This window comes from Micromonospora marincola (assembly GCF_056150385.1).
The window spans coordinates 843917-901415 of record NZ_JAXCFT010000001.1 but is presented as its reverse complement, the minus strand read 5'-3'; the positions used below and the strand labels follow the sequence as shown (position 1 = coordinate 901415).

The following is a 57499-nucleotide window of genomic DNA, read 5'->3' as shown; positions in this document are numbered from 1 at the left end:
GTCGGCGATGGTGACCTCGATGTCGATGGCCGGATCGACCGGGTCGACCGGATGCTCGATCGCGTTCGCCGCGGCCTCCGAGACCGCCACCGTGAGGTCGAACAGGTCGGTCTCGCCGACCTGGTGGGCGACGAGGAAGTCCTCCAGCCGCTTGCGCAGCACGCTGAGCCGGGTCGGGTCGGCCGGCAGCCGCAACGCGAAGCGATTCAGCTCGGCCGCCTCAAGCGCGAGCACCGCCACGTCGTCGTGCCGGGGCCGCCCGGCGACCCGTTCCACCACCGCGTCCACCAGGTCGGCGACGTGCTCGCCGCGAGCGGTCGCGTCGGCCCGCAACTGGTCGAGCCCGGCGTCGATGCCCGCCTCCCGGTCCTCGATCAGGCCGTCGGTGTAGAGCAGCAGCCGGCCGCCGGGGGCGAGTTCGCCGTCGACGGTCGGGTAGGTGACGCCGGGGATCGCCCCGATCGGCGGCCCGAGGGCCCGATCGTGCAGGAAAGCCACGTCGTCTCCTCGGATCAGCAGGGGCGAGGGATGACCCGCGCTGGCGTACCGGAGATCGCCGGTGCGTGGGCAGAAACGGAGGCACACCACGGTGGCGAAGGAACCGCCGCCGGTGGAGTGGACCAACCCGTTGAGCCGGGTCAGCGCCTCGCCCGGGTCGTAGCCCTCCAGGACGTACGCCTGCAGCGCGTTGCGGAGCTGGCCCATCGCGGCGGCGGCCCGCACGCCCTTGCCGACCACGTCGCCGATGACGAGCACCAGCTCGTCCCCGGGGGCGCCCATCACGTCGTACCAGTCGCCGCCGACCTCGACCTCGGCGCTGCCCGGCAGGTAGCGGCCGGCCACCACCGCGCCGGGCAACTGCGGCAGGGTACGCGGAAGCAGGCTGTGCTGGAGCGTGGTGGCGATCCGGTGTTCGGCCTCGTAGAGCTGGGCGTTCTCCAGGCGTACCCCGACCAGCCGGGCCAGTTCGGTGAGCGCCGCCTCCTCGGCGCCGCCGCCCTCGCGACGCCACACCCGCAACTCGCCGAGCTGCTCGCCCGTGGTGCCGGTGAGCGGCAGCACCGCTGACGGCTCGGCGGGCAGGTCCCCGCCGGTGTCCTCCTCGTGCCGGGCGCCGGCGGCGACGACGAGCACCCGGCCCGCCTCGGTCAGGCTGAGCGCGTGCTGCGCGGCCACGCGCACCACCTCGGCGGTGGACCGGGCGGTGTTGACCGCCACCGCGGCGTCGGCGAGCGCCCGCAGCCGGCGGACTATCTGCCCGCGGAGCTGGCCCAGCTCCACGTTGGCCCGGACCCGGGCGATCAGCTCCTGGCTGGAGAACGGCTTGGTGAGGTAGTCGTCCGCGCCGGCCGAGAGACCGGCGACCTCCTCCGCGGCACCGGCCCGGGCGGAGAGCAGCACGATCGGCACGCCCCGGGTGAGCGGGTTGGCGCGCAGCGCGGCGACCAGCCCGAAGCCGTCCATCCGGGGCATCATCACGTCGGTGAGCACCAGGTCGAACGGGGTGTCCACGGCCAGCCGCAGCGCCTCCACGCCGTCCGGCACGGCCACCACCTCGTACGCCGGGGAGAGCAGCCGGCTGACGTGCTCGCGCAGGTCGGGGTTGTCGTCGGCGACCAGGATGCGGCCGGCGCCACCGGACGCGCCGGACGGCGCGGGCAACCCGGTGGGCCGGGCCACCTCGTCGGTCCAGAGCGCCGTCTCGGCGACGTGGAGCCGGGCCTGCTCCGGCTCGCCGAGAGGCGCCGTGGAGAGCACGGACACCCGGTCGGCGGGCAGGTGCGCGTAGCCGAACGGGACCGTCACGGTGAACATGGCGCCGCGTTCGACGACGCTGCGCACGGTCACCGTGCCGCCGTGCATCTCGACCAGCTCCCGCACCAGCGCGAGCCCGATCCCGGTGCCCTCGTGGGTGCGGGAGCGGGCGCCTGCGACCCGGTGGAACCGTTCGAATACCTGCGGCAGTTCCTCCGGCGCGATGCCGACCCCGGTGTCGGCCACCTCAAGCACGGCGGCCCCGTCGCCGGCGCGTACCCGGACCCGGATCTCGCCGTCGAAGGTGAACTTCACCGCGTTCGACACCAGGTTGAGGACGATCTTCTCCCACATGTCCCGGTCGACGTAGGCCGGCGCGGGCAGCGGCGGGCAGTCGACCACCAGGCGCAGCCCGGCCCGTTCGGTGGCCGAGCGGAACGTGCTGGCCAGCCGCGCGGTGTAGTCGGACAGGTCGGTGGGCTGGAAGCGGGCGGCCAGCCGGCCGGACTCCAGCCGGGAGAAGTCGAGCACGGTGTTGACCAGCTTGAGCAGGCGCAGCCCGTTGCGGTGCATCACGGTCAGCCGCTCGGTGTAGCGGTCGGGCAGTTCCCGGTCGGCGAGCATGTCCTCGAGCGGCCCGAGGACAAGCGTCAGCGGGGTGCGGAACTCGTGGCTGACGTTGGCGAAGAAGTTGGTCTTGGCGCGGTCCAGCGCGGCCAGCTCGGCGGCGCGGGCGCGTTCCTGGTCGTACGCCCGCTGCTTGCCCACGGCGCGGGAGACCTGCGCGGCGACCAGGTCGACGAAGTCCCGGTAGTCGTCACCGAACGGCAGCCGGCGGGACACGCCGAGCAGGAGCACGCCGGCCGGCTCGTTGGTGGCGGTCAGCGGCAGCAGCAGCGCCTGGTCGGCGGCGTCCGGTGGCACCGCGCCGGGCAGGTCGGCGGTGGCGATCCAGCGCGGCGCGGTCAGCGGCTCACCGTCGGGCGGCCCGGCCCAGCCGGCGACCACGGCCGGGTCGACGCCGGCGCAGCCGGCCAACGCCGGGGTGCCGTCGGAGTCGTCAAGCCACATCGCGCCGAACGGCACGTCGGCGCGGTGCGCGTCGAGCACCCGGGCCACGGCCCGGCCCAGTTCGCGCGTGCTCGGCACGTCACCCAGCTCGTTGCCCAGCTCGGCCAGGGTGCGCAGCCGACGCTCACCGAGCACCCGGCCGGTGGTCTCGTTGACGACGCAGAAGATCCCGCCGACGGTACCGTCGGCGTCGCGGATCGGGTCGTACGAGACGTCGAAGTAGACGTCCTCCAGGAAGCCGTGGCGGTTGAGCACGAAGGGGTGGTTCTCGCCGCGGTAGGGCACGCCGCTGCCGCGCACGCCGTCCAGCAGCGGGCCGAGAACGTCCCAGGTCTCCGCCCAGTGCAGCCGGGCGGACCGCCCGATGACGGCCGGGTGCTTGTCGCCAATGGTGGGCCGGTAGGCGTCGTTGTAGAAGGCCAGGTGCTCCTCGCCCCAGAACACCACCATCTGGGCGCGGGACGCCAGCATGGCGCTCACCGCGTGGCAGAGCGCGGCGGGCCAGTTGTCGGGGGTGCCGAGGCGGGTGGCGGACCAGTCGAAACCGCGCAGCCGCTCACCCATCTCGCCGCCGGCGGCGAACGCGGCGGTCAGCAACGGTGGGAATGACGCCTCGCCGGCCGCCGGGGATGAACCGACATCCCCGCCCCCCTGGGCCGAGCCCATGCAGCCTCCCGCTCCGGCCAAGTTCACGACGGCCGGCGCGTCCACGCCGACCGTCCCCGCCTACTACCCCGGTGGAGGAGCAACGTAACGCACACGAGCCGACAGGCGCTGATTACCTCCGGCTCATCCTGTCGTAACCGGCGGGCGGGGGCGAACCGGGCCGGTCCGCGGGTCGGTCGACTGTGACATGGCCGACATCGCGGCCCGGACCAGCGCGGTGACCGGGCGCGGATCGGCCTCGTTCTCCGGGTGCCACTGCACGCCGAGCACGAAGCGCCGCGCCGGATCCTCCACCGCCTCCACCACCTGGTCGTCGGCCACGCCGGTGACGGCCAGGCCGCCGGGGTCGGCCACCGCCTGATGGTGGTACGAGTTGACCCGGTCCACCCCGGCCATCACCGCCCCGGCCAGGCTGCCGGCGGTGAAGCGCACCGGGTGCGACCCGTACACGCCCGGCGCCGGGCGGTGCGCGTCGTGCCCGACGACGTCCGGCAGGTGCTGGTGCAGGGCGCCGCCGTACGCCACCGCGAGCAGTTGCATGCCCCGGCACACGCCGAGCACCGGCAGGTCGGCAGCGAGAGCGGCGGTCAGCAGCGCCAGCTCCCCGGCGTCCCGGTCCGGCCGCGCCTCGGTGCGCGGGTCGGGCGGCCGGCCGTACCGCTCCGGACCGACGTCCGCGCCGCCGGCCAGCAGCAGCCCGTCCAGCAGCTCCAGCACGTCGGCGTCGGTGTCGTCCGGGGGCAGCACCACGGCCCGGCCGCCGGCCGCGGTGACGGCCCGCACGTACGCGTGCGGCACCAGCGTCGCCGGCACGTCCCGCCACACCGCCCAGCCGGCCGGCTCGACGTACGCGGTGATCCCGATCACCGGCCGCCGGCTCACAGCGGGGTCACGTACGCGCCGGTGATGCCGCCGTCGACGACGAACTGCGCGGCGGTCATGAACGAGGCGTCGTCGCTTGCCAGGAACGCCACCGCGGCGGCGATCTCGGTCGGGTCGCCGAACCGGCCCATCGGCACGTGCACCAGCCGGCGGGCGGCCCGCTCCGGGTCCTTGGCGAACAGCTCCAGCAGCAGCGGGGTGGCGACCGGGCCGGGGCAGAGCGCGTTGACCCGGATGCCCTCGCGGGCGAACTGCACGCCAAGCTCCCTGGTCATCGCCAGCACCCCGCCCTTGCTCGCCGTGTAGGCGATCTGCGACGTGGCCGCGCCCATCAGCGCCACGAACGACGCGGTGTTGATGATCGAGCCCTTGCCCTGCCGCCGCATGTGCGGGATGACGTGCTTGCAGCACAGGTAGACGCTCGTGGTGTTGACCCGCAGCACCCGCTCCCAGGCGTCCAGCCCGGTCTCCAGGATCGAGTCGTCGTCCGGCGGGGAGATGCCGGCGTTGTGGAACGACACGTCCACCCGGCCGTGGCGGTCCACCACGCCGTCGAAGAGGTCGCGGACCGCCGTCTCGTCTGCCACGTCGGCGGCGACGAACTCCCCGCCCACCTCCTGCGCCGCCCGGGTGCCGGCGTCGGCGTCGATGTCCACGCAGACCACCCGCGCCCCCTCGGCGGCGAAGCGCCGCACGGTGGCCAGCCCGATGCCGCTGCCCGCGCCGGTCACCACGGCCACGCGGTCCTGAAGCCGTCCCTGCACTGTGATCACTCCTCGGTGCCGATGAACACGTTCTTGACGTCGGTGAAGGCGTGCAGCGCGTCCGGACCCAGCTCCCGGCCGAGGCCGGAGCGTTTCATCCCGCCGAACGGGGTCCAGTAGCGCACCGAGGAGTGCGAGTTGACGCTGAGGTTGCCCGCCTCGACCGCGCGGGCCACCCGGATCGCCCGGCCCACGTCCCGGGTCCAGATCGAGCCGGAGAGCCCGTACTCGGTGTCGTTCGCGAGCCGGATCGCGTCCGCCTCGTCGTCGAACGGCAGCACCGAGACGACCGGGCCGAAGATCTCCTCCCGCCAGTGCCGGTCCGCGGGTGATTCGGCGAGCAGCACCGTCGGTGCGTACCAGAAGCCGGGGCCGTCGGGCCGGGAGCCGGTGTACGCCACGGACGCGCCGTCGACGTACCCGGCGACCCGGTCCCGGTGCGCGGCGGAGATCAGCGGGCCCATCTCGGCGGCCTCCCGGGCCGGGTCCTCCACCCGGAACGCCCGCACCGCCGGTTCGAGCAGTTCCAGGAAGCGGTCGTACACCTGGCGCTGGACCAGGATCCGGGAGCGGGCGCAGCAGTCCTGGCCGGCGTTGTCGAAGACCGCGGACGGCGCGGTGGCCGCCGCCTTCTCCAGGTCGGCGTCGGCGAACACGACGTTCGCCGACTTGCCGCCCAGCTCCAGCGTCACCCGTTTCACCTGCCCGGCGGCGCCGGCCATGATCCGGGTGCCGACCTCGGTGGAGCCGGTGAAGCAGATCTTGCGGACGGCCGGGTGGGTGACGAACCGTTCGCCCACCACGCTGCCCCGCCCGGGCAGCACGGTGAACACGCCCTCCGGCAGCCCGGCGTCCCGGGCCAGCTCGGCCAGGCGCAGCGCGGTGAGCGGGGTCAGCTCGGCCGGTTTGAGCACCACCGTGTTGCCGGCGGCGAGCGCCGGGGCGAGACCCCAGCCGGCGATCGGCATCGGGAAGTTCCACGGCACGATCACGCCGACCACGCCCAGCGGCTCGTGGAACGTGACGTCGAGCCCGCCGGGCACCGGGATCTGGTGCCCGGTCAGCCGCTCCGGCGCGCCCGCGTAGTAGTCGAGCACGTCCCGGACGTTGCCTGCCTCCCAGCGCGCGTTGCCGATGGTGTGGCCGGCGTTGCGCACCTCAAGCAGCGCCAGCTCCTCCCGGTGCGCGTCCACCTCGGCCGCGAACCGCCGCAGCAGGCGGGCCCGGTCGCCCGGCGCCACCGCCCGCCACCGCTCGAACGCGGCTGCGGCCCGCCCGATCGCCGCGTCCACGTCCGCCACGGACGCGGACGCCACCTCCCCCAGCGACTCCCCGCTGACCGGCGAGATCACCTCACCCATGCGCTCCCCCCTCCCACCGCCTGTCGGGCAGGTCAGAGCCGCTCGAAGCCCCGGACCAACTCCCAGTCCGTCACCGCGGCGTCGAAGGCGGAAAGCTCGACCTTCGCGTTGTTGGCGTAGTGCGCCACCACCTCGTCCCCGAACGCCTCGGGGGCGACCGCCGAGCCCTGCCACAGGTCGAGCGCGTCGCGCAGGGTCGCCGGGACGCGCTCGGCGGCCGGGTCGTCGTACGCGTTGCCGGCGCACTCCGCCGGCAGCTCCAACTCGTGCTCGATGCCGTGCACCGCGCCGGCCACCAGGGCGGCGATCGCCAGGTACGGGTTGACGTCCGCGCCGGGCACCCGGTTCTCCACCCGCATCCCCTGCCCGTGCCCGACCAGCCGCAGCGCGCAGGTGCGGTTGTCGGTGCCCCAGCGCAACGCGGTCGGCGCGAACGAGCCGGGCTGGTAGCGCTTGTAGGAGTTGATGTTCGGCGCGAACAGCAGGCTGAACTCGCGCATCGTGGCGAGCAGCCCGGCCAGCACCCGCTGCCCGGTCACGCTCAGGTGCGCCGGCCCGTCGCCGAGCATCGCCGACGAGCCGGCGGCGTCGCGCAGCGAGAAGTGGATGTGGCAGGAGTTGCCCTCCCGCGCGTTCGGCTTCGCCATGAAGGTGATCGCCATGCCCTCCTGGGCGGCGATCTCCTTCGCCCCGTTCTTGTAGATCACGTGGTGGTCGGCGCAGGCCACCGCCTCGTCGTAGCGGAAGGCGATCTCGTGCTGGCCGAGGTTGCACTCGCCCTTCGCGCTCTCCGGGGTCAGCCCGGCGCCGGCCATCTCGGTGCGGATGCGGCGCAGCAGCGGCTCCACCCGGGCGGTGCCGAGCAGCGAGTAGTCGACGTTGTACTGGTTGGCCGGCGTCAGGTCGCGGTAGCCGCGCCGCCACGCCTCCTCGTACGAGTCGCGGTAGAGCACGAACTCCAGCTCGGTGCCGGCGTACGCGGTCAGCCCGTGCGTGGCCAGCCGGTCGAGCTGCCGGCGCAGGATCTGCCGGGGCGAGGCGACCACCGGACCGGAGCCGTCCAACCACTCCAGGTCGGCCAGCACCAGCGCGGAGCCGGGCTGCCACGGCGTCCGGCGCAGCGTGTCCAGGTCGGGGCGCATGGCGAAGTCGCCGTAGCCGCGTTCCCAGCTCGACATCGCGTACCCGTCGACGGTGTTCATGTCCACGTCCACGGCGAGCAGGTAGTTGCAGCCCTCGCTGCCGTTCTCCACCACCTGGTCGAGGAAGAACGGCGCGTGGATCCGCTTGCCCTGGAGGCGGCCCTGCATGTCGGTGAGGGCGAGCACCACCGTGTCGATCTCGCCATCACCGACGGCGACCCGCAACTGCTCCAGCGAGAACGGCGTTCTACTCATCAGGGGCCTCCATGACCAAGGTCTACTGGCAAACCGGATCACCGTCAATGCCCCGGTGGGACCGGGGGTGAAACTCCAGGAGCGCACATGCGTGGTCGGATCGTCGCGGCCGTCGCCGCCGTCCTCGCGCTCGGGCTGGGCGCCACCGACGCCCGCGCCGACCGCCAGCCCACCGCCGTCCCGGATCACCTGGCCGCCGCGCCGCAACCGCAGCCGGACCTGGTCGACCTGCGCCCGGCCGGCTTCGAGCGGCACACCGCCCGACCGCCGACGTTCGGCTACGACCTGACGGACCCGGAGGTGGTCGCCACCGGGCTGGAGGTGCCGTGGGGGCTGGACTTCCTGCCCGACGGCAGCGCCCTGGTCGCCCAGCGGGACCAGGGCACCATCCTCCGCGTACGTCCCGGCCGGCCGGCCCGACAGGTGGCCCGCCTCGCCGACGTGGTGGCCGGAGGTGAGGCGGGCCTGCTCGGGCTCGCGGTCTCCCCCACCTACCGCCGCGACGGGCTGGTGTACGCCGCCTACACGACCGCCACCGACCTCCGCGTCGTCCGGTTCCGGCTGGCCGCGACGCCAGTCCCGCAGGTGCTGGTGAGCGGCATCCCCCGCGCCACCTTCCACGACGGCGGGCGGATCGCGTTCGGCCCCGACGGGCTGCTCTACGTCGGCGTCGGCGACGCCGGGGTGAGCGCCCGCGCCCAGGACCTGACCAGCCGCAACGGCAAGATCCTGCGGATCCGGCCGGATGGCGGGACGCCCGCGGACAACCCGTTCCCCGGCTCCCCGGTCTACAGCTACGGCCACCGCAACGTGCAGGGCCTCGCCTGGGACCGGCACGGCCGGCTGTTCGCCACCGAGTTCGGGCAGAACACCTGGGACGAGGTGAACCGGATCGTGCCCGGCGGCAACTACGGCTGGCCGATCGTCGAGGGCGTCGCCGGCGACAGCCGCTTCCGCGACCCGGTCGTCGTCTGGACGCCCGCGCAGGCGTCACCGAGCGGCGCGGCGTTCGCCCGGGGCACGCTCTACGTGGCCGCGCTGCGCGGCACCCGGCTCTGGACGGTGTCTGTCGACGCCGCCGGCGAGGTGGGCGTACCGGTGGCGGAGCTGGTCGGGACGTACGGCCGCCTGCGTACCGTCGAGGTCGCCCCGGACGGCGCGCTCTGGGTGACCACGAGCAACCGCGAGCCGCGCGGCGTCCCGCCGGCGGCCGACGACGACCGCATCCTCCGCTTCCCGCCCACCCACCGCCAGTCCCCACCCTGACCCCTGGGGTACGCGGAACGCCGCCGGCCGGCGTCAGCCACGCGCCCGCGCCCAGGCCAGGAAGCGGTGGTGCAGATCCGGCACATGGTCCGGATTCAGCCGGGCGAGGTGTTCCCCCGCCTCGGCCATCAGCGCGCCCAGGTGGAGCAGCAGCGCCGTGCGGTCGTCCCGGTACTCGACGAGCAGCGCCAGCCGCGCCGGCTGGCAGGGCCACTCGGCGGCGCAGTTGCGGCACCGCCACAGCGGGCGCATGGCGACGTGTGGCACCGTGCGGCGACCCGTCACCCGCGCCTCGTCGTCCCTCTTCGGCAACGTCGGCCCCCTCGTCGTCGTCTCGTTGGAGGGGGCCGCCCGGTGAAGATCGGGACCGGGCGGCCCCGGCGGGAACCCGCCCGCGCTCGACTGCGACGAGCGAATCCGCATGCGTGACAGTCTGTTGTGCACGCCACTACGGTCGGAAGGCATCGAGCCTGGTCACGAAGCACCCGTGAAGCGGCGACGCCACAGGTGGATGCCGAGGAAGAATCACTCACGAGTTGTGGAGGAACTGTGGAGGAGCCGACCGCGACCCTCATTCGAACCCAGCTCAGACGGATGCGCGCTGCCTCCGGCCTCACCCAAGAGGACTTCGGCAGGCAGGTGCACTACTCCGGCCTGCTCCAGACCGCGAACTATGCCCGCGCGGTGCTGCGTTTCGACACGACCAGGCCGCACGACGAGGTGGAGAGCAAGGTGGCGGCGCGCATGGCGCGGCAGGAGATCCTCACCCGCGAGCGTCCGCCGCTCGTCATCGCCGTCACCGACGAGTCCACGCTCCGCCGCCGGGACGCCGTCATGGCCGAGCAACTCGCGCACCTGGTGCAGATGGCGGAGCTACCCCACGTGCAACTGCACATCATTCCGGCCGACGCCGGCCTGCACGTCGGCCTGTCCGGGCCGCTGGCCCTGGCGCATCTGGCGGAGGGCGGCTGGGCGGGACACATGGAGAACCAGCTCGCCGGCTCGGCCGTCGACGGCGAGGAGGCGACAGCGACGCTCCTGGCACGGTGGGAAGGGGTGCGCAGCGTAGCATTGCCGCACGCCCTGTCGGTCGCTCTGATCAAGGAAGTCGAGAGTCAGCATGGACCTCAGTAACGCGATCTGGAAGAAGTCCACCCGCAGCGGAACGAGCGGCGGCGACTGCGTGGAGGTCGCCGACAATCTGCCAGGCGTGGTGCTGGTGCGTGACTCCAAGGATCACGAGGCCGGCACCCTCCGCGTCTCCCCAGCCTCGTGGCGCGCGTTCGTCGACGTGGCCGATCACCTAGGCCCCGCCACCTGATCCACCGATCCCCTGTTCCCCTGTTCCCCTGGTCCGCGCCATGTCGCCGAGGTGGCGTCCGCCGCCGCACGGGTGGAACACCACGGGTGTCTCAGGCCCGTTTTCACACCCATAACGTTCCATCCACCGCCGTACAGCACGTCGACTGGAACACCACGGGTGCCTCAACCCCGCTCCGGCGAATCGGCGCCCCTGCACCCGGGAGGGCACCCCTGCACCCGCCTGAGGGCCGAGATGGGGCGTGATCATGAAGTTGGCGTCCATTTGGAGATCCACAACCGCCGTCAACTTCATGATCGACGCGGAGGACCGAGGGCGGAGGGCCGAACGCGGAGGGCCGGTCAGGAGGGTGGGGTGGGGGTCTGGTCCTCTACGGTGCGGCGGGGGCCGGTGAACCACTTGCGGGCCGAGGCGTACCACCAGATGGCGACGCCGAGCAGCACGCCGCCGATCGCCAGCGGCGCGTAGTTGACAGCCGTCCAACTGAAGTCGGCGTTGCCGGGCACGCCGGCCGGGACGATCGGCAGCACGAAGTAGACCGCGATGACCGCGATCTCCACCACCGCGATCCAGCCGAGCAGCCGGTAGCGGCGGCCGAGCGTCCATGGGCCCGGGACGAACCGGTCGCCCATCCGCAGCCGCAGGAAGATCGGGATGATGAAGGAGAGGTAGAGCCCGATCACCGCCACCGACACCACCGCGTAGAACGCGACCGGGATGCCGCCGCGTTGGTAGAGCGCGGGCAGCGTGAGCACCAGCCCGGCCAGGGTGGCGCCGATGATGGCGTTGACGGGCGTGCCGTTGCGGTTGACCGTGGACCAGAGCCGCCAGCCGGGCACCGCCCGGTCGCGGCTGAACGCGTACGCCATCCGCGACATCGAGGTCACGCAGCTCATCCCGCAGAAGAACTGCCCGATGGTGGAGATGATGATGACCGTCTTGAAGAAGAACGGGGTCAGCGCCGTCTCGAAGATCGCCCCGGAGAAGCCTCCGGCATCGTTGATCGCGTCCACGTCGGTGGCGGCGAACAGGAACGCGAGCAGCAGGATCCAGCCGCCGACGGCGGAGTAGAAGATCGACCGCCACAGCCCCTGCGCGGCGGCCTTGGACGCGCCCCGGGTCTCCTCGGAGACGTGCGCGCAGGCGTCGAAGCCGGTGATCGTGTACTGCGTCAGCAGGAACCCGAGCGGCAGCACGTAGAACCAGAACGTCAGCCCGCCGGTGTCACCGTCGCCGAAGCCGGAGTTGTTGAACCGCTCGGTGAACACGAAGCGGAAGCTCTGGTGGTCGTCCGGAACCAGGACCAGGATCAGCACCACCACGGCCGCGCCTGCCACGTGCCACCAGACCGAGACGTTCTGGAGTACGTCGATGACGTGGTGCCCGTAGATGTTGATCAGGCCGTGCAGGGCGAGGATCACCACGAACAGCCCGAACGTCTGGTGCCCGGTGCCGGCCCAGCCGTCGAAGAGCGCCGACAGCGTCAGGTTGAGGAACGTGGCGCAGCCGTAGTCGACGGACGCGGTCACCGCGACCAACCCGATCAGGTTGAGCCACCCGGTGAACCAGCCGTGCACCGGCCGGCCCATGGTCGCCGCCCACCAGTAGATCCCGCCGGCGGTCGGGTAGGCGGACACCAGCTCGGCCAGGCAGAACCCGATGATCAGGATGAACATCGAGATCAGCGGCCAGCCCCAGGACACGGCGACCGGGCCGCCGTTGTTCCACGCCTGGCCGAACGTGGTGAAGCAGCCGGCCAGGATCGAGATGATGGAGAAGGAGATGGCGAAGTTGGAGAAGCCGCTCCACTTGCGGCGCAGCTCCTGCTTGTAGCCGAGTTCGGCGAGTCGTCGGGCGTCGTCGTCCATCGGCTGCTCGGCGGTCGGCGCGGGCGTCGTGGCCACTGCACACCTCCTCGAGGCGAGTCCCCGTACGAGTGCTCGCAGTTTGCTCCCAGCCGATCAAGGCGGTCAATACCGCACGGGTTAAATGCGTTGTCGGGCCGGACAGGCCGGGGCATCCTTGGAGGCGTGACCAGGCCCGACCCGACGGGCCGGAGCCGGGCGCTCGGCAACGCCCGGTCCGCGGCGACGCGCGGCGTCCACCTCTCTCTCACTGATGTACGGCGTTCCGCCGTACCCCCGGACGCCCGCGTCGCCGCACTCTCACGCCGGTCCGGCGGCGATCCAGGCGGTCAGGAAGTCGACCGCCGGCACCGCGAAGAGCAGGCAGACCACGGCCAGCCGGGCGATGGACGGCCGGCGGACGGCGACGGCGTACCCGGCGACAAGCACCGGCGCCCAGAGATCCTGCACGGCCCACGACTCCCGCCGGACCAGCACGTCCAGGTGACAGCAGACCAGCCACACCCCGGTCGCCGCCGCCCAGAGCGCCAGGCCGGCCCGCCGGCACCCGCGCGTCCCCCAGCGCACCGCCGCCGTGGTGTCCCCGGCCGCGGTGTCCGCGTCCACGTCAAGCACTGTCGTCGGCAGGTAGAGCGCGGCCACCAGGAGCAGGCCCAGCAGCGCCACCAGGACCGGGTACCCGGTGACGGGCCGGTGCAGGGACCAGCCGGCCAGCGGCGCGAGCACGCCGACGGCGAGCGCGTTGGCGGCGACGTCCAGACCGGGCCGGGTCTTGAGGCGTACCGGTGGGGCGCTGTAGGCCCACCCGAGCGCCAGCACCGCGGCCGTGCCGAGCGCGAACGCCGGCCCGATCGCGGCCAGCGCCAGCGCGAGCGCCGCGACGCCTGTCCCGACGTGCAGGCGGACCAGGTCGGTTGCGGTGAGCAGGCCGGTGACGAGCGGCGCGCCGGCCTTGCGCGGGTTACGCCTGTCGCTCGGCAGGTCGTGCAGGTCGTTGACGGCGAGCACGGCGGCCCACGTCAGCGGACCGAGCACGACAAGCGCGGCGAGCGACCGCGGCAGCGCCGCGGCCGGCGGCAGCCAGGTGTGCGTCGCGAGCACCGACCCGGCGTACGCGGCGGCCCAGCCCAGCGGCCAGAACCACGGTCGGGTCAGGCGCAGTGACGCCCACGCCCGGGCCGCCCCCCGACGGGCGACGGCGGGTGGCAGCGTGGTCGGGTGCGGGAGGAGGACCATGGGACCGACGCTAGGGACCAGCCCAGCCGGCCACCTCCCGCCTGCGGGCCAATGGCCTCCCCCACGGCGGGGAACCAGGCGCGCGCCTCGCGTCTCAGGCGAACAGCAGCCCCGCCACCCAGAGCGCGGCCACGACCACGCCGGCCATGAACTCGACGAGCATGGACAGCCCGGCCGCCTTGAGCGCCTGCACGGTCGCCGGCCAGGCCAGCCGGTTGCTGCCCAGTCGCAGCAGCTCCGCGCCCCAGATCCCGGCGACGAAGCCGATCGGCAGCCCGATCACCGGGATCACGAAGAACCCGATCACGCCGAGCAGCGCGCCGGCCAGCAGCGACCGGGTGGGCACGCCGGTCCGTTTCAGGTTCCGGCCCGGCCAGAGGTACTTGACCACGGTGCCACCGGCCGCGACCACGGTGGCGGCGGCGAGCACCGCCCAGCGGCCCGGGCCGGCGTCGCCGAACAACGCCCAGACCAGCACTCCGCCCCAGCACAGTGGCAGCGCGGGCAGGCCGGGCACCACCACCCCGGCCAGCCCGGCCAGGATCGCCAGCGCGGCGACCACCGACACCACCGCCTGCGAATCGCTCAGACTCACGCGTTATCTCTCTCCTCTGCGGGTGCTGCGCAAACCAGGTGTTAAGCGGGGGCCCTTCCTATACCGGAGGCGTTAAGCGGGGGCCCCTCCTTAACCCGCAAGGCGGGTGCGGATGTCGTCGGCGGGCATCGGGGGGCCGAACAGGCGGCCCTGGCCGGTGTCGCAGCGCAGCGCCCGCAGCCGCTCGGCCTGCACCTCGGTCTCCACCGCCTCGGCCGTCACCGACAGTTCCAGCGCGTGCGCCAGCCGGACCAGCGCGTCGACGATCCGCTCGTCGCGGTGGTCGGCGACCGCGTCCGCGCCGTCGTCCCGGATCCCCTCGACGAACGGGCCGGCCAGCTTCACGCAGTGGATCGGCAGCCGGCGCAGGTACGCCAGATTCGAGTAGCCGGTGCCGAAGTCGTCGATGGCCAGCCGCAGCCCGAGGTCGGCGAGCTGGTGCAGAGCGCGCAGCGGCTCACCCGCGCTGCCCATCACCGCGCTCTCGGTCAGCTCCAACTGGAGCAGCTCGGCCGGGAGGCCGGTGTGCTGCAACGCCTCGGCCACCGTTTCCACGATGGCCGGGTCGTCGGCCTGCCGGGCGGCCAGGTTGACGCTCACCACGGGCGTGGTGTCCGGATAGGACCGCCGCCACGACTCGGTGTCCCGGCACGCCTGGCGCAGCACCCAGGCACCCAGCCGGACGATCAATCCGGTCTCCTCGGCCAGCCCGATGAAGCGGTCCGGCCCGAGCAGCCCCAACTCCGGGTGCTGCCAGCGGACCAGCGCCTCGACCGCCACCATGGTGCCGTCCAGCAGCGAGACGATCGGCTGGTAGTGCAGCACGAACTCGCCCCGGTCAAGCGCGGCCGGCAGGTTGGCGGCCAACGCGGACCGGGCGATGTCGGCGGCGCTGCGCTCCGGGTCGTACACCGCCCACCGGCCCCGCCCCTCCGCCTTGGCCCAGTAGAGCGTGGTGTCGGCGGCCTTCATCAGCTCGCCGGCGCTCGTCTCCGCCGCCGGACAGTCCACGATGCCGATGCTTGCCGAGACGGCGAGCTGCTGGTCGGCCACCTGCACCGGGGCGGAGACCGCGGCGAGCGCCAGCTCGGCCACCTCCACCGCGTCGTCGAGACCGCCGCCGGAGTCGACCAGGATGACGAACTCGTCGCCGCCCATCCGCGCGACCAGGTGACCGCGCCCGGAGACGCAGTCACGCAACCGCCTGGCGATCACCTGGAGCAGCCGGTCGCCCAGGTCGTGGCCGAGACTGTCGTTGACGGCCTTGAACCCGTCCAGGTCGATGAAGCAGAGCCCGACGCGCTGTTCCGGCCCGGCCGCGTCGAAGACCTCGCCGAGCTTCTCGAAGAACAGCGTCCGGTTGGGCAGGCCGGTAAGCGGGTCGTGCAGCGCCTGGAAGCGCAGTCGCTGCTGCAGCTCGTACCGCTGGGTGATGTCCTCGATCATGGCGACGGTGAACCGGGGGCGACCGTCGTCGTACCGGATCAGCGTGACGGCCAGGTCGGTCCAGACCACGCTGCCGTCCTTGCGGTAGTAGCGCTTCTCCACCCGGGCGCTGTCCCGCTTGCCCTCGATCAGCTCCTGGTAGAGCTCCCACATGCCGGCCGCGTCGTCCTCGTAGGCGAGCGCGGACACGTTCATCCGCCGCATCTCCCCGACGGTGTAGCCGAGCATGTCCGCGAAGGACTGGTTGACCTCGATGATCTGCCCGTCCACGCCGGCGATGCCGATGCCGATGGCGGCGCCGGTGAAGACCGCCCGGAAGCGCGCCTCGCTGTCCCGCAGCGCCTGCTCGACGGTGTCCCGGGCCTGCCAGGCCGAACGGGCGATCCGCTCCTGCTGGCTGAACACCCGGTCGCGGAGCGCCCGGGCGAACCCGGCGGCGAACGCGCCCTGCAACAGGGCGATCCGCTCCCGCAGCTCGGGCACCTCCTCCCGGGCCGGCAGCACCCAGGGCAGCAACCGGTCACCGAGCGCCTGCACCGACCAGTCGAGCACGCCGGGCTCGGTGAGGTGCGCCTCCACCAGGGCACGCCCCACCTCCTGGGCGGGTCGGGCGGAGAAGGTGGGTGCGAGCAGCGCGCGGGCCAACCGCTCGGTGAGCGGCACCAGCAGACGCTCGGTCTCGGCCGCGCTCATCGGCACGAAACCGATCCGCCGCACCGCCCGGGCCCACTCGGCGGCGTACGCGGCGGCGCCGGGCCGGCTGAAGTCACCCCCGTCAGGCTCCGGGGCGCGCACGTCGGCTCACCCGGCGGGGCGGTCGTGCCGGGCGACGCCGCCGAACGCGCCGAATCGCTCCGGGCGCTCGTCCACGTCGGACGGCGAGTCGGGCCGCCACAGCGGCATGTGCACCACCCCCGGTTCGAGGATCGTCCAGTCGCCGAAGAAACCGGTGATCTCGTCGCGCGAACGCAGGGTGATCTCGGTGGCGGTACGCGCCGACAACCGCTGCGCGTCGAGCATCTCCTGCGGCTGGTCCTCGAACGTGGAGTGGGAGATGACCAGGTAGCTGCCCTCGGCGGCGACGGACCGCAGGGTGGCCAGGACGTCGGCCGGCCGGTCGGTGTCCGGAACGAAGTGCACCACCCCGGCGAGCAGGATGCCCACCGGCCGGTCGAAGTCGATCAGGCCGCTGGCCCGGGCCTGGTCCAGGATCAGCTTCGGCTCGCGCAGGTCGGCCAGGATCGCGGTGGCCCGGTCGTTGCCGGCCAGCAGCTCACGGCTGTGCGCCACCGCCACCGGGTCGATGTCGACGTAGACGATCCGGGCCTGCGGGTTCGCCGCCTGGGCGACCTCGTGCACGTTGCCGACGGTGGGGATGCCCGAGCCGATGTCGAGGAACTGGTCGATGCCGGCGTCGAGCAGCACCCGGACGGCCCGGCGCAGGAACTCCCGCCCCGAGCGCATGGTGGCCGCCAGGTTCGGGGTCATCGACGCGATCTGCTCGGCCAACTGCCTGTCGATCTCGAAGTTGTGCGCCCCGCCGAGGAAGTAGTCGTAGACCCGGGCGGCGCTCGGCCGGGTCAGATCGATCTCGGCGGGAAGTCCGTCCGGCGTCTGCATCGCTCGGTCCCCCAGGTCGTCGCCGCCGTGAGGCGGATCATGTGGTCCAGCCCACTCTATGCGCGCCGGACCACGTACGGGAGATCCACTCGCGGCGATGTCACAGCCCGACTCAGGCGGCCGACTCCAGCAGCAGCGAGATGCCCTGTCCCACGCCGACACACATGGTGGCGAGCGCCCGCCGCCCGCCCCGGCGGCGCAACTCGAGCGCCGCGGTAAGCGCCAGCCGGGCGCCGCTGGCGCCGAGCGGGTGGCCCAGCGCGATCGCCCCGCCGTTCGGGTTGACGTGCTCGGCGTCCTCCGGCAGGCCCAACTCCCGCAGCACCGCCACGGACTGCGCGGCGAACGCCTCGTTCAGCTCGACCACGTCGACGTCGGCGAGCGTGAGGTCGTGGCGGTCGAGCAGCTTCCGGGTCGCCGGCACCGGCCCGATCCCCATGATCCGTGGCGGCACGCCCGCCGCCGCCGCGCCGCGTACCCGGGCCAGCGGGGTGAGGCCGTAGCGGTCGACGGCGGCCCCGGAGGCGACAAGCAGCGCGACCGCGCCGTCGTTGACGCCGGAGGAGTTGCCGGCGGTCACCGTGCCGCCGTCGCGGAACGGGGTGGGCAGCGCGGCCAGCTTCGCGAGCGACGTCTCCCGGGGGTGCTCGTCGACCTCGACAAGCTTCGTCTCCCGCTTGCCGGCCGGCACGGTGACACCGACGATCTCCTCGGCCAGCCGGCCGTCGGCCTGCGCCTTCGCCGTCCGCTGCTGCGAGCGGTACGCGTACCCGTCCTGCGCCGCCCGGTCCACGCCGAACTCGGCGGCCACGTTCTCCGCCGTCTCCGGCATCGAGTCGATGCCCCAACCGCGCTTCATCAGCGGGTTCACCAACCGCCAGCCGATTGTGGTGTCGTAGACCTCGGCGGTGCGGGCGAACGGCGTGGTCGCCTTCGGCATGACGAACGGCGCGCGGCTCATGCTCTCCACGCCGCCGGCCACGATCAGGTCGGCGTCGCCGGCCACGATCGCGCGGGCGGCGGAGGCGAGCGCGTCCAGGCCGGACCCGCAGAGCCGGTTGACGGTGCTGCCCGGCACCTCCTCCGGCAGCCCGCCCAGCAGGGCCGCCATCCGGGCCACGTTGCGGTTGTCCTCGCCGGCCTGGTTGGCGCAGCCCAGGATCACGTCGTCGGTGCGGGCCCAGTCGACCGAGGGGTGTCGCGTCACCAGCTCGCGGACGACGTGCGCGGCGAGGTCGTCGGGGCGGACCCCGGCGAGGGCGCCGGCGTACCTGCCGATCGGGGTGCGGACTCCGGCAACGAGGTAGGCCACGGTCATCGCGCGCACGTCCTTCGGGGGTGGGAAGGGGTCGGTCGGGGGTCGCCCGGCGGGTCACGCCGGACGCCACGGCGCCAGGATATCCGCGCCCGGAGCGGATAGGTTGGCGGCATGGCCGGGGCCCAGTTCAGCGCAGAGACAAGCGGCGGCGGTTCGTTCGTCCGCCAACCGAACCGCTTCACCGGGCGGGTCACCCCGCACTCCACCTCGCCGGAGGGTGGCGGGCCGGACGAGCAGGGCCGCTGGCCGTTGGAGGCGGGCCGGTACCGGCTGGTCTGGTGCCGGGCCTGCCCGTGGGCGCACCGGGCCCGGATCGTGCGCGGCCTGCTCGGCCTCGACGAGGTGATCTCGCTGGGCACCGTGGACCCGATCCGGGACGAGCGGGGCTGGCGGTTCGCCCTCGACCCGGACGGCTTCGACCCGGTGCTGGGCGTCGGCTTCCTCTCCGAGGCATACCTGGCCACCGACCCGGACTACACCGGCCGGGTGACCGTGCCGGCGCTCGTCGACACGCTTACCGGGCGGGTCGTCACCAACGACTATCCGCAGCTCACCCTCGACCTCTCCACCGAGTGGCGGCGGTTCCACGCCCCGGACGCGCCGGACCTCTACCCGGTGGAGCTGCGCCCGGAGATGGACGCGCTGATGGCGGAGATCCACACCGACGTCAACAACGGCGTCTACCGGTGCGGCTTCGCCACCTCCCAGGAGGCGTACGACGAGGCGTACACCGCGCTCTTCGCCCGGTTGGACGCGCTGTCGGCGCGGCTGGCCGGGCGGCGCTACCTGATGGGGGACACGATCACCGAGGCGGACGTGCGCCTGTTCACCACGCTTGTCCGCTTCGACGTGGCCTACCACGGGCACTTCAAGTGCAACAGGCAGAAGCTGACCGAGATGCCGGTGCTCTGGGCGTACGCCCGGGACCTGTTCCAGACCCCGGGCTTCGGCGAGACGGTGGACTTCGACCACATCAAGCGGCACTACTACGCCACCCACGACATGATCAACCCGACCCGGATCGTGCCGCTCGGCCCGGACCTGGCCGGGTGGACCACACCGCACGGGCGTGGCTGACCGCACACCCCGCCGGATCGCCGCCGCCTCCGCGGCCGGCTGCGTCGTGTTCGGCGCGGTCGCGGTGACGGTCGCCGTCCTCGCCGGCCCGGGTCCGGGCCCGACCGGGTACGTCAGCGAGGCCGGGGTCACCGACAGCGGGTACGCCGGGGCGTACCGGGCGGGGATCTTCGCGCTGGCGGCGGCGCTGCTGCTGCTCGCCGGGGCGCTGCCCACGGTGGCGCGGACGGCGTCCGCGCTGCTCGGCGCCGGCGCGGTCGCCACGGTGCTCTCCGGCACGGTGACGTGCAGCGCCGGCTGCCCGCTGCCGCCGTTCGAGGCCGCCACGGTCGCCGACCTGGTGCACGGCGGGGCGAGCATCGCGGCCACCGCCGCAGTTGTCTTCGCGATGCTGGCGCTTGTGGGCTCCCCCGCGGTGGGTGTGGCGCTGCGGCGGGTCGCGGCGGTCGGCGCGGCGCTGGCGCTGCCGCTGTCCGGCGCGGTCGGGCTGGCCATGCTGTTGGTGGGCCGGGGCACGCTGGTGGGGATGCTGGAGCGTTCGCTGCTCACGGTGACCGCCGCGTGGGGGCTGGCCACCGCCGCGGTGCTGGTAAGGAGGGGGCCCCGCTTAACGCCTGGGCAATAGGCGGGGGCCCCGCTTAACCGACGGGTGTTAAAAGGGGCCCCCGCCTTACCAGCAGGGGTGTAAGGGGCGTCACGGGGAGCGGTCCTTCCGGGCGGGCGGCGACGAGAGTAGCGTGGGCCGGCGATGACCAATGTCTGGTGCCTCACCGAGCGCCTGTACGTCGACCTCCGACGGCAGGCCAGCGGCGTCTGTTCGGCGTAGCTCCGCCCCGACGCCCCCGTTCCCTCTCCAGACCCTGGACCCGCCCTCATGGCTTCCGCCCTGCGCAAATTTCCCTTCTCCGTGCAGATCCTGCTCGGCCTCGTACTCGGCGTGGCGCTCGGTTTCCTCGCCCGCGCCAACGACCTCGCCTGGCTGACAAGCACCCTCGACACCGTCGGCGGCCTCTTCGTCCAGCTCCTCAAACTGGCCGTGCCGCCGCTTGTCTTCACCGCCATCGTGGTAAGCGTGGTGAGCCTGCGCGGCGTGGCGAACGCCGCCCGGCTGGCGCTCAAGACGCTGCTCTGGTTCGGCATCACCGCGCTGATCGCGGTGACCATCGGCATCGGCATCGGCCTGCTCACCGACCCGGGCCGCGGCGTCAACCTGGACCCGGCCGGCGCCAACGCGCCGAAGACCACCGGCTCCTGGATCGACTTCCTCACCGGCATCGTGCCCACCAACCCGATCGGCGCGTTCGTCGAGGGCAACGTGCTGCAGATCGTCTTCCTCGCCCTCGTGGTGGGCGCCGCCGCGCTGCTCGTCGGCGAGCCCGCCGAGCCGTTCGTGCAGCTCAACCGCGCGGTGCTGTCGATCGTGCAGAAGGCGCTCTGGTGGGTGATCCGGCTCGCCCCGATCGGCACCCTGGGCCTGATCGGCAACGCCGTCGCCTCGTACGGCTGGGACCTGCTGGCCCCGCTCGCCAAGTTCACCACCGCCGTCTACGTCGGCTGCGCCCTGGTGATGTTCGTGGTCTACCCGGTGCTGTTGCTCGCGGCCGGCCGGCTCAACCCGCTGCGCTTCTTCGCCGGTGCCTGGCCCGCCATCGAGCTGGCCTTCGTATCCCGCTCCTCGGTCGGCACCATGCCGGTGACCCAGCGTTCGGTCGAGCGCCTCGGCGTCCCCCGCGAGTACGCCTCCTTCGCGGTGCCGTTCGGCGCCACCACGAAGATGGACGGCTGCGCCGCGATCTATCCGGCGCTCGCCGCGATCTTCGTGGCGCAGGTGTTCGGCGTGCACCTGGGCGTGACCGACTACCTGCTCATCGCGTTCGTCTCCGTGGTCGGCTCGGCCGCCACCGCCGGCCTGACCGGCGCGATCGTGATGCTCACGCTGACCCTGAGCACGCTGGGCCTGCCGCTTGCCGGCGCCGGCCTGCTGTTGGCGATCGACCCGATCCTGGACATGATGCGTACCGCCACGAACGTGACCGGGCAGGCCGTGGTGCCGACCATCGTGGCCGCCCGGGAGGGCACGCTCGACCGGGCCGCGTACGACTCGGCCGGCAAGCGCGACCTGATCGAGCCGGCCGAGCACGAGCGGCTCGCCCCCGTACCCGCCTGACAGTGAGGATCCGATGAGCGCCCTGTTCACCCCGCTCGCCCTGCGCGGCGTCACCCTGCCCAACCGGATCGCGCTGGCGCCGATGTGCCAGTACAGCGCCGGGCCCGACGGGCTGCCCACCGACTGGCACCGCGTCCACCTCGGCTCCCGCGCCGTCGGCGGGGCCGGGCTGGTGCTCAGCGAGGCGACCGCGGTGGTGCCCGAGGGGCGGATCACCCCGCAGGACGTCGGGCTCTGGTCCGGCGCGCACGTCGACGCGTGGCGGCCGGTCACCGCGTTCGTCGCCGGTCAGGGCGCGGTCCCGGCCGTCCAGCTCGCGCACGCCGGGTTCAAGGCATCGACGTACCGGCCGTGGGCGGAGCGGCGCGGTGGCGTGCCGGACACCGACGGCGGATGGACGCCGGTCGGACCGGGCGGCGACCCGTTCGGGCCCGATCACCGTGCTCCGGCCGCGCTCGACGAGCCCGGGATCGCCGCGGTGGTCGACGCGTTCGCCGCCGCCGCCGCGCGGGCGCTCGACGCCGGCTTCGCCGCAGTGGAGATCCACGCGGCGCACGGCTACCTGCTGCACGAGTTCCTGTCCCCGCTCACCAACCGGCGCACGGACGGCTACGGCGGGGACCGGGCCGGCCGGATGCGGCTCACCCTGGAGGTGGCCCGGGCGGTCCGCGCCACGGTCGGCGAGGCCGTGCCGGTGCTGACCCGCATCTCGGCCACCGACTGGACCGACGGCGGCTGGACGGTGGAGGACAGCGTGGTCCTCGCCGGGGAGCTGGCGGCTGCCGGCGTGGACCTGGTCGACGCCTCCTCGGGCGGCGCGGCGGCCCGGGCGTCCATCCCGGTCGGACCCGGCTACCAGGTGCCGCTTGCCGCCCGGATCCGCCGCGACGCGGGCGTGCCGACCGGCGCGGTGGGCCTGATCGTGGAGCCCGAGCAGGCCGAGCAGATCGTCGCCGGCGGCGAGGCGGACCTGGTGTTGCTGGGCCGCGAGCTACTCCGCGACCCGTACTGGCCGCGCCGCGCCGCCGCGAAGCTCGGCGCCACCCCCGCCTGGCCCGACCCGTACACCCGGGCCTTCTGACCCGCCCCGCCCGGCGCTTCGGGGATCATGAAGTTGGCGGCCTGCGCCGCCCGATTTGTCGCCGCCAACTTCATGATCACGGGAGCGCCGAGTGGATGTCACCCGGCCAGGTGGTTCCAGCGCGGCTCCAGGTCGGACCAGGTGCCCTGGTCGGCGACCACGCCGTCGACGAGCACCACCACGTGGTCCGCGCGGACCAGCGCGGCCCGCTTCGCGGTCGAGCCGACCACCGTCACCTCGTGCTCGCGCAACGCCTCCCACAACGCCAGCTCCGTGGTCACGTCGAGCGCCGAGGACACGTCGTCGGCGACGAGCAGTTCGGTACGCGGGGCGAGCGCCCGGGCCAGCGCCAGCCGCTGGAGCTGGCCGCCGGAGAGCCGGGTGCCCTTGTGCCCGATGAGCAGCCCGAGCCCGCCCCCGGCGGCGGCCAGGTCGTGGTCGAGCTGGGCGGTCGTGACCGCGCCTGCGGCGTCCACCGGGTGGCCGAGCGCGATGTTCTCCGCCACCGTGCCGGAGAGCACCCGGGGTAGCTGGCCGACGTAGCCGACCTGGTTCGGGCGCAGGAACATCTCCGGCTCGGTGACCGGCTCGCCGTTCCACCGCAGCGCGCCGACGTGGTGCACGATGCCGGCGAGCGCGCGCAGCAGCGACGACTTCCCGGCGCCGACCGGCCCGACCACGAGCACCAACTGCCCGCGCTCGACCACCAGGTCGACGTCACGGACGGCAAGCGTGCCGTCGGAGTGCAGCGCGCCGAAGCCGGCCAGCTCCAGCCGGCTCAGCGGGTGCCGGGGCGGCGGCTCGGGCGCCGGGGCGGTGCCGGCGGCCAGGTCGAGCCCGGGCACCGGCGCCGAGTAGGTGCTCATCCCGGTCATCGACACGGTCCGCCGGGTCCACACCCGCGCCGACGGGTACTGGGAGACGAGCGCCGCGGTGGTCCACGCGAACCAGCGGGCCGCGCCGAGGGTGGAGACCGCGACCAGGGTGGCGCCGGCGGAGAGCCCGCCGGCCAGGTAGAGCGCCCAGGCCCCGATCGGCAGCAGGCCGCTCGCGATCGACGGGGTGGACCGGGCCCACACCTGCATGGCGATCTCCCGGCGCTGCCGCTCGCTGCGCACCACGTCCAGCCCGTGGAGATGGTCGAGCACCGGACGGGTGGCGCCGGCCAGCTTCACCGTGCGGGCGGCGGAGATCGCCGAGACCAGCGCGGTGGCGAACGCGGCGCGCGCCTTCACCGTGCCGGCGGCGGTGCGTTCCAGCCGGGGCCCGAACAGCGTCGCCGCGAGGCCGGAGACCACCATCGTGCCGACGAAGAACAGCGCCGGTACGAAGCTGCCCGTCACGAGCGTCATGGTGAGCACGATGGCGAGCGAGATGAACTGGTCCATCAGGTTGTCGGCGAGTTGCACCACCCGGTCGGTGTCGCCGCCCTGCGCCACCACCTCGGCCGGGGTGTGCCCGCTGACCCGGCGCGCGCCGGTCTGCCCGTGCACCAGGCGGGCGCTGATCCGCAGCATCTGCCGGATCCACCAGTGCGGGAACCACACGTTCGTCAGGTAGGGCAGCGGGAGCACCACGAGCAGCGCGGCGGCGATCCCCAGCGCCGGCAGCCACGGGTCACCCCCGCCGACCAGGTCGGCCCAGAGCCAGGGCAGCACCGCCCCGTCCAGCCCGAGCAGCGTCATCATGATGAACAGGGCGACCGCCGCCAGGCCGTACCGGGGATCGTTGAGGCCCAGCCGGAGGATCTCCCGCATGGTCCGGGCGGGCGGCGTGGGTGGCGGCGGCGGCGGTTCGGCGCGCGGCACCGCGACGCGACGCGACGCGCCGGCCGGCTCGACCGGCTCGACCGGCTCGTCGGCCCAGCCGGGCGCGTCGAGCAGTTCCACGCCGCCGCCCCGGGCGCCGGTGCCGGCGTACGCCCCGGCGTGGCTGGTGGCGAGCAGTTCGGCGAAGTGGGCCGACTCGCGCAGCGGGCCGGCCTCCCGCACCGCGCCGTCGGCCATCACCACCACCTCGTCGCAGCGGCGCACCGAGGAGAGCCGGTGTGCGATGACGATGCCGATCCGGTCGGTGAGCAGCCGCTCGGTGGCGTGCCGTACCCGGTTCTCGGTGACCGGGTCGAGCCGCGCGGTGGCCTCGTCGAGGATCACCACGTGCGGGTCCCGGACCAGGATCCGGGCGAACGCGACAAGTTGTTCCTGCCCGGCGGAGAGCACGTGGCCGCCCTCGCCGAGCCGGGTGTGCACACCGTCGGGCAACTCGGCGATCCACGGGGTGAGGCCCAGCTCGGCCAACGCCCGCTCGGCGGCGTCGAGCAGCTCCGGGTCGAACAGCGCGACGTTCTCGGCGAGCGTGCCGGCGAGGATCTCGGTGCGCTGCGGCACCACGGCGATCCACCGGCGCAGCTCCTCGACGTCCAGGTCGACGAGGTCCGTGTCACCGAGGAAGACGGTGTGCGACGGCACGTCCACCGCCCGGGTGAGCACCTTCGCGAGCGTCGACTTGCCCGAGCCGGTGCGCCCGACGAGCGCGTACGAACGGCCGCGGGCGAAGTGGAGCCGCACGTCGCGCAGCGCCGGGCCGCGTTCGTCGCCGGTGGCCGGGTAGCGGAAGGTGAGCCCACGCACGGTCAGGTCGCCGTCGGTGGGGGCGACCCCGCCGACCGGTTCCTGATGGGCGCCGGCGAGCAGTTGCACCCGGGCCCACGCGCCGAATGCCTGTTGCAGGTGCGGCACCCAGCGGGCGATGTGCTCGACTGTCGCGCCGAACGCGATCGCGAGCAACCAGACGGCGGTCAGCCGGGCGGCGTCCACCCGGCCGGTCGCAAGCGCCCACGCCCCGGCCAGCACCACGGCGGCGACGCCGACCCGGACGCCGCCGCTGGCCAGCGCGGTGACCCGGCCGGAGAGCCGGAACACCCGGTCACCGCGGGAGATCACCGCGGCTGCCCGGCGGGCGTAGAGACGCAGCACGTACGGCCGGGCGAGGCTGGTGCGCACGTCGTCCTGGCCGTGCACCGCCTCCTCCATCACGGCCGCGAGGTCGGACCAGGCTTCCTCCTCGTCCATCCGCGCCGGGGCGATGCGGGCGGTGGGCCGGCGCAGCACGGCCGCGAGCAGTGTGGTGAGCAGCACCATCCCGACGCCCGCCGGCCACCAGACGACGAGCGTGCTTACCGTCGCGAGCACACAGACGGCGATGCCCTGCGCCAGCCGTACGCCGGTGTTCCGCATTTCGGCGGCGACCTGGTAGACGTCGTTGTCGATCCGGTCGAGCAGCTCGCCCACAGGCGTGGTCTCCAGGGCCGGCAGCTCCTGGCCGAGCGCGACCCGACAGAGCCGGCGGCGCACGTCGGCGGACCAGTCGGCGGTCAGCCGCGCCATGATCAGCCCGATCAGCAGGTCGGTGACGACGGCGGCGACGAGCGCCACGGCGAGCACGACGAACCAGCCGGACGAGCGGTGCACGAGCACCGGCCCGGCCAACGCGGACGCGGCGGCCTGGCCACCGGCGCCCAACACGATCAGCAGCAGGACGACCGCCATCCGCCGGGGCGCGGTGGTCCAGAGGTCACGGAGCAGGCGCATGGAACAGTCCTCCGGACTCGGATCGGTGGGGGCGGTGACTCCAGCCTCACCGTCCGGCCGCGCCGGCTCAACCGAATTACCCGCCGGCGCGCCGGCCGAGGGTGCTGCTCGCGTTCGCCCCGGGGTCCGGTCGCCCCTAGAACAGCACGGTGGCGAGCGTGCCGACCGGGCGGAAGCCGCAGCGCTCGTAGACCCGGCGGGCCGGCAGGTTGAAGTCGTTGACGTAGAGGCTGACCGTGGGCGCGACCCGGGCCAGCGCGTCGGTGACCACGGCGGCCATGGCCGCCGCCGCGAGGCCCCGGCCCCGCCACTCGGGCGCCACCCAGACGCCCTGCACCTGGGCGGTGCGCCGGGTCACCACGGCCAGCTCGGCCTTGAAGACCACCCGGCCGTCGACGAAGCGGGCATAGGCCCGGCCGGCGCGCACCAGCTCGGTCACCCGCCGCCGATAACCGCGACCGCCGTCGTCGGCAAGCGGCGAGACGCCGACCTCCTCGGTGTACATGGAAACCGCCGCCGGGAAGAGCCGGTCGACCTCACTGCCACGGACGCGACGCACCTGCGGGTCGGGCGCCACCGGCGGCGGGGCGTCCGTGGCCAGCAGCGGCTGGTTCGGGCGTACGTCCCGAGCCGGCCCCCAGTGATCGGAGAGGCGGTCCCAGAGCCCGAGCACCGCGTCGGCGCGGCCCACGATCGAGGAGCAGAGCCGCTCCTCCGCGCTCAGTTGTTCCGCGAACGCGGCCACCGCTGACTCCGAGGCGAGCACCGGGGTCAGGTTGCCGCCCAGCCAGCAGATCGACTCCAGGTGGCGCCGGGAGCCGTAGCCGAGGATCCGCGCCTCGGCCCGCCACCAGGCCAGGCCGCGCGCCGCCACCCGCTCGGCGACCTGCGCGCCGGCGTACGGGTCGAGGTCGAGCAGCCGCTCGACCGAGCGGCGCTCCGACTCCCCCAGTTGACGTACCGGCATCGTGAGCACGGTTACCAGCCTGCCAGAAGCACCCGGGGGCGCGCGGGCCGACCGGACACCCGGACAATCCGGCTCAACGTCTTGTCGCCGATGCGTTGCCGATATATCGTTGATGCATCAGCGATACCACCGACAAGAGGAGAGCCCGATGGGTTTCCACCGACACGTGCACGCCCTGCGCGACGAGATGCACCGCCACGGCGGCTTCGGCTTCCCGCCCGTACCCCCGCCGCCGCCGTTCCCGCCCGGTCCGCACGGGCACGGACGTGGCCGGGGTGGTCGCGGGCGCGGCCGGCGACCGAACGTCCGCGGCGCGGTGCTGGCCCTGCTCACCGAGCGGGCGATGCACGGCTACGAAATGATCCAGGAGATCGACTCCCGCACCGGCGGGGCCTGGCGGCCCAGCCCCGGCTCGATCTACCCCACCCTGCAACTGCTTGAGGACGAGGGCGTCATCGCGACCGCCCCCGACTCCGACGGCGGACGCAAGCGGTTCGCCCTCACCGACCAGGGGCAGGCCGAGGCGACCGAGGCGGCGCAGGCCCCGCCCTGGGCCGAGTTCGCCGAGCAGACGGTAAACAGCTGGCACGACATCCGCGACGCCGGGGCGCAGGCGATGAACGCGCTACGGCAGGTGATGACGACCGGCACCGACGACCAGCGCGCCCGCGCCGCCCAGGTGCTCGACGAGACCCGGCGCAAGCTCTACGCCATCCTCGCCGAATCCGAGTGAGCACACGTACGCGAAAGGGCGGCCCCCAGCCGGAGGCCGCCCTTTCCCACGTCGGACTCAGTGCACGGTGACCGTGGCGCCGGGCACCAGGTCCCGTAGCTCCTCGGGGATCTCGGCGCCCATCTCGTCGGCGATCCGCAGCGCCTCCTCGATAAGCGTCTCCACGATCTGCCCCTCGGGCACGGTCTTGACGACCTTGCCCTTGACGAAGATCTGACCCTTGCCGTTGCCGGACGCCACGCCGAGGTCGGCCTCGCGGGCCTCACCCGGACCGTTCACCACGCAGCCCATGACCGCGACGCGCAGCGGCACCGGCAGCCCCTCCAGGCCGGCGGTGACCTCCTCGGCCAGCTTGTAGACGTCGACCTGGGCCCGCCCGCAGGACGGGCAGGAGACGATCTCCAGGCCGCGCTCGCGCAGGCCCAGCGACTCCAGGATCGCGTTGCCGACCTTGATCTCCTCGACCGGTGGGGCGGAGAGCGAGACGCGGATCGTGTCGCCGATCCCCTCGGCGAGCAGCGCGCCGAACGCCACCGCCGACTTGATGGTGCCCTGGAACGCCGGGCCGGCCTCGGTGACGCCCAGGTGCAACGGGTAGTCGCACTGTTCGGCGAGCTGCCGGTAGGCGCGGATCATCACCACCGGGTCGTTGTGCTTGACCGAGATCTTGATGTCCCGGAAACCGTGCTCCTCGAACAGCGAGCACTCCCAGAGCGCGGACTCGACGAGCGCCTCGGCGGTGGCCCGGCCGTACTTGGCCAGGAGGCGCTTGTCCAGCGAGCCGGCGTTCACGCCGATCCGGATCGGCACGCCTGCGTCGCCGGCCGCCCGGGCGATCTCCCTGACCTTGTCGTCGAACTGCCGGATGTTGCCCGGGTTCACCCGCACCGCGGCGCAGCCGGCGTCGATCGCGGCGAAGACGTACTTCGGCTGGAAGTGGATGTCGGCGATCACCGGGATCTGTGACTTCTTCGCGATCGCGGGCAGCGCCTCGACGTCGTCCTGCGACGGCACGGCGACCCGGACGATCTGGCAGCCGGACGCGGTCAGCTCGGCGATCTGCTGAAGCGTGGCGTTGACGTCGGCGGTCAGGGTGGTGGTCATGGACTGCACCGAGACCGGTGCGCCGCCACCGACCGGCACCGAGCCGACCATGATCTGGCGGCTGGCCCGGCGGGGGGCCAACAGCGGCGGCGGTACGGGGGGCATACCGAGACTGACAGCGGTCACTTCAGGCACTCACCTTGAGAAGAGCGTGATCGGGTTGACCACGTCCGCGGTGACGGTGAGCAGCGTGAACACGCCACCGACCAGGATCACCGCGTACGTGAGGGGCATGAGCTTGAGATAGTCGACGCGGCCCGGGTCGGTGCGGCCGATCCGCGCGTACAGCCAGGACCGGACGCGCTCGAACCAGGCGATGGCGATGTGACCGCCGTCCAGCGGGAGCAGCGGCAGCAGGTTGAACACGCCGATGAAGAAGTTCAGCGACACGAAGAGCATGAAGAACACCAGCCAGGCGTTGTTCTCCACGGCCTCGCCGCCGAGCCGGCTGGCGCCGACCACGCTGATCGGGGTGTCCATGTCACGCTCGCCGCCGGTGATCGCGTTCCACAGCGCCGGCACCTTCTGCGGGATGCGCTGCATGGCGTGCGCCGTCTGCACCGCCATGTTGCCGGTGAAGTCGGCGGTGGCGCCGAACGCGGCGACCGGGCCGTATTCGACCCGGGTCGGGGTGCTGGGCTGGAGGAGCACGCCGAGCGCGGAGACCGCCGAGGGCGTGCCCTTCGGGTCGTCGCGCGGCGCACGCTGCACCGAGGCCAGGTCGACGGTGGCGGTGCCGGGGGTGCCGTCGCGCAGGTAGGTGACGGTGGCCGTGCCGGGCCTGGTGGCACGGACGACGTCGAGCATGTCGCCCCAGTTGGAGATCGGCCGGCCGTTCACCGAGGTGACCCGGTCACCGTCGGCGAGCTGCGCCTTGTTGGCCGGGCTGGCCGGATCGCCGGCCTGGCAGGCGCGGTTGACGTTCTCCACCACCACGCACGGGGCGAGCGCGATCACCGCCGGCTCGGCCCGGAGCTGCTCCTCGTTGGTGGGGAACTTCGGGTTCGGCAGGCCGGCGGTCACCGCGATGATCCAGAGCGCGATCAGCGCGATGGCGAAGTGCATCGCGGAGCCGGCGGACATCACGATCGTCCGTTTCCACACCGGATAGCGCCACATCGCGCGTTTCTCGTCCCCCGGCTCGACGTCGTCGTCCTGCGGGGTCATGCCGACGATCTTGCAGAAGCCGCCGAGCGGGATGCCCTTGATGCCGTACTCCGTCTCGCCCCGCCGGAACGACCACAGCGTGGGGCCGAAGCCGACGAAGTAGCGGGTGACCTTCATCCCGAAAGCCTTGGCGGCCACCATGTGGCCCGCCTCGTGCAGGCTCACCGAGATGAGGATCGCCAGGGCGAACAGCACCACCCCGAGCAGATAGCTCATCGAGCTCCTTCCACCGACCCGACGATGATCTCCTGGGCGTGCGCCCGTGCCCACGACTCGGCGGTGAGCACGTCCTCGACGGTACCTGGTTCGTCGAAGTCGGGAGCGTCCTCCAGCACCCGCCGGAGGGTGTCGACGATGCCGAGGAACGGCAGCCGACCGGCGACGAACGCGGCCACGCACTCCTCGTTCGCCGCGTTGTAGATCGCCGGGCGGCAGCGTCCCGCCTCGCCGGCGGCCTTCGCCAGCGCCACCGCCGGGAAGGCGACGTCGTCGAGCGGCGCGAACTCCCAGGTGTGCGCCGTGGTCCAGTCGACCGCGCCGGCTGCCTCGGGCACCCGGTCCGGCCAGCCGATACCGAGCGCGATGGGCAGTCGCATGTCCGGCGGGCTGGCCTGGGCGAGGGTGGAGCCGTCGACGAACTCGACCATCGAGTGGATCACCGACTGCGGATGGACCGTCACCTCGATGTCCGCGTACGGCACGTCGAACAGCTCGTGCGCCTCGATCACCTCAAGCGCCTTGTTGACCATGGTGGCGGAGTTGATCGTGACGACCGGGCCCATGTTCCAGGTCGGGTGCGCCAGCGCCTGCTCCGGTGTGACCTCGGTCAACTCCTCGCGCCGCCGGCCCCGGAACGGGCCGCCGCTGGCGGTGACGATCAGCCGGCGGACCTCGCCGCGCGCGCCCCCGCGCAGGCACTGCGCCAGCGCCGAGTGCTCGCTGTCGACCGGAACGATCTGCCCCGGTCGGGTGACCGCGGCCTTGACCAGCGGGCCGCCGGCCACAAGCGACTCCTTGTTGGCGAGCGCGAGGGTACGGCCGGCGCGCAGCGCGGCAAGCGTCGGCGGCAGGCCCAGCGAGCCGACCACGCCGTTGAGCACCACGTCGCACGGCCACTGCGCCAGCTCGGTCATCGCGTCCGGCCCGGCCACGATCTTGGGAAGCTTGAAGTCGCCGGTGGCCCAACCCCGCCGGCTCGCCTCGGCGTAGAACGCGAGTTGGAGATCCTGCGCGGCGGACGCCCGCGCCACCCCGACCGCGTCCACGCCCAGCTCCAGCGCCTGGGTGGCGAGCAGCTCCACGTTGCCGCCGCCCGCGCCGAGCGCGACCACCCGGAACCGGCCCGGGTTGCGCTTGACGATGTCGATGGCCTGGGTGCCGATGGAGCCGGTCGAGCCGAGCAGCACGAGGTCTCGGGGAGTGGTCACGCGCCCATTGTTCCCCAGCGCGTCACCCGCCCTCGCCCGGCGTCCCCCCGTAGCTTGATCGACTCCACTTCCCCGAGGTGGCGCACTCCGAGCGCCTCCGACCCCGCCACCTCGCCGAGCCGGTGTGGATCATGGTCACCCGGATCGCTCGGGCGCCTCCTCGTCGAGCAGGTCGGCCGGGTCGATGGTGAACTCGAACGGCTGCCGCATCGCGAACGTGGTTCCCGCTGCCGCGGCGGCCAGCGGTCGGTAGTCGTCGTCGACCAGTTCGTAGAGAGGGGCGTGAATGCGGCCTGGACCATCGAGGGCAATCGTGCTGCAACCCACCCTAGCGGCAGCGCACCGCACCGGTGATCATGAAGTTAGCCGTCGTGTTGATCTCTGTTAATGCCGCTAACTTCATGATCACCGCGAAGGGGCGGCGGGGTGGTGCCCGGTTCCTCGGCTGGACCGGCCCGGGGGCGCTAGACCTCGGACGCGGCCGGCGGTCCGTGGCGATCGCCACCGGCGGACGCGGTGAGGCGCTCCAGGTGCCCCAACGGCAGGTGCGGCGGCTGCCACTCCAGGAACAGGGCGGTGGCGTCGTCTTCGAGCTCGTCCCGCTGGTGGGTGAGGACGGCGCGGACCAGCCGACGCATCGTCTCCGGGCTGGGCAGTTGGTCGTTGAGGGCACGCTCGACGAAGTCGACGAGCCGGTCCAGCCCGAACCGCTCCCCGTCGGCGCCGCGAGCGTCGGTGATGCCGTCGGTGTAGGCCAGGATGCGGTCGCCCGGGTGCAGCGCCTCCTCGTGCACCCGCGGACGGCGGTTCGACGACAGGTTGCCCAGCCCGAGCGGCAGCGCGGTCGGACCCGGCAGCGCCCGGACGGCCTTGCCGTCACGCAGCAGCATGGCGCCCGGGTGGCCCGCGTTGATGATCCGGAGCCTGCCGGTACGCCTGTCGAGCTCGCCGAGCAGCGCGGTCGCGAACGTGCCGGGGTGCTCGGCGCGTACCCACCTGTCGATGCTGATCGCCGTGTCGACCAGGTCGAGACCGGTACGCCGCGCGTTGCGGTACGCGCTGACCACGAGCGAGGCCAACGCGCTCGCCTTGATGCCGTGCCCACAGGTGTCGAAGAGCCCGACGCTCAGCACGTCGCCGTTGAGCGCGTAGTCGAAGATGTCCCCGCCGACGTCGTAGCACGGTTCGAGAATGGCGGTGATCACCAGGTCGTCGGTCGCGAAGGTCAGCGGCGGCAGCAGCCCCCACACGATCTCGGCGGCGACCTGCATCGGCAGGCGGCGGCGGATCCGTTCGACGACGTCGCCGTAGTGCCGGCGGTTCACCAGGAGCTGGGCGACGTTCACCGCCACCTCCCAGGCCGGCCGGTCCAGCGCGGGGTCGCCCGCGTCCGGCGACACGATCTCCAGCACGCCCAGCCGTTCGCACCCGAGCAGCAGGGGCACCCAGAGCCGGTCCGGGTGGTCGGGAGCGCGCTGCACCTGGAGGCTTGTGTACGCCCGGCCGGCCAGGGTCGTCTCGATCGTCAGCTCGCTCCGGGTCAGGCCGGCGCCGGGCAGGGGCACGAGTGTGGACTGCGTGTAGTCGGCCAGATAGATCACGATCTCGGTGGCGCCGACGGCCGGCGCGGCCTGGCTCACCAGGAACGACAGCTCGTCCGGCCCGCCTCGGGGCGCGTTGAGTTGCAGCCAACGCGCCGCGTCGCCGCCGTCGACCACACCGCACCCCCCTCGTCTCCCCCACCGTAGGGAGGCCGACGGCAAAGCGCCAACGAGCTAGACGGGGCGATCCAGGACGAATGTCTCCAGCTCGGCGCCGCCGTACCAGTCGGTGCGGACGCCGACGTGGGTCATGCCGAGCCGCCGGGCCACCGCCATCGACGGCTCGTTGCCGGGCGTCACCACCGCGTGGACCCGCGCCGTCCCGGTGGCGAACTCCCGCGCCAGCACCGCCCGGGCCGCCTCGGTGGCGTAGCCGTGGCCCTGGGCGTCGGGGTGCAGGTGCCAACCGACCTCCAGGTCGTCGGTCGGGGTGACGCCGTCGCGGCCGGGCAACGGCTTGAGCAGGACGCTGCCGGCCGCGCGGGCCACCGCGCGCGGCTCGACCGCCCACAGGCCCCACCGACCGTCGTACGGCGCGTCGCGCTCACGCCAGGAGCGCACCCGCTCCAGCGCCTCCGCCGGATCGGTCAGCCGGCCCCGGCCACCGCCCAGCCAGCGCATCACCTCCTCGCGGGAGTAGATGTCGTAGACCCGGGCGAGGTCGTCTGGTGACTCGGTCCAGTCCCGGACCACGAGCCGCTCGGTCGAGACGATCATCATGACGCCGGATCGTAATGCGTGGCCGGCCACCACACGGGGAACGAGGGGGCGATGGGCGACGGGTGGCAACGGGCGAAGCGGATCACCTCGGCGGCGTTCCGGCCGGTCCGGGGCCGGGACCTGTCGCTGCACGCCGCCGCGATCACGTTCTACGGCGCGATCGCGGTGGTGCCGGTGGCGCTGCTGGCGATCTGGCTCACCGGGCTGCTCGCCGGGGCCGACCGGGTGCGCCGGCTGACCTCGTACGCGATCGAGACGCTGCCCACCGAGATCGGCGCGCACCGCGCGGTGGCCGCGCTCGTCGAGGCCGGGTTGGGGCTGACCCCGCTGCTGGCCCTGGCGTCGCTGCTGCCGGCCTCGCTCTACGGCGAGGGGCTGCGCCGGGCGTTCGTCTCGGTGGCCGAGCCGCGCGGCGAATCCGGCGCGCTCGTCGGCTGGCGCGGCCGGCTGCTGCTGCTGCCGCTGCTCGCGCCCGCCCCGGCGCTGCTGCTGTCGATCCTGCTGGCGTTGCCGCTCACCACCCGGCTGGTGCGCCAGGGCGGCTGGGCCGGCGCACTAGGCGTGGTGCTGTCGTTCCTGGCGGTGTGGCTGGTGCTCACGCCGGTGCTGGTGTGGGTGTTCCGGGTGGTCGGCCCGGCCTCCCCGGACTGGCTCGCCACGCTGGGCATGGGCTCGTTCACCGCCGCGAACCTCTCCGGCTTCCTGCACGGTTTCGTGCTGTTCTGCTCGCTGCCGCTGAACCTGGGCGTGCCGTTCGGCGGGTTCGACGAGATCGGCGGCGGGGTGGCGGTGCTGCTCTGGCTCTACCTGTTCCACGTGATCGTGCTGGCCGGATATTCGGCCACGCTGGCGTTGGGCCGGTGGCGGGCCGCCCACCTGGCGGCCCGCTCCTGACCGCCGGTCAGCGCCGGAACGGGCCGCGCACCTCGTACGTGATGCCGCCGCTGCCGGCCTTGGCGCCTGTGGTGCCGCGCTGCGAGGAGAAGTAGAGCCGGCTGCCGTCGGGCGAGAACGCCGGCCCGGTGATCTCCGAGCTCGCCTGCCCGAGGAGCCGGGCGAACGGTGTCACCACGCCGGCCGGCGTGATCATGTTGATCTCCATGTCGCCGCCGTCCTCGGCCACGTAGAGATCGCCGCCCGTGCTGCCGGTGATGTTGTCCACCCCGGTCAGCGGCGCCGCGCCGGTCTCCACGAGCGAGTCGTCGTACGCCAGGTCGAGCCGCTGCGCCACCGCGTCGTACGCCCACACCCGGTTGTCGCCCTTGGTGGTGAACCAGCAGGTGTCGTCCGCGTACCAGCAGCCCTCCCCGCCGTCGAACGACTGCGCGTCGCGCACCTGGTGGCGGGTGGGCACCGGGAAGCCGTCGCGGTCCGGCACGTCCTGCCAGGTGACCGGCCCGGTCACCTGACCGTCCCGGGCGCAGAGCACCTGGAGCCGACCGCTGCGCAGATCACCCCAGGTGTCCGGGACGAAGCGGTAGAAGCGGCCGTCCGGCTCGTCCTCGGTCAGGTAGACCACCTGCCGGCCCGGGTCGCAGGCCGCCGCCTCGTGCTTGAACCGCCCCATCCGGGTCCGTTCCTCGCCCGACCGGCCGCCACCCGGCCAGGTCTCGAAGACCCGGCCCAGCGGCACCTCCTCGCAGGAGAGCCACGTCCCCCACGGGGTGGCCCCGCCGGCGCAGTTGGTGTTGGTGTCGCTGAGGATCCGGTACGCGCCGGCGACCGACCCGTCGGCCGCGAACCTCAGGGCCGAGGCGCCGCCGACAAGCGGGACCTCCGAGTTGGAGACGTAGATCCAGCCGTCGCCGGCCGGGAAGCAGGCGCCGCCGTCCGGCGCCCAGTGCCATACGTACGAGGTGCCGGGGACGCGCTGGCCGGACCGGGCGACCACCCGACAGGTGAAGCCGGCGGGCACCTGGAGGCCGTTGGCGTCGGCGGCCAGCAGGTCCCCGTACGGGCCGGGGCCGGGTTGGGCGGGTACGGCCGGGGCCGCCGCGGCCCAGAGACTGCCGGCGAAGGCGGTGCCGCCGGCCACGGTGACGGCGCGCAGGACGGTACGACGGTCCATCTGTTGACCTCCCGGGGTGGCGGTTGGCTCCGCACCGACGGTAACCCTCGGTCGGCATCGACCGCTGCCTCTGCCGGGTGAACGCGCGGTGGCGTCAGAGCCGGTCCACGTACCGCTTCGCCTCCGCCAGCGACCAGCTCGTGTGCTCCCGTACCAGCTTGACGGCGTGGATCTTCTTTCCGGCGTGGGCGAGCCGGGCCGCCTCGGCCCGCACCCCGTCGTCGACGCCGGGCGCGGCCGGGTCACCGGGTCGGGCCGGCAGCGTGCCGCCCGCCCGCAGCGCGTCGACCGCCTGCTTCGCCTCCAGCAGCGGCAGCCCGGTCTGCTGGCGGAGCAGCTTGACCGCCTCGACCGTCCGTCCCTCGCGGGCCAGCCGGAGCACCTCGGCCTGCCCGCCGCCGGTGGCCGGGTCGGGGGCGACCAGGTCCCGGGGACGGCCGGTGGCACGCCGGAACACGAACACGAGCAGGAGCACGGCGAGCACGGCCAGGAGCGCGAACTGGAGAGCCTCGGGCATGCGCGCCACGGTAGCGTCCGGCCGCGAACCCTCCCGCCGGGGCCCGCCCGGCAGTAGGCTCCGGTCCCATGAACGACGGGAGTGAGCTGCCGTCCCGCGCCGACGTCGTCGTGGTCGGCTCCGGGCACAACGGCCTGGTCTCGGCGATCCTGCTGGCCCGCGCCGGTCTCGACGTGCTGGTGCTGGAGGCCGCCGAGGTGATCGGCGGCGCCACCCGCACCGAGAACCCGTTCCCGCTGGTGCCCGGGCTGCGCCACTCCACCGGGTCGTACCTGCTCGGGCTGATGCCGCCGGAACTGCTCGCCACGCTCGATGTGACCATCCCGGTGGTACGGCGCGACCCGCACTACTTCCTCCCCACGCCGGGCGGGCCCGGCTCGCCGTACCTCCTCTTCGGCCGCGACACCGCCGCCACCCGGCGGCAGCTCACCGACATGTTCTCGGCGGCGGACGTCGCCGCCGACGACGCGCTCCAGGCCGAACTGGCCCAGCTCCGCGACGACCTGGCGCCGGCGTGGCTGGCCGAGCCACTGCCGGTCGAGGAGACCGCCGAGCGTTACGTCCGGCCGGCGCTGCGGCAGGTCTTCGTGGACCTGGTCCGCGGCTCGGTCGCCGATTACCTGGCCCGCTTCGACTTCCGCTCCGAGCTGCTGGTCAGCATGTACGCGGTGACCGACGGCCTGTCCGGGCTCAACGCCGGGCCGGACGACCCGGGCACCGGGCACAACTTCCTGGTGCACAACATGTGCCGGCTACCGGGCGCGGGCGGCACCTGGATGATCGCCGAGGGCGGCATGGGCACGGTGTCGCGTACCTTCGCCGACGCCGCCCGGGCGGCCGGCGCCCGCATCGTCACCGGTGCCCCGGTCACCGCGATCACGCTCGACGGCGGCGCCGCCTCCGGCGTGGTGCTTGCCGACGGCCGCGAGGTGGCGACGCCCGTGGTCCTCGGGGCGTGCGACCCGTACCGGCTGATGGGGCTGCTGCCCGACGGCGCGCTCCCGGCGGAACTCGGCGCGCGGATGACTGCGGTCCGCCGGCCCGGCACCACGCTCAAGCTCAACCTGGCGCTCACCGGGCTGCCGCGCTTCTCCTGCCTGCCGGCCGACGCGCCAAGCCCGTTCGGCTCCACCATCCACCTGCTCCCCGGGTCCGACTCGCTCGTCGGCGCCGGTGGCGCCGCACCGATGACCGCGCTGCGCGACATGTGGGCCGACGTCCAGGCTGGGCGGCTGCCGGACGAGCCGACAATCGAGTGGTACCTGCACACCACCGTCGACCCGTCACTCCAGGACGACGCCGGGCACCACTCGTCGGCACTGTTCGTCCAGTCGGTCCCCTACGAGCTGGCCGGCACCACCTGGGACGCGGCGCTGCCCGGGTACGTCGAACGGCTGGTCGCGATCTGCGAGCGGTACGCGCCGGGCGCCGGCGACCTGATCGCCGACGCGGTGCCGCTGCCCCCGCCCGGCATCGAGGCCCACTTCGGGATCACCGGCGGGCACATCCACCACGTCGACAACACGGCGTCGTTCACCGACCGGATGCCGTACGCCACAGGCGTGCCAGGCGTCTACGCCGGCAGCGCCGGCTGCCACCCGGCGGGCAGCGTGATCGGCGCCGCCGGCCACAACGCCGCCCGCCGCATCCTCGCCGACATGTAAGGAGGGGCCCCCGCTTAACGCCTCCGGTACAGGAGGGGCCCCCGCTTAACACACGTCACGGCGAGGCGGCCTCCTGCCCGGCGCGCGGGAGGTCGCCCGGACCACGGATCACGTAGAGGCCGACGAGCAGCAGGTACGCCAACAGGCTGAGGATCGGGTCGACGAACACCACCGCGAACGCCACCAGGTAGAGCAGCGGGCCGAGCCGGAACCGGCGGGCCACCGCCCGCGCCAGGCGCGGGTCGAGATCCGGGTGCAGCAGTCCCCGCCTGCGCGCCCACCACCAGCTCAGGTTGAAGAAGAACGCCTCGCCGAGCACCGTGCCGACATAGAGCGCGGCGGTCAACCGCTGGTCGCCGGCCGTGCCGCGCAGATTGTCCGCGAGCAGGTTCGCGGTGAACGGGATGGCCGCCACGAACATCAACAACAGCAGGTTGAACACCAGCAGCATCTGGTCCACCCGGCAGACGTAGCGCCACATGTTGTGGTGGGTCAACCAGACCTGGCCGACCACCGCGAACGTGATCACGTACGCCAGGTAGGCCCGCCACTCGTGCCCGAGCGCGGCCGGCAGCCCGCTGTCGTCCGGCGCATTCGGGCCGAACTGGAGCAGCTCGACCGCCATCAGCGTGAGCACGATGGCGATCACCGCGTCACTGAACGCCTCCACCCGGGAGGCGTCCCGCGCCATCTCGCTCCCGCGCCCGAACCGGTACTCCGGCTCCCTGTCCGCCCCCGTCACACCGCCCCCTCACCAGGAGATGATCGCGCGCCGGGGACGGCCCGCGGGGCGGAAGCGTCAGATGATCGCGTCCCCGGCCGGCGCGGGAGTCTCCGCGTCGGCCCGGTGGGCGCGGACCTTGTGCCCGACACTTGTCAGGCAACGGCCGCTGGCCAGGTCGAACTTCCAGCCGTGCAACTGGCAGGTGAGCTGGTCGCCGTCGACGATGCCAAACCGGCTCAGGTCCGCCTTCAGGTGCGGGCAGCGCCGCTGCACCACCCAGCCGTCGAGCGTGATGTCCTCGGCGTCGACCGCCCGCTCGTGCTCGTCGTACCAGCCCTCGGCGTACTGGAGGCGCTCCTCGGAGAGGCACTTGAAGAAGGCGTAGACGAACTCGTTGTACTGGCCGATCCGGGCCGCGGAGAACCGGCAGGAGAGGAAGAGCGAGTTGACCCAGTCCACCTCGCCGATGTGGAGCAGGTGCTCGATCAGCGCGCGTTCGGTGCGGAAGCGGTAGCGGACCTTCTCGTCCGCGTACGGCCGGACCTCCTTACCGGGGAAGTCCACCACGATCGACTCGACGTTTTCTCCGTCGTAGCCCACCAGGTCGAAGCGGACCGGACCGCCGACACCCTTGGCCAGGTAGATCGACTCGTCGAGCAGCGGCTCGATCCGGCGCTTCATCCCGGCCAGCACGTCGATCTCGGGGTGCCGCCAGGACGCCTTCTCCGCCTCGATGACCTGACGCTTGCGCTCCCGCATCTCCTCCAGGTGGGCGACCTTGTTCGCGAAGAACTCCTCGACCGGCTGAGGGTGGGTGGTGGTGGCGCCGGACGTGGTGACCTCGGCGACGCTGCCCGGCAGCAGCACGATGCCGTTGGTGCCGCCGACCTTCGCGTACTCGGCCAGGAAGACCGACTGGTCGGGGAAGATGTTGCCCTCGTCGCCGAAGATGTCGTTGAACTGCCACAGCTCGTCGTCGAGGAAGCACGGCGGGCCGGCGATCGGGAAGACGTTGTCGGCCTTCAGGTCGTCGATGTAGCGCCAGGTGCGGTCGAACTGCCGGTCCCGCTTCTGCTTGCCGAACGCGGTCTTGGCCGACTGCGGCAGCTCGTAGACCATCGGATACCAGATCGCGCCGGAGAACTGGAGCATGTGCGCGTGCACGTGGCCCAGCTCGGCGAAGACGGTCAGGTCGGTGGGGCGGGCGTCGTTCTGGTTGAGCAGCCGGACGCCGTCGTACTCGACCCACAACGACGAGTCGCCGATCGGGCCGTCGGTCGGACTTGTCAACGCCTGGATCATGATCTTCAATCCGCCGGGCAGCTCCACGACCTGCTCGTTCGGGGCCTTGAGGAACTTCGTGAAGCCCAACGCCCGCAGCTCGTCCTCCATCTCGGAGGTGGGGAACTCGGGCAGCAGGACGGTGGCGTCCTTGGAGATGACCTCGCGCAGGTGCTTGGCGTCGAAGTGGTCCCGGTGCAGATGCGACACGTACAGGTAGTCGACCTGGCCCAGCGTCGCCCAGTCGAGCTGCGAGTTGTCCGGGAAGGGGAACCACGAGGCGAAGTAGGCGGGGTTGACCCACGGGTCGCACAGGATGCTGCCCGCGGGCGTGTCGATCCGCATGCTGGCGTGGCCCGTACCGGTCACTCGCACCGTAGTCCCCCTCAAAAAAGGCATCAGGCGTACGCCACGACGCTACCGGAGACAGTGTGGTCGCCGTTCCGCGACGCCTATAGCGGGTCATCCGCGCCCCGTCCGGCCGGACCCTACGCCAAGCCGATCACGGGGCGTGACAGACTAACCGGAGATCCGATCGCGAGGGAAGGACCGACAGTGGCAGGAGACGAGCCGGTAACCGCGCCAGATCAGCACAGGCCCGGGCACCGCAGGTCCGGACGGATCGGTGCGGTGGTGTCGGCGGTGGCCCTGGTGTTGATGGCGCTCTGCGGCACCGAGGAGGGCCGGGTGGAGGACATCTGGCTGTTCGGGATCGCCGCGCTGCTGCTCGCCATCGTCATCGGCGACGCGGTGCTGCGCCGCAACGGCCTGCGGTCCTGACGCACGGCGCCAGCGGTACGCGAAAGGGCCCGCCCCTCGGGGGGCGGGCCCTTCGCTGTCGGCAGCGGGCTCAACGGCCCATCAGGATGTCCTGCACGTCCTTGAGCGCGGCGTCGACCTCCGCCTCGAAGTAGCCGCCGGGCACCAGCCCGAACCGCAGCGTGTCGAGGTCCTTCGGGTTCACCGGCATCGCGTTGCGCCCCTGCATGCCGCCGAGCAGCGTCTCGAAGAACCGGTCGACCTGGTCCGGGTCGTACCCGCTGCCGAACCGGCGGACCTGGAAGCTGCGCCGGATCTGGTCGACCCGGTGGAGGTCGCTGCCGGGCGGCCCGGCCATCGGCGGACCCACCATCGGCGGCCCGGCGGCCGGCGGACCGACGAGCGGCGGACCAGTCATCGAGGGGCCACCGCCGTAGCCGGAGTCCGGCGGACCGTAGCCCGGATCCGGCGGGCCGTAGCCCTGCTGCGGCAGCGCCGGCGGACCGCCCGGGCCGCGTCCGCGCAGCTCACGCAGGTCACGCTCGGGCATCCGGATCTCCGCGGTCATGTCGGCGCGACCGTGCCGGCCCGCCTCGAAGCCGTCGAACCTGTCACTCGGGCCGCCGTACCCACCCTGGCCGGTTTCCGGGCCGTACCCGCCCTGGCCCTGGTCCGGCGGACCGTAGCCACCGGGGCCGGTGTCCTGGCCGTACCCGCTCGGGCCGGGCGGCAGGCCACGCGGCGGCGGGCCGCCGTGGCCCATCGGCCCGCCCGGCGGCGGACCCATCGGGCCCGGACCCATCGGACCCGGACCGGCCGGACCACGCGGCGCGTCGTAGCCGCCGCGGGGGTTGTCGTATCCACCGGCGAACGCGCCGGTCGGCTCGTCGTAGCGGTTACCGTAGCGGTCGGCGGGCGGGCCGGCCTGGGCCGGCATCTGCCGCGGCGGCATCGGCGGCTGCGGCACCGGAGACAGGCCACGGTCGTCGCGCATCGGCGGGCCGAGCCGGTCGGCCATCCGGGGATCGACGCCCCGCCCGCCGGGGGCGCCACCGCGCTCCTCCAGCTCGGCGAGTTGCCGCTCGACCCGGTCGAGGTGCAGGTCGACCTGCCACTCGTCGTAGCCGTTGAACCGGACCCGGAAGACGACGTCGTGGACCTCCTGGGAGGCGACGGGCGCACCCACCGGCTGGCCGTCGAGGGTCGCCTCGACCCGGTCCAGGAAGGCGTCCACCTCGTCGACCTTGTATCCCCGGCGGAGCGCCTTACGCCGGAAACGCTGACCCTGACTCGCCACTATGTCTCCTGGTCTCGTACCGCTACGCGGTTGCCGCGCGTGGGTCGCTGTCCGTGTCCTCGGCGGCGGCGAGCTGCCCACACGCTCCGTCGATCTCGCGACCTCGGGTGTCCCGCACCGTGGTGGACACCCCGGCGTCGCGCAACCGCCGGACGAACTCCCGCTCGACCGGCTTCGGGCTGGCGTCCCAGCGGCTGCCCGGAGTCGGGTTGAGCGGGATCAGGTTCACGTGGGCCAACTTGCCGGCCAGCAGCCGCCCGAGCAGATCGGCTCTCCACGGCTGGTCGTTCACGTCCTTGATCATCGCGTACTCGATGGACACGCGACGCCCCGTCGTGGCCGCGTAGCCCCACGCCGCGTCCAGCACCTCGGACACCTTCCAGCGCTGGTTGACCGGGACGAGCTCGTCGCGAAGCTCATCATCGGGGGCGTGCAGCGACAACGCAAGGGTCACCGAGAGGTCTTCGCTGGCCAGTCGGCGGATGGCCGGGACCAGCCCGACCGTGGAAACGGTGATGTGCCGTTGGGACAGGCCGAGGCCCTCCGGCGCCGGCGACACCAGCCGGCGGATCGCCGCCACCACCCGCGAGTAGTTGGCAAGCGGCTCGCCCATGCCCATGAACACCACGTGCGACAGCCGCGGCGGCGAGCCGGCCACCGCCCCGGAGGCGGCCACCCCGGCCAGGTAGACCGCCTGGTCGACGATCTCCGCGGTGGAGAGGTTGCGGGTCAGCCCGGCCTGGCCGGTGGCGCAGAACGGGCAGGCCATGCCGCAGCCGGCCTGGCTGGAGATGCAGACGGTGACCCGGTCCGGGTAGCCCATCAGCACGCTCTCCACAAGCGCGCCGTCGTGCAGCCGCCAGAGCGCCTTGCGGGTCGCGCCGTCGTCGCAGGCCAGCTCGCGCAGCGGCGTGAGCAGGGTGGGCAGCAGCGTGCCGGCCAGCCGCTCCCGGGTCGCCGCCGGCAGGTCGGTCATCCGCTCCGGGTCGCGTACCAGCCGGCCGAAGTAGTGGTTCGAGACCTGCTTGGCGCGGAACGCCGGTTCGCCCAGCTCGGTGACGAGCGCCTGGCGGCCCGGCAGGTCCAGGTCGGCGAGGTGGCGGGGAGGCATCGTGGGCCGGCGGCCACGGGCGTCGGGGTCTACGGAGATCAGCGGGAGGCTCGTCATGACGGGTCCAGTCTGACACGCGCCGGGCCGGACGCACCCGTCCGTGGGTCCCGAATCGTGACCGACCGGCCATTCCGCCCCGGGCCGCCGAGGTGATCCATCCCTCAGCTCACCACCGGCACGAAGACCGCGAGCAGCAGGTACGCCGTCGGCACCGCGAACAGGATCGAGTCGAGCCGGTCCATCAGGCCACCATGACCCGGCAGCAGGTTGCTCATGTCCTTGACGCCCAGATCCCGCTTGATCATCGACTCGCCGAGGTCGCCGAGCACCGCGGCGCAGGAGATCGCCACCCCGAACAGCGCGCCCCACCACGGCGCCACCTCGAACAGCAGCCACAGCAGCAACGCGCTGCCCGCCGCGGCGGCGGTGACCGAGCCGGCGAAGCCCTCCCAGGACTTCTTCGGGCTGATCCTCGGGGCCATCGGATGCTTGCCGAAGGCCACCCCGGCGGCATACCCGCCGGTGTCGGAGAGCACCACTGCCACAAGCGTGACAAGCACGCGCAGGTGACCGTCGCCGGGCGCGGCTGCGAGCAGCGCGGCGAAGCCGGCGAGGAAGGGCACGTAGACGGCGATAAGCGTGGCCGCGGTCAGGTCACGCTGATAGTTGCCGGGGCCGTCGCCCAGCCGCCAGATCATCGTCCCCAGCACGGTGACCAGCAGCCCGAGACAGAGCGCGTCCGGGCCGGCGAACCAGGCCAGCCCGATCATGATCACCCCGCCGGCGACGAGCGGCACCAGCGGCGGATGGGCGCCGCTGCGCCGCACCGCCCGTGCCATCTCCCAGATGCCGACGGCCACAGCGGCGACGAGCACGGCGAGGAACGCCGGCAGGAAGAAGAAGAGCGGCACCACGATCGCCACGCCGAGACCCAGCCCGACGCCGATCGCCGCCGGCAGGTTACGACCCGCCCGGGACGCCCGGGGCGCGGTGGTCGGTGGGCGCTCCGCGCTCGCCCGCCGCCGGCCCCTCGACCGGCGACCGGCCGGCGGCTCGGGCGCGGGCTCGTCGCGTACCACCGGGAGGTGCTCGGTCGGTTCGTCCCGCACCGGGGCGATCTGCGCGGTCGGATACTCGTCGTCGGGCCGCGGACCGGGCCCCGGCTCGACCCGCCGGCCGCGCTCCGCGACCGGCGGTCCGTCGTACGGCCGCGGCCCGTCGTGGCGCGGCGAACCGTTCGGGTACGGCCGGGCGTACGCATCCCGGTCGGCGGGCGGGGCGTACGCATCCCGGTCGGCGGGCGGGGCGTACGCATCCGGGCCGGGCGCGGGACGTCGCCACGGACCGGGCTCCAGGTCGGTCTCCGGCCAGGGCAGAGCGGGGGCCGGGCGGTCCCAGCCACGCGGCTCGGCGCTGCCGTAGGGGTCGGGGTGGGACATCACGCACCGGCAGACGGTACGAAAGCCACCACATGACGCAAGACCAAGACCATCCCCTACCGGCGTGAGACTTCCTGTTGACCGACCGACGGCCGGGCGATTCCCGCCGTTAACCCCGTAGTGGTCGGGAATCGTGCCGAGCCTACTGCACCCGCAACGCGGCGAGGATCGACGGCGGCGGGCACGACGACGGCACCGGGCCGCCGCCCGGGTCGCGGGCGGCGGCAACGCGGTGCCGTGACGGTACGCGGGCCCGCTCAGACCTCGAGCAGCTCGCTCTCCTTGTGCTTGATCATCTCGTCCACGGTGCCGACGAAGCGCTGGGTCAGGTCGTCCAGGTCCTTCTCCGCGCGCCGGCCCTCGTCCTCGCCGACCTCGCCGTCCTTGACCAGGCGGTCCAGCTCCTCCTTGGCCTTACGACGGATGTTGCGGACGGCGACCTTGGCCTCCTCGCCCTTCTGCCGGGCGATCTTGATCATGTCGCGCCGCCGCTCCTCGGTCATCTGCGGCAGCACGATGCGCAACTGGGTGCCCTCGTTGTTCGGGTTGACCCCGAGGTCCGAGTCGCGGATCGCCTTCTCCATCGCAGCCAACTGCGAGTTGTCGTACGGCTTGATGATCACCATGCGCGGCTCGGGCACCGCGATGGACGCCATCTGCGGCAGCGGGGTCGGGCTGCCGTAGTAGTCGATGGCGATCCGGGAGAACATGGCGGCGTTGGCGCGACCGGTGCGGATCCCGCCGAATTCCTCCCTGGCGTGCTCGATGGCACGCTCCATCTTCTCCTCCGCCTCGAGGAGGGTGTCGTCGATCACCGGTCTCCTCGCCTCCTTCTGTCGCTCGTCGTTGGGCTGTGCTGTGGGGCTGTGGCAGAGGACCGCTGCCGGTCCGGCGGACCGCTCAGGCGGTGATCAGCGTGCCGATCTTCTCACCGCCGACGGCCCGGACGATGGTGTCGTCGCCCTGGGCGCCGAAGACCAGCATCGGCAGGCCGTTCTCCATGCAGAGGCTGAACGCGGCGGCGTCGGCCACCCGCAGGTTACGGCGCAGCACCTCGGAGAAGGTGATCGAGTCGAGCTTGCTCGCCGTCGGGTCGATCCGGGGGTCGGCGGTGTAGACCGCGTCCACGCCGTTCTTGCTCATCAGCACCACGTCCGCGCGGATCTCCAGCGCGCGCTGGGCGGCCACCGTGTCGGTGGAGAAGTAGGGCATCCCGGCGCCGGCACCGAAGATCACCACGCGGCCCTTCTCCAGGTGCCGGATCGCGCGCAGCGGAATGTACGGCTCGGCGACCTGGGCCATGGTGATGGCGCTCTGCACCCGGGTCTCGATGCCCTCCTTCTCCAGGAAGTCCTGGAGCGCGAGGCAGTTCATCACCGTGCCCAGCATGCCCATGTAGTCGGCGCGGGCCCGGTCCATGCCCCGCTTCTGCAACTCCGCGCCGCGGAAGAAGTTGCCGCCGCCGACCACCACCGAGACCTGCACGCCGCGGCGTACCACGGTGGCGATCTGTCGGGCGATGCCCTGCACGACGTCCGGGTCGACGCCGATCGCGCCGCCGCCGAAGACCTCGCCGGAAAGCTTCAGCACCACCCGGCGGGACCGGCCGGGCGGAGGGGCGGTGGGGTCATCCGCCGCCAGGCTCCGGTCACTCACAACCTGCGTCATCCGCCCCGCCCCTTCTCCCCGCGCATCGCGCGGGCATCGCGTACCTGCCCTTGCCGACCCTATGCGACGAGGAGGCCGCGGTGCCTGTCGCGTACACCGGCGGCCTCCTCGTCGACGTTCTCCGTGCGCCCGGACTCACCGGCCGGGCGCGGCGGCTCAGGCCTGGCCGACCTCGAACCGCACGAAGCGGGTCACCTCGATGCCGGCCTCGGCCAGCACCTGCTTGACGGTCTTCTTGTTGTCGGCGACGGCCGCCTGCTCCAGCAGGACGAAGTCCTTGAAGAAGGCGTTGACCCGACCCTCGACGATCTTCGGCAGCGCCGCCGCGGGCTTGTTCTCCTCGCGGGCGGTCTGCTCGGCGATGCGCCGCTCGGACTCGACCGTCTCGGCGGGCACCTCGTCACGGGTGAGGTACTTCGGCCGCATGGCGGCGATCTGCATCGCCACGCCGCGCGCGTCGGCGTCGGCCGCCTCGTCGGTCTTGCCCGCGTACTGCACCAGCACGCCGACCGCCGGGGGCAGATCCTGGCTCTTGCGGTGCAGGTAGACCGCGGTGGTGCCGTCGAGCTTGGCGAAGCGGTTGAGCACCAGCTTCTCGCCGATCTTGGCGGACTGCTCCTGGATCAGGTCGGCCACGCTCTTGCCGTCGAGGGTGCTGGCGAGCAGCTCCTCGGCGTTGGCGGCGCCGCTCGTCACGCCGTGCTCGACGAGCTGCTGGGCCAGCGCGATGAAGGCGTCGTTCTTGGCGACGAAGTCGGTCTCGCAGTTGAGCTCGAGGAGCGCCTGGCCGGAGTGGGCGACGAGACCGTTGGCGGCGGTGCGGCCGGCCCGCTTGCCGACGTCCTTGGCGCCCTTGACGCGCAGGATCTCGACGGCCTTGTCGAAGTCGCCGTCGGCCTCGGTCAGCGCCTTCTTGGAGTCCATCATGCCGGCGCCGGTGAGGTCGCGGAGCTTCTTGACGTCCGCGGCGGTGAAGTTGGACATGACTCTCTCTTCGGTGTCTGTGACTACTGCGGTGGTTTGGTCAAGCTGCCGGTTACCCGGAACCGGGCCGATGTCGCCCCGGTGTGTCCGCCGTGTCCCGCCGCCCTCCGACGGCGGGACACGGCGGTGCGATCACTCCGCGGCGGCGGTCGCCGGCTGCTCGTCGGCCTTCTTCGGCTCCTCGGCGGCGGCCGGCTGCTCGGTGGCGGTCGCCGGCTGCTCGGCAGCGGCGGGCTGCTCGGCGGCGGTCGGCTGCGCGGCGGCGGCAGGCTGCTCGTCGGCCTTCTTCGGCTCCTCGAGCAGCTCGCGCTCCCACTCGGCCAGCGGCTCGTCGGCGCCGACCTGGCCCGCCTCGGGCTTCTCGTCGCCGCCCCGGCCACGGCCGGAGCGGGCGATCAGGCCGTCGGCCACGGCCGCGGCGACGACCTTGGTCAGCAGCTCGGCCGACCGGATGGCGTCGTCGTTACCCGGGATCGGGAAGTCGACCTCGTCCGGGTCGCAGTTGGTGTCGAGCACGGCGATCACCGGGATGCCCAGCTTGCGGGCCTCGTCGACGGCGATGTGCTCCTTCTTGGTGTCGACGATCCAGACCGCTGCCGGAAGCTTCTGCATGTCCCGCAGGCCACCCAGGGTGCGGGTCAGCTTGATCTTCTCGCGAGAGAGCTGGAGGGTCTCCTTCTTGGTGTAACCGGCGGCGGTGCCGCTCAGGTCACCGAGAGCCTCAAGCTCCTTCATCCGCTGGAGCCGCTTGTACACGGTCTGGAAGTTGGTCAGCATGCCGCCGAGCCAGCGGTGGTTGACGTACGGCTGGCCGACCCGGGTCGCCTGCTCGGCGATGGCCTCCTGGGCCTGCTTCTTGGTGCCGACGAACAGGATGCTGCCGCCGCCCGCGACGGTGGTGCGGATGAACTCGAACGCCTTCTCGATGTAGTCGAGGGTCTGGCGCAGGTCGATGATGTAGATACCGTTGCGCTCGGTGAAGATGAAGCGCTTCATCTTCGGGTTCCAGCGCCGGGTCTGGTGCCCGAAGTGGACACCGCTCTCCAGTAGCTGACGCATGGTCACGACGGCCATGGTGGTTAACTCCTACTTTGTCCCTGGTTGTCCGTCCAGCCGGCGGCCGGACGCCTGGCGCCCGGTCGCCGGCCAGGGTGGGCCCGGGTGAAGAACCGGGACCAGGGAGGCCGTCGCCCCACGGGAAGACCGTGGAGAGGACGCGCGAGGTCGACCGCGCGAGGCGGTCGCCAGTTGTCGAGTGTACGCGCTCTCTCCGCACCCCGGCCCCGGGGTGCGGACGCGGTCAGCGCGGTCAGCGGGCGGCGAGCGCGGCGGCGACGAAGAGCACCAGACCGACGGTCAGGTACGCGGTCGGCGGACGCAGCCAGCCGCGACTGCCGTCGGCAAGCGCCAACCCGCCGGTACGCAGGCCGTACAGCCCGGCGCCGAAGATCGGCAGCCCGACCACCAGGAACGTGCCCACCACGACGTGCGACGTCGACACCGGGTCCCCGACCAGCCCGTGCAGCAACACCCGCACCGCCGGCACCTCCAGCACCAGCACCAGGACCGCCAGCAGCACCGCCAGCGCCGGACGCCGGGTCCGGTAGACGCCGTCACCGGGCGGCGGAGTGTCCGACCGGGGCACCACCGCCGGCATCGGGCCGGTCGGCATTTCCAGCGGGTTCACCGGCGCGGCCGGGTCCGCCGCGCCGGTCGGGCGCTCCCCCACGGTCAGCGGGGTGGCCGCGCCGGGGTCCATCCGGCCGCCGAGGGAGATCTGCGTCCCGCCGGCCGTGGCGGGCTCGCCCGACCGTCCGGTGTCCACGATCGGGTAGCCGCCCGGCGGGCCGGAACGGGCCGGATCGGCATTGCCGGCGAGGGCGTCGGCGCCCCGCACCCGGAGCCCGTACGGATCGGTGCCGCCACGAGCGCCGGTGAGCGGGTCGGCCGACGGGTTCGCCGCCCCGCGCGACCCGGTGCCGAGCGCGTCCACGCCGCTGCGGGACAGCGCGCCGAGCGGATCCTCACCGGGCGCGCCGGCCGCCTCGCGGGCCGCCCGGCGACCTGCGCGTCCGGGCAGCTCACCGGAGACCTCCGGGTCGTCCGGTCGCTGCGACCGCCAGCCGCTGGTGTCGTCGACGAGCGGGTCGGCGGTGGAGTAACCCCCGTAGCGGCTCTCGTCGGCGCGCTGCTCCGGGGTGCGGTAGTCGTCGTCGCGGTAGCGCGGCTCCCCAGTTGCGCGCCAGTCCGACTCGTACCCGCGGTCGCCCCACCGCGGTTCCTGCTGATCCTCGGGGTAGCTGCGTCGTCCGTCCACGACCGGCACGGTATGCGACCGGCACCAGCCGCGCCATTCGGGCCGGCTGGGACGTCGCCGCAGCTCACCCGCACCCCACCCGGTCGCCGTGTCGTCACGTGGAGTGACCGCCCAGCTCCTCTAGCAGAAGCGGCGGGAGATCGTGAGCCCGTCCACAAGCCCACCCTCGTCCACAGGCCGGCGGCACGAGGCACCCGCCCGGGGGCCCGTCGGTCTCATCCTGACCGGCATGACGAACCGGAACCAGGCCGTCGGCGCCTACGGCGAGCGGTGCGCGCTGCGGCACCTGATCGAGACCGGGCTACGCCCGATCGTCCGCAACTGGCGCTGCTCCGCCGGGGAGATCGACATCATCGCCTGGGAGGGCGAGGTCCTCGCCATCTGCGAGGTCAAGACCCGCCGTACCGAGCAGTTCGGCTCCCCCGCCGAGGCCGTGGTCCGGGCCAAGGCCCGCCGGCTGCGCGGCCTGGCCGCCCGCTGGCTCGCGGAAACCGGCACCACCGCCGACGAGGTCCGCTTCGACGTGCTCTCCGTCCGGCTGCCGGCCGCCGGCCCCGCCCGGGTCGAGCACCTCCGGGGCGCGTTCTGACATGGGCTACGCCAAGGTGCTCAGCGTCGGCCTGGCCGGCGTGGCCGGACACGTGGTCGAGGTCGAGGCCGACCTCGCCCCGGGCCTGCCCGCCGTGCTCATCTCCGGCCTGCCCGACACCGCGCTGCACGAGGCCCGCGACCGGGTCCGCGCCGCCATCGTCAACTCCGGCCAGAAATGGCCCAACCGCCGGATCACCCTCAACCTGCTCCCCGCCACCCTGCCCAAGTACGGCTCCGCGTTCGACCTCGCCCTCGCCGTGGCTGTCCTCGCCGGCTCCGGCGAACTGCCGCCGGTCGCCCTCGACGCCACGGTCATCCTCGGCGAACTCGGCCTCGACGGCGCGGTCCGTCCGGTCCGCGGCACCCTGCCCATGGTCGCCGCCGCCGCCCGCGCCGGGTACGCGCGCGTCGTGGTGCCCGCCGGCAACGCCGCCGAGGCCGCCGTCATCCCAGGCGTACGCGTGCGCGCGGTCGACACCCTGCACCGGCTCGTCGCCCACGTCCGCGACGGCACGCCCCTGCTGGTCCCGCCCGCACCGGCCCGGGTCGCCGTCCCGCCCGGCCCCGACCTCCTCGACGTCGCCGGGCAACCACTCGGGCGGCGAGCCATCGAGATCGCCGCCGCCGGCGGTCACCACCTCGCCCTGCTCGGTCCGCCCGGCGCCGGCAAGACCATGCTCGCCGAGCGGCTGCCGTCGATCCTGCCGGAGCTGGACGACGAGGCAGCCCTCGAAGTGACCGCGTTGCACTCGATCGCCGGGCTGCTGCCACCCGGGGGCGGGCTGCTGCGCCGTCCCCCGTTCCAGGCGCCGCACCACACCGCCACCGTGCCGGCGCTCGTCGGCGGCGGCTCCGGGCTGGCCCGACCCGGCGCGGTGTCGCTGGCCCACCGGGGCGTGCTCTTCCTCGACGAGGCCCCCGAATATGGCAAGGCCGCGTTGGAGGCGTTGCGCCAGCCACTGGAGAGCGGACTGGTCCGGGTCGCCCGCACCCGGGGCGCGACGGAATACCCGGCCCGCACGCAACTGGTGCTCGCCGCCAACCCCTGCCCCTGCGCGAAGCCATCAGGGGACATCGACTGCGAGTGCACCCCGCTGGCCAGGCGGCGGTACCTGGGACGGCTGTCGGGCCCACTGCTCGACCGGGTCGACGTGCAGGTCCGACTGCCACCCGTACGCGCGGCGGAGTTGCTGCGGACGGACGCGCCGCACGAGTCCTCGGCCACTGTGGCCGCCCGGGTGGTCGAGGCCCGCCGCGCCGCGGCCGACCGCTGGGCGTCCACCGGGCACCGGGTGAACGCCGACGTCCCCGGCCCCCACCTGAGACGTCCGCCATGGCACCTGCCGGTGCGGGTCACCCGGGAGCTGTGCCGCCGCCTGGACACCGGCTCGCTGTCGGCGCGCGGATACGACCGGGTCCTCCGGCTCTCGTGGACCATCGCCGATCTCGACGGGCGGGATCGACCCGACGAGCACGACATCGCGGAGGCCATCCAACTGAGGACGGGAGAGGGCACGTGAACGAGAGCGACGACCGCAGGCTGGCCCGGATCGCGTTGACCTGGCTCGCCGAGCCGGGCACCCGGTCGGTGCACGGCCTGGTCGAGCGGCACGGCCCGGTGGCCGCGCTCGACCTGCTGCTGTCCGGTGAGGCGCCGGACCGGGCGCTCCGGGCGGCCGTCGCGGTCCGGACGGCGGCCGGCGACGCCCGCGCGGTCGCGGCGGAAGCGCTGGCGCGCGCCGAGCGGCTCGGGGCGCGGCTGGTCACCCCGGCGGACGACGAGTGGCCGACGCGGGTCGCCGACCTCAGCAATCTGCGGCTGCCCGAGGCGACACGTCGGGTCGATGTGGAGACCGATCCACCGCTCTGTCTCTGGGTACGCGGCGGCTGGCCGCTCGGCGAGACCCTGGCCCGCTCGGTGGCCGTGGTCGGCGCCCGGGCGGCCACCCCATACGGCTCGCACGTCGCCACCGAGCTGGCTTACGGGCTCGCGGATCGGGAGTGGACTGTGGTGTCCGGCGGGGCGTTCGGCATCGACTCGGCGGCGCACCGCGGGGCGTTGACCGCCGGCGGGCGCACAGTCGCCGTGCTCGCCTGCGGGCTGGACCGCCCGTACCCGATGGGCAACGCCGCGCTGTTCGACCGGATCGCCGAGACCGGCCTGCTGGTGAGCGAATGGATGCCGGGTGCGGACCCGCTGCGTCCACGGTTCCTCATCCGCAACCGGGTCATCGCCGCGGCGACCCTGGGCACGGTGGTGGTCGAGGCAGCCGCCCGGAGCGGCGCCACCCAGACCCTCAACCGGGCGCTGGGTCTCGGACGGCCGGCGATGGTGGTGCCGGGGCCGGTCACCTCCGCCATGTCGGTGGGCGGGCACGAGGTGCTCCGCGAAAAGCCCGAGACCCGGCTGGTCGCCAACGTGGCGCACGTCCTGGAGGAGGTGGGCCGGATCGGGTACGACCTGGCGCCGCTCGCGCGGGCCCCACAACGGCCCCGGGACCGGCTCGACGACGACGCCGCCCAGGTGCTGGAGGCGATGCCCCGCCGCCGGACGATCGACCTGGAGAACATCGCGGCGCGGGCCGGGGTGGACCTGCGCACCGCGATGCGCAAGTTGTCCATGCTGGAGGAGCTGGCCCTTGTGGTACGCCGCGACGACGGCTACGCGCTGGCGCCGACCGACGACATGCGCGGCACGCGCCCGCCGACCGACGCGCGGCACGGCGCGCTGGCGCCGACCGACGACCGGCGCGACGCCGGGGCCGACCGGTGAGCGCACCTGCGGCGTCAGTCGCCCTCGAACCGCAGCTCGACGTCGCGGACCTCCAGGCACCGGTGCGCGAGCCGGGCCAGCCGGCGGATCTGGTCGACCTCGCGCGGCGCTCGGGCCGCCTCCAGCAGGCAACGCAGTTCGGTGAGCAGGTGGGGCACCTGTCCGGCGTCCACGGTCAGCTCACCGAGCGGATCGACGCGGTCCAGCAGCGGGGTGCGCCCACCGCCCCGGACCCGCGTGAGCAGGTCGAGCAGCACGTCCTGCCGGTCCGCCACGACCTCGATCGACACGTACGACGGTCGGCGGCGGTCCGCCCCGGCCCGCACCCGCCGGTAGAGGACGGCATCCACTCCCACGCCCGGTCCCTCCTCGCACCGACGTCACCGTCGCGGGTACGCCCTGCCCGATCGGGGCGAGCCGGCCCGATCCGACCGGCACCGGCTTCTTCGCAAGACGAGTTTCCCCTGTCCAGAGCACTTCGGGCCACCCCCCGTTCGGCGTCTACCGGTGGCTTCCGGTGCCACCATCGCGTCGCACGCTCCCCGAGCGACGCCATCGGGCCGCCGGTGATCGCGGGCCGGGCGGCCCCAGGCGGCCGTAGTCTGGGGCGGTGTCCCACCACAGCACCCGACACCGTCGGCGCGACCACACGCGCCGGGCAAGGGCGGAGACCCCAGGTGGGTGAGCGGCGGCGCGGCACGCGGGTCGCGCACCAGGAGTTGCCGACGCCGATGCGCGAGGCGGTGGACGACTTCGCCGATTATCTGGCCCGGGTGCGCAACCGCTCGGCGCACACCGTCCGCGCGTACGTCACGGACCTCGTCTCCCTGCTTGACCACGCCGTGCGGATGGGCGCCACGGAGCTGGCCGAGCTGGATCTCGCGGTGCTGCGCAGCTGGCTGGCCAAGCAGCGGACCATGGGGACCGCCCGGACGACCCTGGCCCGCAGGGCCGCTGCCGCCCGCACCTTCAGCGCCTGGGCGCACCGGGCCGACCTCCTTCCGGCCGACGTCGCCGCGCCGCTGGCCAGCCCCCGGGCGCGCCGGGAGCTGCCCACCGTCCTGCGCGCCGACCAGGCGGCTGCTCTGATGGACGCCCCGGCGCGGGCCGCGACGGCGGCAGACCGGCCAGCGCCCGGCAGCGGGACGGGCGACGGCGGGACGGGCGACGACGAACCGCCCGACGTGGTGCTGCTGCGGGACCGGCTGTTGCTCGAACTGCTCTACGGCACCGGGGTGCGGATCAGCGAGGCGTGCGGTCTGGATGTCGCCGACGTCGACCAGGGCCGCCGGGTGGTACGCGTGCTGGGCAAGGGCGGGCGGGAGCGCGCGGTGCCGTACGGCGTGCCGGCGCAGCGGGCGCTTGACGTGTGGCTGGGCGCGGGCCGGCCGGCTCTGGTGACGCCGGGTTCGGGCGGCGCGTTGCTGCTCGGCGCCCGGGGCGGGCGGCTCAACCCGACCACCGCGCGGCGGATCGTGGCCGACTGGACCAGCGCGGCCGGGGTGCCGCGGGTGACCCCGCACGGGCTGCGCCACTCGGCTGCCACCCACCTGCTCGAAGGCGGCGCGGACCTGCGTGCCGTCCAGGAGCTGCTCGGGCACTCGTCGCTGGCGAGCACACAGATCTACACGCACGTCTCGGTCGAGCGGCTGCGGGCGGCCTACCGGCAGGCGCACCCACGGGCCTGACCGAAGCGGCGGGGCGATGATCCACGGCGGGCTAGGATCGACGGATGACGGTGCCGCAGCCGCCCGAGCCGATTCCCGGGGCTCGGCTGCTCTTCTCCCTCGACCCGTCCGTCAGTCATCTCAACCACGGCTCGTTCGGCGCCGTGCCGATCGCCGTGCAGCGCGCCCAGCAGCGCCTGCGCGACGAGATGGAAGCCAATCCGCTGCGGTTCTTCAGTGCGGGCCTGGTCGACCGCATCACCCACGCCCGGCGGCACCTCGCCACCTTCCTCGGCGCCGACCCGGACGGCACCGCCCTGGTCGGCAATGTCACCGCCGGTGCGGCAGTGGTGTTGCAGTCGCTCGCGCTGCGGCCCGGTGACGAGGTGCTGACCACCGACCACGGGTACGGTGCGGTCGCCCTGTCGGTGGCGCGGGAGTGCGAGCGGACCGGGGCGGTGTCCCGGACCCTGCCGGTGCCCTTGACCGCCACCGACGAGGAGGTGGTCGAGATCGTCCGGGCGGGGCTGCGCCCCGGGCGGACCCGACTGTTGATCGTGGACCAGCTCACCTCGCCGACCGCCCGGCTGTTCCCGGCGGCGGCGCTCGCCGCGGTGGCGCGGGAGCGGGGCGTGCCGGTGCTTGTGGACGCGGCGCACGCGCCCGGCATGTTGCCGACCACGGTGGCGTCGGTAGGCGCCGACTTCTGGGTCGGCAACCTGCACAAGTGGGCGTACGCGCCGCGCGGCACCGCAGCCCTCGTGGTGGCGGAGCCGTGGCGGGAACGGATCCAGCCGCTCGTCGTCTCCTGGGAGCAGGGCAGCGGGTTTCCCACCCGGGTGGAGTGGCAGGCCACCCTCGACTACACCGGTTGGCTGGCCGCCCCGGTCGGCCTGTTCACCCTGCGTAGCCTCGGTGTGGATCGGGTCCGCGCGCACAACGCGGCGCTTGCCGCGTACGGGCAACGGGTCGTCGGGGACGCGCTGGGGGTGGCGCCGGAGCGGCTGCTCGCGCCCGGCGGACCGGCGGTCGCCATGCGGCTGGTGCCGCTGCCGGCGGGCGTGGCGACGACGTTGGACGCCGCTCGGGCGTTGCGGGCCCGGATCGCGGACCGGCTCGCCGCGGAGGTGTCGGTCGCCGGTTGGAACGGGCGCGGCTACCTGCGGCTGTGCGGTCAGGTCTACAACACTCCCGACGAGTACGACCGGCTGGCGGTGCGGCTGCCCGCGCTGCTCGCCCAGGGCTGAGCGTCGGCCGGTCGGGCGAGCGGCAGGAGCCGGGCCCGGCCCAGCCCGAGCAGGCTGAGCGGGTCCAGGTAGTCGGCGTCCCGGCGCAGCCCCCAGTGCAGGCAGGCCGAGGCGGCGCAGCCGGGGTGCCCGGCGAGCAGCTCGCCGATCGGGGTGCCGGCGTCGACCTGGTCGCCGGCCGCGAGCCGGGGCCGGACCGGTTCGTAGGTGGTGCGCAGCCCGTCGCCGTGCCCCACGGTGACCACCGGGCGTCCGGCCACCACGCCGGCGAAGAGGACCGTTCCGGCGCCCGCGGCACGGACCTCGGCGCCCGGCTCGGCCACCAGGTCGACGCCCCGGTGCCCGGGCAGCCAGGGCTCCGGCGGCGGGTCGAACCGCCGGGCCAGCCGGGGCGGGCCGGGTAGCGGCCACCGGAAGCGCGCCGCGCCCGCAGTCGGGGGCAACGCGGCTGACGACGCCGGACCCGCGGACAGCGCCGGGCCGGCCGGGGGCGCGACGGGTTCGGCCGGCAGGCCCGGCACGAGGAGCAGGAGCAGCAGCAGGGCCGGGCCGGTCGGGAACCTCATGCGTCGCACTCTGCCCGCCGGGCCCGACGCGAGGCGACCGGCCGGGATCGCCGCTGTGGACAGACACCGGGTTGTGGACGGCCCGCGAAATCGGGGCGGATCCGCTATGGCCGGTCCGCCTATGCTGGCCGCGTGACGAAGGACTGGCTCGCCTGGCACCGCGACTACGACCAGCCCGACTCCGCGTTGTCCCGGCGGCTCGACGAGGTGCGGCGCCGGATCGCCGAGGTGCTTGACGCGGCGCCGCCCGGCCTGCTGCGCGCGGTAAGCCTCTGCGCCGGTCAGGGCCGCGACCTGATCCCGGTGCTCGCCGCCCACCCGCGCGGCGGCGACGTGACCGCACGCCTGGTCGAGCTGGATCCGCGCAACGCCGACCTGGCCCGCCGGTCCGCCACCGACGCCGGGCTGACCGGCGTGGAGGTGGTGACAGGCGACGGGGCGGTGACCGACAGGTACGCCGATCTGGCGCCCGCGGATCTGGTGCTTGTCTGCGGCGTCTTCGGCAACATCGGCGACGACGACATCCGCTCGACGGTGCGGCACTGCGCGTCGCTCTGCGCCACCGGCGGCACGGTGCTGTGGACCCGGCACCGGCGGGCGCCGGACCTGGTGCCCACCATCTGCGACTG

51 protein-coding genes (2 of these 51 cut by a window edge) are annotated in these 57499 nt (G+C 73.4%); 17 read left to right on the top strand and 34 right to left on the bottom strand.

The window, feature by feature from the left end; genetic code table 11:
- The 5 genes from SM450_RS04295 to SM450_RS04275 all read right to left on the bottom strand — a co-directional run.
- Positions 1–3492 carry the 5' portion of a SpoIIE family protein phosphatase gene (locus SM450_RS04295; RefSeq protein ID WP_474618307.1) on the bottom strand. 168 nt of this gene lie to the left of the window's left edge, so only the first 3492 of its 3660 coding nucleotides appear in the window; it begins with the start codon at positions 3490–3492; the stop codon falls past the left edge of the window.
- A gap of 123 nt (positions 3493–3615) precedes the next feature.
- Positions 3616–4374, bottom strand: a complete 759-nt coding sequence (locus SM450_RS04290; RefSeq protein ID WP_474618306.1) for a gamma-glutamyl-gamma-aminobutyrate hydrolase family protein — start codon at positions 4372–4374, stop codon at positions 3616–3618.
- A complete protein-coding gene (locus SM450_RS04285; RefSeq protein ID WP_474618305.1) occupies positions 4371–5138 on the bottom strand; it encodes a 3-oxoacyl-ACP reductase in 768 nt (255 codons plus the stop codon). Before SM450_RS04285 ends, SM450_RS04290 begins: the two co-directional genes overlap by 4 nt.
- 5 nt (positions 5139–5143) lie before the next feature.
- Positions 5144–6499: an aldehyde dehydrogenase family protein gene (locus tag SM450_RS04280; RefSeq protein ID WP_474618304.1), complete on the bottom strand. Its 1356-nt coding sequence runs from the start codon at positions 6497–6499 to the stop codon at positions 5144–5146.
- Positions 6500–6531: 32 nt separating this feature from the next.
- Positions 6532–7896, bottom strand: coding sequence for a glutamine synthetase family protein (locus SM450_RS04275; protein ID WP_474618303.1), 1365 nt, complete (start codon positions 7894–7896; stop codon positions 6532–6534).
- 87 nt (positions 7897–7983) lie between these two features.
- On the opposite strand from SM450_RS04275, the gene SM450_RS04270 reads away from it, so the two are divergent.
- Positions 7984–9162, top strand: coding sequence for a PQQ-dependent sugar dehydrogenase (locus tag SM450_RS04270; RefSeq protein WP_474618302.1), 1179 nt, complete (start codon positions 7984–7986; stop codon positions 9160–9162).
- A 33-nt stretch (positions 9163–9195) separates the two neighbouring features.
- Here the strand turns inward: SM450_RS04270 and SM450_RS04265 are convergent, their stop codons facing one another.
- Positions 9196–9414 carry a flavin reductase gene (locus tag SM450_RS04265; protein ID WP_474618370.1) on the bottom strand — a complete coding sequence of 73 codons (219 nt, stop codon included), beginning with the start codon at positions 9412–9414 and terminating at the stop codon, positions 9196–9198.
- 342 nt (positions 9415–9756) lie between these two features.
- On the opposite strand from SM450_RS04265, the gene SM450_RS04260 reads away from it, so the two are divergent.
- Together SM450_RS04260 and SM450_RS04255 are read left to right on the top strand one after the other, a co-directional pair.
- Positions 9757–10296 carry a DUF5753 domain-containing protein gene (locus SM450_RS04260; protein WP_474618301.1) on the top strand — a complete coding sequence of 180 codons (540 nt, stop codon included), beginning with the start codon at positions 9757–9759 and terminating at the stop codon, positions 10294–10296.
- Positions 10283–10483, top strand: coding sequence for a DUF397 domain-containing protein (locus SM450_RS04255; RefSeq protein WP_474618300.1), 201 nt, complete (start codon positions 10283–10285; stop codon positions 10481–10483). Before SM450_RS04260 ends, SM450_RS04255 begins: the two co-directional genes overlap by 14 nt.
- 341 nt (positions 10484–10824) lie before the next feature.
- Here SM450_RS04255 and SM450_RS04250 read toward each other — a convergent pair whose 3' ends face one another.
- The 6 genes from SM450_RS04250 to pcaF form a co-directional block, all read right to left on the bottom strand.
- Complete coding sequence (locus tag SM450_RS04250; RefSeq protein WP_474618299.1) at positions 10825–12387, bottom strand: amino acid permease; 1563 nt, start codon at positions 12385–12387, stop codon at positions 10825–10827.
- A 261-nt stretch (positions 12388–12648) separates the two neighbouring features.
- Positions 12649–13584, bottom strand: a complete 936-nt coding sequence (locus tag SM450_RS04245; protein WP_474618298.1) for a UbiA family prenyltransferase — start codon at positions 13582–13584, stop codon at positions 12649–12651.
- Positions 13585–13678: 94 nt separating this feature from the next.
- Positions 13679–14179, bottom strand: coding sequence for a DUF456 domain-containing protein (locus SM450_RS04240; RefSeq protein ID WP_474618297.1), 501 nt, complete (start codon positions 14177–14179; stop codon positions 13679–13681).
- A gap of 90 nt (positions 14180–14269) precedes the next feature.
- A complete protein-coding gene (locus tag SM450_RS04235; RefSeq protein WP_474618296.1) occupies positions 14270–16420 on the bottom strand; it encodes a putative bifunctional diguanylate cyclase/phosphodiesterase in 2151 nt (716 codons plus the stop codon).
- A gap of 6 nt (positions 16421–16426) precedes the next feature.
- Positions 16427–17245: an SAM-dependent methyltransferase gene (locus tag SM450_RS04230; protein ID WP_474618295.1), complete on the bottom strand. Its 819-nt coding sequence runs from the start codon at positions 17243–17245 to the stop codon at positions 16427–16429.
- A 112-nt stretch (positions 17246–17357) separates the two neighbouring features.
- The gene (gene pcaF, locus SM450_RS04225; protein WP_474618294.1) at positions 17358–18563 is read right to left on the bottom strand and encodes a 3-oxoadipyl-CoA thiolase; all 1206 of its coding nucleotides are present in this window, start codon (positions 18561–18563) and stop codon (positions 17358–17360) included.
- Positions 18564–18674: 111 nt separating this feature from the next.
- Here pcaF and SM450_RS04220 point away from each other — a divergent pair, with 111 nt between their 5' ends.
- The 4 genes from SM450_RS04220 to SM450_RS04205 all read left to right on the top strand — a co-directional run bounded on the left by SM450_RS04220 (position 18675) and on the right by SM450_RS04205 (position 22888).
- Complete coding sequence (locus tag SM450_RS04220) at positions 18675–19640, top strand: glutathione S-transferase family protein (RefSeq protein WP_474618293.1); 966 nt, start codon at positions 18675–18677, stop codon at positions 19638–19640.
- Positions 19633–20265, top strand: coding sequence for a DUF998 domain-containing protein (locus SM450_RS04215; protein WP_474618292.1), 633 nt, complete (start codon positions 19633–19635; stop codon positions 20263–20265). Before SM450_RS04220 ends, SM450_RS04215 begins: the two co-directional genes overlap by 8 nt.
- A 261-nt stretch (positions 20266–20526) precedes the next feature.
- Positions 20527–21807, top strand: a complete 1281-nt coding sequence (locus tag SM450_RS04210) for a dicarboxylate/amino acid:cation symporter (RefSeq protein WP_474618369.1) — start codon at positions 20527–20529, stop codon at positions 21805–21807.
- A gap of 13 nt (positions 21808–21820) precedes the next feature.
- The gene (locus tag SM450_RS04205) at positions 21821–22888 is read left to right on the top strand and encodes an NADH:flavin oxidoreductase/NADH oxidase (protein WP_474618291.1); all 1068 of its coding nucleotides are present in this window, start codon (positions 21821–21823) and stop codon (positions 22886–22888) included.
- 98 nt (positions 22889–22986) lie between these two features.
- Here the strand turns inward: SM450_RS04205 and SM450_RS04200 are convergent, their stop codons facing one another.
- A complete protein-coding gene (locus tag SM450_RS04200) occupies positions 22987–26478 on the bottom strand; it encodes an ATP-binding cassette domain-containing protein (protein WP_474618290.1) in 3492 nt (1163 codons plus the stop codon).
- A 136-nt stretch (positions 26479–26614) separates the two neighbouring features.
- Positions 26615–27454 (bottom strand): GNAT family N-acetyltransferase, encoded by an 840-nt coding sequence (locus tag SM450_RS04195; protein WP_474618289.1) that lies wholly within the window; start codon positions 27452–27454, stop codon positions 26615–26617.
- A gap of 139 nt (positions 27455–27593) precedes the next feature.
- Here SM450_RS04195 and SM450_RS04190 point away from each other — a divergent pair, with 139 nt between their 5' ends.
- On the top strand, positions 27594–28178 hold the full coding sequence (locus SM450_RS04190) for a PadR family transcriptional regulator (protein ID WP_474618288.1): 585 nt from the start codon (positions 27594–27596) through the stop codon (positions 28176–28178).
- A 57-nt stretch (positions 28179–28235) separates the two neighbouring features.
- Here SM450_RS04190 and ispG read toward each other — a convergent pair whose 3' ends face one another.
- The 6 genes from ispG to SM450_RS04160 all read right to left on the bottom strand — a co-directional run bounded on the left by ispG (position 28236) and on the right by SM450_RS04160 (position 34197).
- Complete coding sequence (gene ispG / locus SM450_RS04185) at positions 28236–29408, bottom strand: flavodoxin-dependent (E)-4-hydroxy-3-methylbut-2-enyl-diphosphate synthase (RefSeq protein WP_474618287.1); 1173 nt, start codon at positions 29406–29408, stop codon at positions 28236–28238.
- A 9-nt stretch (positions 29409–29417) separates the two neighbouring features.
- Positions 29418–30665: a M50 family metallopeptidase gene (locus SM450_RS04180; RefSeq protein WP_474618286.1), complete on the bottom strand. Its 1248-nt coding sequence runs from the start codon at positions 30663–30665 to the stop codon at positions 29418–29420.
- Positions 30662–31876, bottom strand: coding sequence for a 1-deoxy-D-xylulose-5-phosphate reductoisomerase (gene dxr, locus SM450_RS04175; RefSeq protein WP_474618285.1), 1215 nt, complete (start codon positions 31874–31876; stop codon positions 30662–30664). Before dxr ends, SM450_RS04180 begins: the two co-directional genes overlap by 4 nt.
- A gap of 135 nt (positions 31877–32011) precedes the next feature.
- Positions 32012–32203, bottom strand: coding sequence for a hypothetical protein (locus tag SM450_RS04170; protein ID WP_474618284.1), 192 nt, complete (start codon positions 32201–32203; stop codon positions 32012–32014).
- A 137-nt stretch (positions 32204–32340) separates the two neighbouring features.
- Positions 32341–33594, bottom strand: coding sequence for a PP2C family protein-serine/threonine phosphatase (locus tag SM450_RS04165; RefSeq protein ID WP_474618283.1), 1254 nt, complete (start codon positions 33592–33594; stop codon positions 32341–32343).
- Positions 33595–33651: 57 nt separating this feature from the next.
- Positions 33652–34197, bottom strand: a complete 546-nt coding sequence (locus SM450_RS04160; protein ID WP_474618282.1) for a GNAT family N-acetyltransferase — start codon at positions 34195–34197, stop codon at positions 33652–33654.
- 51 nt (positions 34198–34248) lie between these two features.
- Here SM450_RS04160 and SM450_RS04155 point away from each other — a divergent pair, with 51 nt between their 5' ends.
- Positions 34249–35091: a YhjD/YihY/BrkB family envelope integrity protein gene (locus SM450_RS04155; RefSeq protein WP_474618281.1), complete on the top strand. Its 843-nt coding sequence runs from the start codon at positions 34249–34251 to the stop codon at positions 35089–35091.
- A gap of 7 nt (positions 35092–35098) precedes the next feature.
- Here the strand turns inward: SM450_RS04155 and SM450_RS04150 are convergent, their stop codons facing one another.
- Complete coding sequence (locus SM450_RS04150) at positions 35099–36265, bottom strand: alkaline phosphatase PhoX (protein ID WP_474618280.1); 1167 nt, start codon at positions 36263–36265, stop codon at positions 35099–35101.
- A 94-nt stretch (positions 36266–36359) separates the two neighbouring features.
- On the bottom strand, positions 36360–36782 hold the full coding sequence (locus SM450_RS04145; RefSeq protein WP_474618279.1) for a 50S ribosomal protein L7/L12: 423 nt from the start codon (positions 36780–36782) through the stop codon (positions 36360–36362).
- Between the two features lie 68 nt (positions 36783–36850).
- Between SM450_RS04145 and SM450_RS04140 the strand changes: the two genes are divergently transcribed.
- Complete coding sequence (locus SM450_RS04140; RefSeq protein WP_474618278.1) at positions 36851–38446, top strand: phytoene desaturase family protein; 1596 nt, start codon at positions 36851–36853, stop codon at positions 38444–38446.
- A gap of 55 nt (positions 38447–38501) precedes the next feature.
- On the opposite strand, the gene SM450_RS04135 is transcribed toward SM450_RS04140, so the two are convergent.
- Together SM450_RS04135 and SM450_RS04130 are read right to left on the bottom strand one after the other, a co-directional pair.
- Positions 38502–39137 carry a TMEM175 family protein gene (locus tag SM450_RS04135; RefSeq protein WP_474618277.1) on the bottom strand — a complete coding sequence of 212 codons (636 nt, stop codon included), beginning with the start codon at positions 39135–39137 and terminating at the stop codon, positions 38502–38504.
- A 108-nt stretch (positions 39138–39245) separates the two neighbouring features.
- A complete protein-coding gene (locus tag SM450_RS04130; protein WP_474618276.1) occupies positions 39246–40826 on the bottom strand; it encodes a Rieske 2Fe-2S domain-containing protein in 1581 nt (526 codons plus the stop codon).
- 180 nt (positions 40827–41006) lie between these two features.
- Here SM450_RS04130 and SM450_RS04125 point away from each other — a divergent pair, with 180 nt between their 5' ends.
- A complete protein-coding gene (locus SM450_RS04125; RefSeq protein WP_281584433.1) occupies positions 41007–41231 on the top strand; it encodes a DUF2631 domain-containing protein in 225 nt (74 codons plus the stop codon).
- Positions 41232–41301: 70 nt separating this feature from the next.
- On the opposite strand, the gene SM450_RS04120 is transcribed toward SM450_RS04125, so the two are convergent.
- The 8 genes from SM450_RS04120 to SM450_RS04085 form a co-directional block, all read right to left on the bottom strand.
- The gene (locus tag SM450_RS04120) at positions 41302–42507 is read right to left on the bottom strand and encodes a DivIVA domain-containing protein (protein ID WP_474618275.1); all 1206 of its coding nucleotides are present in this window, start codon (positions 42505–42507) and stop codon (positions 41302–41304) included.
- A 22-nt stretch (positions 42508–42529) separates the two neighbouring features.
- Entirely contained in the window at positions 42530–43675 is a 1146-nt protein-coding gene (gene rlmN, locus SM450_RS04115; RefSeq protein WP_474618274.1) for a dual-specificity RNA methyltransferase RlmN, read from the bottom strand.
- Between the two features lie 104 nt (positions 43676–43779).
- Entirely contained in the window at positions 43780–45057 is a 1278-nt protein-coding gene (locus SM450_RS04110) for a phosphatidate cytidylyltransferase (protein ID WP_474618273.1), read from the bottom strand.
- 257 nt (positions 45058–45314) lie between these two features.
- On the bottom strand, positions 45315–45872 hold the full coding sequence (gene frr / locus SM450_RS04105) for a ribosome recycling factor (protein ID WP_474618272.1): 558 nt from the start codon (positions 45870–45872) through the stop codon (positions 45315–45317).
- An 85-nt stretch (positions 45873–45957) separates the two neighbouring features.
- Positions 45958–46725: a UMP kinase gene (gene pyrH, locus SM450_RS04100; RefSeq protein WP_036345766.1), complete on the bottom strand. Its 768-nt coding sequence runs from the start codon at positions 46723–46725 to the stop codon at positions 45958–45960.
- A gap of 156 nt (positions 46726–46881) precedes the next feature.
- Complete coding sequence (gene tsf, locus SM450_RS04095; RefSeq protein WP_474618271.1) at positions 46882–47709, bottom strand: translation elongation factor Ts; 828 nt, start codon at positions 47707–47709, stop codon at positions 46882–46884.
- Positions 47710–47841: 132 nt separating this feature from the next.
- Positions 47842–48783 (bottom strand): 30S ribosomal protein S2, encoded by a 942-nt coding sequence (gene rpsB, locus SM450_RS04090; RefSeq protein ID WP_474618270.1) that lies wholly within the window; start codon positions 48781–48783, stop codon positions 47842–47844.
- A gap of 235 nt (positions 48784–49018) precedes the next feature.
- Positions 49019–50035 carry a hypothetical protein gene (locus SM450_RS04085; RefSeq protein ID WP_474618269.1) on the bottom strand — a complete coding sequence of 339 codons (1017 nt, stop codon included), beginning with the start codon at positions 50033–50035 and terminating at the stop codon, positions 49019–49021.
- A gap of 220 nt (positions 50036–50255) precedes the next feature.
- Here SM450_RS04085 and SM450_RS04080 point away from each other — a divergent pair, with 220 nt between their 5' ends.
- The 3 genes from SM450_RS04080 to SM450_RS04070 are packed head-to-tail and all read left to right on the top strand — an operon-like array spanning position 50256 to position 53390.
- Positions 50256–50615, top strand: coding sequence for a YraN family protein (locus SM450_RS04080; RefSeq protein WP_474618268.1), 360 nt, complete (start codon positions 50256–50258; stop codon positions 50613–50615).
- Position 50616: 1 nt separating this feature from the next.
- The gene (locus SM450_RS04075; protein ID WP_474618267.1) at positions 50617–52137 is read left to right on the top strand and encodes a YifB family Mg chelatase-like AAA ATPase; all 1521 of its coding nucleotides are present in this window, start codon (positions 50617–50619) and stop codon (positions 52135–52137) included.
- Positions 52134–53390, top strand: coding sequence for a DNA-processing protein DprA (locus SM450_RS04070; protein WP_474618266.1), 1257 nt, complete (start codon positions 52134–52136; stop codon positions 53388–53390). Before SM450_RS04075 ends, SM450_RS04070 begins: the two co-directional genes overlap by 4 nt.
- Before the next feature lie 14 nt (positions 53391–53404).
- Here SM450_RS04070 and SM450_RS04065 read toward each other — a convergent pair whose 3' ends face one another.
- Positions 53405–53746: a hypothetical protein gene (locus tag SM450_RS04065; RefSeq protein ID WP_474618265.1), complete on the bottom strand. Its 342-nt coding sequence runs from the start codon at positions 53744–53746 to the stop codon at positions 53405–53407.
- A gap of 375 nt (positions 53747–54121) precedes the next feature.
- On the opposite strand from SM450_RS04065, the gene SM450_RS04060 reads away from it, so the two are divergent.
- Together SM450_RS04060 and SM450_RS04055 are read left to right on the top strand one after the other, a co-directional pair.
- Positions 54122–55078, top strand: a complete 957-nt coding sequence (locus SM450_RS04060; RefSeq protein WP_474618368.1) for a tyrosine recombinase XerC — start codon at positions 54122–54124, stop codon at positions 55076–55078.
- 44 nt (positions 55079–55122) lie between these two features.
- Positions 55123–56304, top strand: coding sequence for an aminotransferase class V-fold PLP-dependent enzyme (locus SM450_RS04055; RefSeq protein ID WP_474618264.1), 1182 nt, complete (start codon positions 55123–55125; stop codon positions 56302–56304).
- On the opposite strand, the gene SM450_RS04050 is transcribed toward SM450_RS04055, so the two are convergent.
- Positions 56238–56870, bottom strand: coding sequence for a M23 family metallopeptidase (locus SM450_RS04050; RefSeq protein WP_474618263.1), 633 nt, complete (start codon positions 56868–56870; stop codon positions 56238–56240). The two genes, SM450_RS04055 and SM450_RS04050, sit on opposite strands and share 67 nt — an antisense overlap.
- A 132-nt stretch (positions 56871–57002) precedes the next feature.
- On the opposite strand from SM450_RS04050, the gene SM450_RS04045 reads away from it, so the two are divergent.
- Positions 57003–57499: the 5' portion of an SAM-dependent methyltransferase gene (locus tag SM450_RS04045; protein WP_474618262.1), read on the top strand. It continues 154 nt past the right edge of the window; the window shows 497 of its 651 coding nt (coding positions 1–497); the start codon lies at positions 57003–57005; its stop codon lies off the right edge, out of view.

Excerpts from the sequence above, each read along its gene's own strand:
- SM450_RS04205 (WP_474618291.1), top strand. The coding sequence starts at position 21,821 with ATGAGCGCCCTGTTCACCCCGCTCGCCCTGCGCGGCGTCACCCTGCCC.
- SM450_RS04055 (WP_474618264.1), top strand. The coding sequence starts at position 55,123 with ATGACGGTGCCGCAGCCGCCCGAGCCGATTCCCGGGGCTCGGCTGCTC.
- SM450_RS04190 (WP_474618288.1), top strand. The coding sequence starts at position 27,594 with ATGGGTTTCCACCGACACGTGCACGCCCTGCGCGACGAGATGCACCGC.
- SM450_RS04260 (WP_474618301.1), top strand. The coding sequence starts at position 9,757 with ATGCGCGCTGCCTCCGGCCTCACCCAAGAGGACTTCGGCAGGCAGGTG.
- SM450_RS04080 (WP_474618268.1), top strand. The coding sequence starts at position 50,256 with ATGACGAACCGGAACCAGGCCGTCGGCGCCTACGGCGAGCGGTGCGCG.
- SM450_RS04160 (WP_474618282.1), bottom strand. The coding sequence starts at position 34,197 with ATGATGATCGTCTCGACCGAGCGGCTCGTGGTCCGGGACTGGACCGAG.
- SM450_RS04110 (WP_474618273.1), bottom strand. The coding sequence starts at position 45,057 with ATGTCCCACCCCGACCCCTACGGCAGCGCCGAGCCGCGTGGCTGGGAC.
- SM450_RS04050 (WP_474618263.1), bottom strand. The coding sequence starts at position 56,870 with ATGAGGTTCCCGACCGGCCCGGCCCTGCTGCTGCTCCTGCTCCTCGTG.
- SM450_RS04140 (WP_474618278.1), top strand. The coding sequence starts at position 36,851 with ATGAACGACGGGAGTGAGCTGCCGTCCCGCGCCGACGTCGTCGTGGTC.
- SM450_RS04180 (WP_474618286.1), bottom strand. The coding sequence starts at position 30,665 with ATGAGCTATCTGCTCGGGGTGGTGCTGTTCGCCCTGGCGATCCTCATC.
- SM450_RS04060 (WP_474618368.1), top strand. The coding sequence starts at position 54,122 with ATGCGCGAGGCGGTGGACGACTTCGCCGATTATCTGGCCCGGGTGCGC.
- rlmN (WP_474618274.1), bottom strand. The coding sequence starts at position 43,675 with ATGACGAGCCTCCCGCTGATCTCCGTAGACCCCGACGCCCGTGGCCGC.
- SM450_RS04265 (WP_474618370.1), bottom strand. The coding sequence starts at position 9,414 with ATGCGCCCGCTGTGGCGGTGCCGCAACTGCGCCGCCGAGTGGCCCTGC.
- SM450_RS04230 (WP_474618295.1), bottom strand. The coding sequence starts at position 17,245 with ATGCAGACGCCGGACGGACTTCCCGCCGAGATCGATCTGACCCGGCCG.
- SM450_RS04270 (WP_474618302.1), top strand. The coding sequence starts at position 7,984 with ATGCGTGGTCGGATCGTCGCGGCCGTCGCCGCCGTCCTCGCGCTCGGG.
- rpsB (WP_474618270.1), bottom strand. The coding sequence starts at position 48,783 with ATGGCCGTCGTGACCATGCGTCAGCTACTGGAGAGCGGTGTCCACTTC.
- SM450_RS04145 (WP_474618279.1), bottom strand. The coding sequence starts at position 36,782 with ATGCCCGAGGCTCTCCAGTTCGCGCTCCTGGCCGTGCTCGCCGTGCTC.
- SM450_RS04155 (WP_474618281.1), top strand. The coding sequence starts at position 34,249 with ATGGGCGACGGGTGGCAACGGGCGAAGCGGATCACCTCGGCGGCGTTC.
- SM450_RS04255 (WP_474618300.1), top strand. The coding sequence starts at position 10,283 with ATGGACCTCAGTAACGCGATCTGGAAGAAGTCCACCCGCAGCGGAACG.
- pcaF (WP_474618294.1), bottom strand. The coding sequence starts at position 18,563 with ATGACCGTGGCCTACCTCGTTGCCGGAGTCCGCACCCCGATCGGCAGG.
- SM450_RS04220 (WP_474618293.1), top strand. The coding sequence starts at position 18,675 with ATGGCCGGGGCCCAGTTCAGCGCAGAGACAAGCGGCGGCGGTTCGTTC.
- pyrH (WP_036345766.1), bottom strand. The coding sequence starts at position 46,725 with ATGACGCAGGTTGTGAGTGACCGGAGCCTGGCGGCGGATGACCCCACC.
- SM450_RS04200 (WP_474618290.1), bottom strand. The coding sequence starts at position 26,478 with ATGCGCCTGCTCCGTGACCTCTGGACCACCGCGCCCCGGCGGATGGCG.
- SM450_RS04245 (WP_474618298.1), bottom strand. The coding sequence starts at position 13,584 with ATGGTCCTCCTCCCGCACCCGACCACGCTGCCACCCGCCGTCGCCCGT.
- SM450_RS04135 (WP_474618277.1), bottom strand. The coding sequence starts at position 39,137 with ATGGCGCGGGACGCCTCCCGGGTGGAGGCGTTCAGTGACGCGGTGATC.
- SM450_RS04150 (WP_474618280.1), bottom strand. The coding sequence starts at position 36,265 with ATGGACCGTCGTACCGTCCTGCGCGCCGTCACCGTGGCCGGCGGCACC.
- SM450_RS04075 (WP_474618267.1), top strand. The coding sequence starts at position 50,617 with ATGGGCTACGCCAAGGTGCTCAGCGTCGGCCTGGCCGGCGTGGCCGGA.
- SM450_RS04280 (WP_474618304.1), bottom strand. The coding sequence starts at position 6,499 with ATGGGTGAGGTGATCTCGCCGGTCAGCGGGGAGTCGCTGGGGGAGGTG.
- tsf (WP_474618271.1), bottom strand. The coding sequence starts at position 47,709 with ATGTCCAACTTCACCGCCGCGGACGTCAAGAAGCTCCGCGACCTCACC.
- SM450_RS04275 (WP_474618303.1), bottom strand. The coding sequence starts at position 7,896 with ATGAGTAGAACGCCGTTCTCGCTGGAGCAGTTGCGGGTCGCCGTCGGT.